At 41.1% G+C, this 55,872-nt stretch carries 53 protein-coding genes, 6 tRNA genes and 1 pseudogene; 30 read left to right on the top strand and 30 right to left on the bottom strand.

Annotation, left to right across the window (positions count from 1 at the left end; genetic code table 11):
• Position 1 precedes the first annotated feature (1 nt).
• From B4C48_RS10205 to pyrC, 3 genes are all read right to left on the bottom strand, one after another.
• Positions 2-77: transfer RNA gene (locus B4C48_RS10205), tRNA-Glu, on the bottom strand.
• A gap of 20 nt (positions 78-97) precedes the next feature.
• On the bottom strand, positions 98-757 hold the full coding sequence (gene rnt, locus B4C48_RS10200) for a ribonuclease T (protein ID WP_291356129.1): 660 nt from the start codon (positions 755-757) through the stop codon (positions 98-100).
• On the bottom strand, positions 742-1,776 hold the full coding sequence (pyrC, locus tag B4C48_RS10195) for a dihydroorotase (RefSeq protein ID WP_291356127.1): 1,035 nt from the start codon (positions 1,774-1,776) through the stop codon (positions 742-744). Before pyrC ends, rnt begins: the two co-directional genes overlap by 16 nt.
• 151 nt (positions 1,777-1,927) lie before the next feature.
• On the opposite strand from pyrC, the gene B4C48_RS10190 reads away from it, so the two are divergent.
• Positions 1,928-3,205 (top strand): GGDEF domain-containing protein, encoded by a 1,278-nt coding sequence (locus tag B4C48_RS10190; protein WP_291356125.1) that lies wholly within the window; start codon positions 1,928-1,930, stop codon positions 3,203-3,205.
• A 54-nt stretch (positions 3,206-3,259) separates the two neighbouring features.
• Here the strand turns inward: B4C48_RS10190 and argG are convergent, their stop codons facing one another.
• Together argG and B4C48_RS10180 are read right to left on the bottom strand one after the other, a co-directional pair.
• Positions 3,260-4,603, bottom strand: a complete 1,344-nt coding sequence (argG, locus tag B4C48_RS10185; RefSeq protein ID WP_291356123.1) for an argininosuccinate synthase — start codon at positions 4,601-4,603, stop codon at positions 3,260-3,262.
• Positions 4,604-4,789: 186 nt separating this feature from the next.
• A complete protein-coding gene (locus tag B4C48_RS10180) occupies positions 4,790-5,662 on the bottom strand; it encodes a LysR family transcriptional regulator (protein ID WP_291356121.1) in 873 nt (290 codons plus the stop codon).
• Positions 5,663-5,843: 181 nt separating this feature from the next.
• On the opposite strand from B4C48_RS10180, the gene B4C48_RS10175 reads away from it, so the two are divergent.
• The 9 genes and pseudogenes from B4C48_RS10175 to B4C48_RS10135 all read left to right on the top strand — a co-directional run bounded on the left by B4C48_RS10175 (position 5,844) and on the right by B4C48_RS10135 (position 16,674).
• Positions 5,844-6,761 (top strand): DMT family transporter, encoded by a 918-nt coding sequence (locus B4C48_RS10175; protein ID WP_291356119.1) that lies wholly within the window; start codon positions 5,844-5,846, stop codon positions 6,759-6,761.
• 431 nt (positions 6,762-7,192) lie between these two features.
• A complete protein-coding gene (gene lldP / locus B4C48_RS10170) occupies positions 7,193-8,875 on the top strand; it encodes an L-lactate permease (RefSeq protein WP_291356117.1) in 1,683 nt (560 codons plus the stop codon).
• Between the two features lie 20 nt (positions 8,876-8,895).
• Positions 8,896-9,639 (top strand): transcriptional regulator LldR, encoded by a 744-nt coding sequence (gene lldR / locus B4C48_RS10165; RefSeq protein WP_291356115.1) that lies wholly within the window; start codon positions 8,896-8,898, stop codon positions 9,637-9,639.
• Between the two features lie 2 nt (positions 9,640-9,641).
• Positions 9,642-10,796: an FMN-dependent L-lactate dehydrogenase LldD gene (gene lldD, locus B4C48_RS10160; RefSeq protein ID WP_291356113.1), complete on the top strand. Its 1,155-nt coding sequence runs from the start codon at positions 9,642-9,644 to the stop codon at positions 10,794-10,796.
• Between the two features lie 478 nt (positions 10,797-11,274).
• Entirely contained in the window at positions 11,275-12,972 is a 1,698-nt protein-coding gene (gene dld, locus B4C48_RS10155; RefSeq protein WP_291356112.1) for a D-lactate dehydrogenase, read from the top strand.
• Positions 12,973-13,142: 170 nt separating this feature from the next.
• On the top strand, positions 13,143-15,176 hold the full coding sequence (locus B4C48_RS10150; RefSeq protein ID WP_291356110.1) for an NADPH-dependent 2,4-dienoyl-CoA reductase: 2,034 nt from the start codon (positions 13,143-13,145) through the stop codon (positions 15,174-15,176).
• A 97-nt stretch (positions 15,177-15,273) separates the two neighbouring features.
• Positions 15,274-15,363: transfer RNA gene (locus B4C48_RS10145), tRNA-Ser, on the top strand.
• Positions 15,364-15,759: 396 nt separating this feature from the next.
• Positions 15,760-16,203: pseudogene (gene dsbG, locus B4C48_RS10140) on the top strand (thiol:disulfide interchange protein DsbG); the annotation flags it as partial.
• Positions 16,204-16,311: 108 nt separating this feature from the next.
• Positions 16,312-16,674: a YidH family protein gene (locus tag B4C48_RS10135; protein WP_291356108.1), complete on the top strand. Its 363-nt coding sequence runs from the start codon at positions 16,312-16,314 to the stop codon at positions 16,672-16,674.
• Here B4C48_RS10135 and B4C48_RS10130 read toward each other — a convergent pair.
• Positions 16,671-16,991, bottom strand: a complete 321-nt coding sequence (locus B4C48_RS10130; RefSeq protein WP_004893722.1) for an ArsR/SmtB family transcription factor — start codon at positions 16,989-16,991, stop codon at positions 16,671-16,673. The two genes, B4C48_RS10135 and B4C48_RS10130, sit on opposite strands and share 4 nt — an antisense overlap.
• A 120-nt stretch (positions 16,992-17,111) precedes the next feature.
• Between B4C48_RS10130 and B4C48_RS10125 the strand changes: the two genes are divergently transcribed.
• From B4C48_RS10125 to B4C48_RS10115, 3 genes are read left to right on the top strand one after another with little or no spacing between them, the layout of a single operon-like run.
• Positions 17,112-17,528 (top strand): YeeE/YedE family protein, encoded by a 417-nt coding sequence (locus B4C48_RS10125; RefSeq protein ID WP_151837105.1) that lies wholly within the window; start codon positions 17,112-17,114, stop codon positions 17,526-17,528.
• 1 nt (position 17,529) lies between these two features.
• Positions 17,530-17,946: a DUF6691 family protein gene (locus B4C48_RS10120; RefSeq protein ID WP_291356103.1), complete on the top strand. Its 417-nt coding sequence runs from the start codon at positions 17,530-17,532 to the stop codon at positions 17,944-17,946.
• 2 nt (positions 17,947-17,948) lie between these two features.
• Positions 17,949-18,821, top strand: coding sequence for an MBL fold metallo-hydrolase (locus B4C48_RS10115; protein ID WP_291356101.1), 873 nt, complete (start codon positions 17,949-17,951; stop codon positions 18,819-18,821).
• A 1,039-nt stretch (positions 18,822-19,860) separates the two neighbouring features.
• Here B4C48_RS10115 and B4C48_RS10110 read toward each other — a convergent pair.
• The 3 genes from B4C48_RS10110 to B4C48_RS10100 all read right to left on the bottom strand — a co-directional run bounded on the left by B4C48_RS10110 (position 19,861) and on the right by B4C48_RS10100 (position 23,307).
• Positions 19,861-20,841: a class I SAM-dependent methyltransferase gene (locus B4C48_RS10110; RefSeq protein ID WP_291356099.1), complete on the bottom strand. Its 981-nt coding sequence runs from the start codon at positions 20,839-20,841 to the stop codon at positions 19,861-19,863.
• Positions 20,842-21,177: 336 nt separating this feature from the next.
• On the bottom strand, positions 21,178-21,876 hold the full coding sequence (locus tag B4C48_RS10105) for a pirin family protein (RefSeq protein WP_291356097.1): 699 nt from the start codon (positions 21,874-21,876) through the stop codon (positions 21,178-21,180).
• Between the two features lie 192 nt (positions 21,877-22,068).
• Positions 22,069-23,307, bottom strand: coding sequence for a L,D-transpeptidase family protein (locus B4C48_RS10100; RefSeq protein WP_291356095.1), 1,239 nt, complete (start codon positions 23,305-23,307; stop codon positions 22,069-22,071).
• Positions 23,308-23,510: 203 nt separating this feature from the next.
• Between B4C48_RS10100 and hemE the strand changes: the two genes are divergently transcribed.
• From hemE to B4C48_RS10075, 5 genes are all read left to right on the top strand, one after another.
• A complete protein-coding gene (hemE, locus tag B4C48_RS10095; RefSeq protein ID WP_291356093.1) occupies positions 23,511-24,581 on the top strand; it encodes a uroporphyrinogen decarboxylase in 1,071 nt (356 codons plus the stop codon).
• Between the two features lie 39 nt (positions 24,582-24,620).
• Positions 24,621-25,421 (top strand): DUF817 family protein, encoded by an 801-nt coding sequence (locus B4C48_RS10090; protein ID WP_291356293.1) that lies wholly within the window; start codon positions 24,621-24,623, stop codon positions 25,419-25,421.
• A gap of 166 nt (positions 25,422-25,587) precedes the next feature.
• The gene (locus B4C48_RS10085) at positions 25,588-26,058 is read left to right on the top strand and encodes a DUF3015 family protein (protein ID WP_291356091.1); all 471 of its coding nucleotides are present in this window, start codon (positions 25,588-25,590) and stop codon (positions 26,056-26,058) included.
• A 76-nt stretch (positions 26,059-26,134) separates the two neighbouring features.
• A complete protein-coding gene (locus tag B4C48_RS10080; protein WP_291356089.1) occupies positions 26,135-28,021 on the top strand; it encodes a DUF4105 domain-containing protein in 1,887 nt (628 codons plus the stop codon).
• Between the two features lie 141 nt (positions 28,022-28,162).
• The gene (locus tag B4C48_RS10075; protein ID WP_291356087.1) at positions 28,163-29,572 is read left to right on the top strand and encodes a diguanylate cyclase; all 1,410 of its coding nucleotides are present in this window, start codon (positions 28,163-28,165) and stop codon (positions 29,570-29,572) included.
• Between the two features lie 283 nt (positions 29,573-29,855).
• Here B4C48_RS10075 and B4C48_RS10070 read toward each other — a convergent pair whose 3' ends face one another.
• The 6 genes from B4C48_RS10070 to B4C48_RS10045 all read right to left on the bottom strand — a co-directional run bounded on the left by B4C48_RS10070 (position 29,856) and on the right by B4C48_RS10045 (position 34,146).
• Positions 29,856-30,215, bottom strand: coding sequence for a cupin domain-containing protein (locus B4C48_RS10070; protein WP_291356086.1), 360 nt, complete (start codon positions 30,213-30,215; stop codon positions 29,856-29,858).
• A 112-nt stretch (positions 30,216-30,327) separates the two neighbouring features.
• Positions 30,328-30,876 (bottom strand): GTP cyclohydrolase I FolE, encoded by a 549-nt coding sequence (gene folE, locus B4C48_RS10065; RefSeq protein ID WP_291356291.1) that lies wholly within the window; start codon positions 30,874-30,876, stop codon positions 30,328-30,330.
• A gap of 94 nt (positions 30,877-30,970) precedes the next feature.
• Positions 30,971-31,657: a Smr/MutS family protein gene (locus B4C48_RS10060; RefSeq protein WP_291356084.1), complete on the bottom strand. Its 687-nt coding sequence runs from the start codon at positions 31,655-31,657 to the stop codon at positions 30,971-30,973.
• Between the two features lie 15 nt (positions 31,658-31,672).
• A complete protein-coding gene (trpC, locus tag B4C48_RS10055; protein WP_291356082.1) occupies positions 31,673-32,479 on the bottom strand; it encodes an indole-3-glycerol phosphate synthase TrpC in 807 nt (268 codons plus the stop codon).
• An 18-nt stretch (positions 32,480-32,497) separates the two neighbouring features.
• Positions 32,498-33,544, bottom strand: a complete 1,047-nt coding sequence (gene trpD, locus B4C48_RS10050) for an anthranilate phosphoribosyltransferase (protein ID WP_291356080.1) — start codon at positions 33,542-33,544, stop codon at positions 32,498-32,500.
• A 17-nt stretch (positions 33,545-33,561) separates the two neighbouring features.
• On the bottom strand, positions 33,562-34,146 hold the full coding sequence (locus tag B4C48_RS10045; RefSeq protein ID WP_131273239.1) for an anthranilate synthase component II: 585 nt from the start codon (positions 34,144-34,146) through the stop codon (positions 33,562-33,564).
• A 969-nt stretch (positions 34,147-35,115) separates the two neighbouring features.
• Between B4C48_RS10045 and glnA the strand changes: the two genes are divergently transcribed.
• The 5 genes from glnA (at position 35,116) to B4C48_RS10020 (ending at position 38,839) form a co-directional block, all read left to right on the top strand.
• Positions 35,116-36,531, top strand: a complete 1,416-nt coding sequence (gene glnA / locus B4C48_RS10040) for a type I glutamate--ammonia ligase (protein ID WP_291356076.1) — start codon at positions 35,116-35,118, stop codon at positions 36,529-36,531.
• 92 nt (positions 36,532-36,623) lie between these two features.
• Entirely contained in the window at positions 36,624-36,899 is a 276-nt protein-coding gene (locus B4C48_RS10035; protein WP_291356074.1) for a hypothetical protein, read from the top strand.
• Positions 36,900-37,014: 115 nt separating this feature from the next.
• Positions 37,015-37,515, top strand: a complete 501-nt coding sequence (locus B4C48_RS10030) for a chorismate--pyruvate lyase family protein (protein WP_291356072.1) — start codon at positions 37,015-37,017, stop codon at positions 37,513-37,515.
• Positions 37,516-37,548: 33 nt separating this feature from the next.
• On the top strand, positions 37,549-38,427 hold the full coding sequence (gene ubiA, locus B4C48_RS10025; RefSeq protein WP_291356070.1) for a 4-hydroxybenzoate octaprenyltransferase: 879 nt from the start codon (positions 37,549-37,551) through the stop codon (positions 38,425-38,427).
• 169 nt (positions 38,428-38,596) lie between these two features.
• Positions 38,597-38,839, top strand: a complete 243-nt coding sequence (locus B4C48_RS10020) for a hypothetical protein (RefSeq protein ID WP_291356068.1) — start codon at positions 38,597-38,599, stop codon at positions 38,837-38,839.
• A 51-nt stretch (positions 38,840-38,890) separates the two neighbouring features.
• Here B4C48_RS10020 and B4C48_RS10015 read toward each other — a convergent pair whose 3' ends face one another.
• The 7 genes from B4C48_RS10015 to B4C48_RS09985 form a co-directional block, all read right to left on the bottom strand.
• On the bottom strand, positions 38,891-39,337 hold the full coding sequence (locus B4C48_RS10015) for a DUF2726 domain-containing protein (RefSeq protein ID WP_291356066.1): 447 nt from the start codon (positions 39,335-39,337) through the stop codon (positions 38,891-38,893).
• 54 nt (positions 39,338-39,391) lie between these two features.
• Positions 39,392-39,467, bottom strand: a tRNA-Asn gene (locus B4C48_RS10010).
• 103 nt (positions 39,468-39,570) lie between these two features.
• Positions 39,571-39,822: a hypothetical protein gene (locus B4C48_RS10005; protein ID WP_291356064.1), complete on the bottom strand. Its 252-nt coding sequence runs from the start codon at positions 39,820-39,822 to the stop codon at positions 39,571-39,573.
• A gap of 256 nt (positions 39,823-40,078) precedes the next feature.
• Positions 40,079-40,154: transfer RNA gene (locus tag B4C48_RS10000), tRNA-Asn, on the bottom strand.
• Positions 40,155-40,159: 5 nt separating this feature from the next.
• Positions 40,160-40,235, bottom strand: a tRNA-Asn gene (locus tag B4C48_RS09995).
• A 158-nt stretch (positions 40,236-40,393) separates the two neighbouring features.
• On the bottom strand, positions 40,394-41,020 hold the full coding sequence (locus B4C48_RS09990) for a superoxide dismutase (RefSeq protein ID WP_291356062.1): 627 nt from the start codon (positions 41,018-41,020) through the stop codon (positions 40,394-40,396).
• 153 nt (positions 41,021-41,173) lie between these two features.
• On the bottom strand, positions 41,174-41,932 hold the full coding sequence (locus B4C48_RS09985) for a Nif3-like dinuclear metal center hexameric protein (RefSeq protein WP_291356060.1): 759 nt from the start codon (positions 41,930-41,932) through the stop codon (positions 41,174-41,176).
• 170 nt (positions 41,933-42,102) lie between these two features.
• On the opposite strand from B4C48_RS09985, the gene B4C48_RS09980 reads away from it, so the two are divergent.
• On the top strand, positions 42,103-43,284 hold the full coding sequence (locus tag B4C48_RS09980; protein ID WP_291356058.1) for a S1C family serine protease: 1,182 nt from the start codon (positions 42,103-42,105) through the stop codon (positions 43,282-43,284).
• Positions 43,285-43,578: 294 nt separating this feature from the next.
• Here B4C48_RS09980 and B4C48_RS09975 read toward each other — a convergent pair.
• A tRNA-Asn gene (locus B4C48_RS09975) sits at positions 43,579-43,654 on the bottom strand.
• Positions 43,655-43,892: 238 nt separating this feature from the next.
• Between B4C48_RS09975 and B4C48_RS09970 the strand changes: the two genes are divergently transcribed.
• Positions 43,893-44,351, top strand: a complete 459-nt coding sequence (locus B4C48_RS09970) for a hypothetical protein (RefSeq protein WP_291356056.1) — start codon at positions 43,893-43,895, stop codon at positions 44,349-44,351.
• Positions 44,352-44,427: 76 nt separating this feature from the next.
• Here B4C48_RS09970 and B4C48_RS09965 read toward each other — a convergent pair whose 3' ends face one another.
• Entirely contained in the window at positions 44,428-44,859 is a 432-nt protein-coding gene (locus B4C48_RS09965; RefSeq protein ID WP_291356054.1) for a PaaI family thioesterase, read from the bottom strand.
• A gap of 374 nt (positions 44,860-45,233) precedes the next feature.
• On the opposite strand from B4C48_RS09965, the gene B4C48_RS09960 reads away from it, so the two are divergent.
• Positions 45,234-45,656 (top strand): GFA family protein, encoded by a 423-nt coding sequence (locus B4C48_RS09960; RefSeq protein ID WP_291356052.1) that lies wholly within the window; start codon positions 45,234-45,236, stop codon positions 45,654-45,656.
• Between the two features lie 127 nt (positions 45,657-45,783).
• Entirely contained in the window at positions 45,784-46,635 is an 852-nt protein-coding gene (locus B4C48_RS09955; RefSeq protein ID WP_291356050.1) for a DMT family transporter, read from the top strand.
• Between the two features lie 109 nt (positions 46,636-46,744).
• On the opposite strand, the gene B4C48_RS09950 is transcribed toward B4C48_RS09955, so the two are convergent.
• The 3 genes from B4C48_RS09950 to map all read right to left on the bottom strand — a co-directional run bounded on the left by B4C48_RS09950 (position 46,745) and on the right by map (position 49,696).
• A complete protein-coding gene (locus B4C48_RS09950; RefSeq protein WP_291356048.1) occupies positions 46,745-47,971 on the bottom strand; it encodes a pyridoxal phosphate-dependent aminotransferase in 1,227 nt (408 codons plus the stop codon).
• Positions 47,972-48,287: 316 nt separating this feature from the next.
• Positions 48,288-48,707, bottom strand: a complete 420-nt coding sequence (locus B4C48_RS09945) for a hypothetical protein (protein ID WP_291356046.1) — start codon at positions 48,705-48,707, stop codon at positions 48,288-48,290.
• A gap of 161 nt (positions 48,708-48,868) precedes the next feature.
• Complete coding sequence (gene map / locus B4C48_RS09940; RefSeq protein ID WP_291356044.1) at positions 48,869-49,696, bottom strand: type I methionyl aminopeptidase; 828 nt, start codon at positions 49,694-49,696, stop codon at positions 48,869-48,871.
• A 207-nt stretch (positions 49,697-49,903) separates the two neighbouring features.
• On the opposite strand from map, the gene rpsB reads away from it, so the two are divergent.
• From rpsB to B4C48_RS09925, 3 genes are all read left to right on the top strand, one after another.
• Complete coding sequence (gene rpsB / locus B4C48_RS09935) at positions 49,904-50,656, top strand: 30S ribosomal protein S2 (RefSeq protein ID WP_086175302.1); 753 nt, start codon at positions 49,904-49,906, stop codon at positions 50,654-50,656.
• 139 nt (positions 50,657-50,795) lie between these two features.
• Positions 50,796-51,671, top strand: a complete 876-nt coding sequence (tsf, locus tag B4C48_RS09930; RefSeq protein ID WP_291356041.1) for a translation elongation factor Ts — start codon at positions 50,796-50,798, stop codon at positions 51,669-51,671.
• Between the two features lie 105 nt (positions 51,672-51,776).
• Positions 51,777-52,310 carry a DUF3465 domain-containing protein gene (locus B4C48_RS09925; RefSeq protein ID WP_291356039.1) on the top strand — a complete coding sequence of 178 codons (534 nt, stop codon included), beginning with the start codon at positions 51,777-51,779 and terminating at the stop codon, positions 52,308-52,310.
• A gap of 33 nt (positions 52,311-52,343) precedes the next feature.
• Here the strand turns inward: B4C48_RS09925 and B4C48_RS09920 are convergent, their stop codons facing one another.
• The 3 genes from B4C48_RS09920 to mltB form a co-directional block, all read right to left on the bottom strand.
• Positions 52,344-52,799: a DUF962 domain-containing protein gene (locus B4C48_RS09920; RefSeq protein WP_291356037.1), complete on the bottom strand. Its 456-nt coding sequence runs from the start codon at positions 52,797-52,799 to the stop codon at positions 52,344-52,346.
• Positions 52,800-53,096: 297 nt separating this feature from the next.
• Entirely contained in the window at positions 53,097-53,705 is a 609-nt protein-coding gene (locus B4C48_RS09915; RefSeq protein ID WP_291356035.1) for a septal ring lytic transglycosylase RlpA family protein, read from the bottom strand.
• Between the two features lie 287 nt (positions 53,706-53,992).
• Complete coding sequence (mltB, locus tag B4C48_RS09910; RefSeq protein ID WP_291356034.1) at positions 53,993-54,994, bottom strand: lytic murein transglycosylase B; 1,002 nt, start codon at positions 54,992-54,994, stop codon at positions 53,993-53,995.
• Between the last annotated feature and the right edge of the window lie 878 nt (positions 54,995-55,872).

Below are 55,872 nucleotides of genomic sequence, written 5' to 3'. Positions count from 1 at the left end.
ATGGCGACCCTACGGGGATTCGAACCCCGGTTACCGCCGTGAAAGGGCGATGTCCTAGGCCTCTAGACGATAGGGTCGTTTAGAAGATGGCGGTATCTTATTGATCCGCCACCAAGGTGTCAAGTAGATGTGGCGCGAGTTTGTTCAAAATATAGCAAAACAGTTCGGCAGTCTTTTGAGTATCGTATAAAGCAGAGTGTGCTTCCTTACCATCGAAGTCAATTCCAGCCTGAATACATGATTTTGCCAGTACGGTTTGACCAAACATCACTGCACTTAAAGTCACTGTGTCAAACACAGAAAAACTGTGAAACGGGTTTTGATTTTTCGTTCCGGTACGTGCAATCGCAGCCTGGACAAAGCCCAAATCAAAATGCGCATTATGGCCGACCAAAACCGCATGGGTACAGTTTTGCTGGCGGCGCACTTCGTTGACCGATTTAAAAATACGTTTTAAGGCACTTTTTTCATCTTCAGCCATGGCCATACGCATAGGATTTGAAGGATCTATACCAATAAATTCTAAGGAACGACGGTCTAAATTTGCCCCTGCAAAAGGATTGATATGTGCATGATAGGCTTCACCTGGCACAAACTGACCTTCGGCATTATAAACAATCGGAATTGCGGCAATTTCCAGTAAGGCATCAGTCTGGGAATTAAAACCTGCTGTCTCGACATCGACAACAACAGGTAAAAATCCACGGAAACGCTGACCAATTACTGGTTGAGTTTCATCTGTCACACTTTTCTCCATTGGATAGTTTTACCCGCATATAGAGGGATAATCTGTTCACCATCCAAGTAGTCTAAACTTTCAGGGATCACTTGCTCTTCTTTGACCAGGGTAATGGTATTGGTATTGCGCGGCAAGCCATAGAAGTCAGCACCGAAGTGGCTGGCAAAACCTTCCAGGCGATCAAGACGGCCCACCTGATCAAAAGCTTGAGCATATAATTCAATGGCGGTAGGCGCACTATAGCAACCGGCACAGCCACAGGCATTTTCTTTGGCATTTTTTGAATGTGGGGCACTGTCTGTTCCCAGGAAAAACTTGGGATTGGAACTGGTCGCAACTTCAAGCAAGGTTTGCTGATGGCTTTGACGTTTTAAAATCGGCAAACAATAGAAATGCGGTTTAATTCCGCCCACCAGCATATCGTTACGGTTAAACAGTAAATGCTGTGGAGTGATTGTAGCCGCTACATTGCGATCTTGCTCAAGCACAAAATGTGCAGCTTCACTGGTCGTGATATGTTCTAGCACCAGTTTAAGCTTGGGAAACTGTTTTAGTAAGGGTGAAAGAACTTCATCTAAAAAGCGTTTTTCACGATCGAAAATGTCAACATGGTTGTGTGTCACTTCACCATGCAACAACAATGGTACCTGATGTTCTTCGAGTTGCTCAATCACGCCATAAACTTTGCGAATGTCACTGACGCCATTATCTGAATTTGTGGTTGCCCCAGCAGGATAAAGCTTGATGGCATTGACATGTTCAGACTCTTTTATTTTTTTTACTTCGCTCGCTTGGGTATGGTCGGTAAAATAAAGCACCATACGCGGATCAAATGCAATACCCTCCGGAACATGCGCCATAATACGTTCACGATAGGCCAGTGCTTCCTCAACTGTTTTAATCGGAGGGACAGTATTTGGCATACAGATGGCACGAGCAAACTGCTTGGCAAGATCTGGAACTGTACGTTTTAAAGATAAACCATCACGTAAGTGAGCATGCCAATCGTCTGGCTGGAGAAGAGTAAGAGTATTCAAGGCCATTTCAATCGAAGAAATAAAACAAATGATAATGCATAAAGTGTGAAAATGGTAACAACAATTACAGACAAATGGTTAGATAGACACAATTATAAATGAGAAAAATATGTTATTTTTAAAAACTAAAAGAAGTAAGTAATGCTGGGCAATGGAATCCAAGTATAATCTAGCTAAATTACAGTATGACAAAGAAAAGATAGAAGAGCTCATTACACGGCAAACTCAGCGTGTAGGGCAGGTTTTTCCCAAAAAGATGGAACAGGAATTTTGGTCGAAAAACCTGGAGCGTGCCCGTAAGCATGTACAAAAATACTTGTGGGGCGGCGTTTTATCTTACTTTATTTTTATTCTGGTTATATTACCCAGCGATTACTGGGTGATCGACAAACAGTATCTAAATCATGATTTCCTGAACTGTAGCTTAGCCTTGGCCAATGGTGCGCTATGCCTATTGGCGTTATTCGCTTTTTCTCATTTTCCTAAACTACGTCCCTATTTTGCTCCGGCCTCTATGGCACTGATGTTTTGGGCCATGATTTCCATGTCCTGGTTAACCCTGACAGTAGAAACTATTGCTTTACGACAACAAGGTATGGCCATCCTTTGCATGATTTACATCATTGGTTCGCTTATCACGGGAGTAAAGCCATTCCAGATGCTGATGACCGGTTTTTTAGCCGCCTCCGTAACAGTGGTTCTGTTTTTTCTGCTTAAGGTCGATTTTGATGCTGTGGTGCTGGGCCGTATTCTTTTCGGCAGTTGTGTGTTTGGGTATGTGATTAGTCATATGATTTTTGCGCGTGAACGGATGATTTATTTATATTCGATGCGTGCCAGAATCAGTGAAAAAATGCACCGGATTCATAATTCGGAATTATTGCATTTGAGCCAGCATGATGACCTGACCAAAATTTCAAACCGCCGTACTTTCGATGAAATGATGGAAGTATTTTATGAGCAGACCCGTCAGGAACGAAGTGCTCTGGCAATCTTGTTTATTGATATTGATTTTTTTAAAAACTATAACGATTTTTATGGGCACCAGAAGGGCGATGATGTGATCTCTTCTATCGCCAAATCTATTAAAAATGCGATTCGGCATATGGATTTTGTTGCACGCTATGGCGGGGAAGAGTTTGTGGTATTACTGCCGGAAACAGATGCTCATGGCGCCTATGCTGTAGCATCCAATATATTCAAGGCCATTGAGCGTTTGGAAATTCCTCACGAAAAATCTTCCATCTCCGATTTTATTACCATCAGTTTGGGAATTACCGTTTATCACGGAGAAGACGAGCTGAGTAAAGAAGCATTATTGGAGATTGCTGATCAGGCTCTATATCGTGCCAAGCATTTAGGCCGCAACCAGATTTATTATCAATCTATACGCTCTAATATTCCTGAAAATGATTTAATCAAATCATAAACAGACCTGATAAAAAAACCGCTCATTCGAGCGGTTTTTTGACTTTAAACAAACTTATTTGTTTTTGTCTTTGAGTTGAGGCACTGCAGAACCTGTACCCACTGCAAGTAGGCCGGTATTGGTATATATGCCCAACTTGGCACGTGTATCCGTGATATCAAGGTTACGCATAGTCAATTGACCAATACGGTCAGCCGGACTAAACATAGAATCACCTTTCTCCATGGTTAAACGCTCAGCTTCATAAGTGAGGTTAGGAGATTCAGTGTTCATGATGGTGTAGTCATTACCACGACGAAGTTCTAAAGTCACAGTGCCTGTAACCGCTTTAGCGACCCAGCGCTGTGCAGTTTCACGAAGCATCAACGCTTGAGAATCGAACCAGCGACCTTGGTAAAGTAGACGACCTAAACGTAAACCATTAATGCGGTATTGTTCGATGGTGTCTTCGTTATGAATACCGGTAACTAGACGTTCGTAAGCGATGTGAAGCAGCGCCATACCCGGAGCTTCGTAGATACCACGAGATTTTGCTTCGATAATACGGTTTTCGATTTGATCCGACATACCTAGACCATGACGGCCACCGATACGGTTTGCTTCAAGAATGAATTCAACTGGATCTTCAATACGCTTGCCGTTGATTGCAACAGGGAAACCTTCTTCAAAAGTGATAGACACTTCTTCAGCTTTCACTTCTACGTCGTCTTTCCAGAACGCAACACCCATGATTGGATCAACGATTTTGATACCGGCATTGAGGAATTCAAGATCTTTCGCTTCGTGAGTTGCACCCAACATATTCGAGTCAGTTGAGTAAGCTTTCTCTTTTGACATTTTGTAGTCAAAGCCATTGTCGATCAGGAACTGTGACATTTCCGCACGACCACCAAGCTCATCAATAAAGGTTTGGTCTAACCAAGGTTTGTAGATTTTAAGCGCCGGGTTAGTGAGCAAACCATAACGGTAGAAACGCTCAATGTCGTTACCTTTATAAGTTGAACCGTCACCCCAGATGTTGACGTCATCTTCTTTCATTGCAGTTACAAGCATTGTACCTGTGACTGCACGGCCAAGTGGTGTTGTGTTGAAGTATGGAACACCGCCAGTTGAGATGTGGAACGCGCCACATTGAATCGCAGCAATACCTTCTAATGCAAGTTGTAGACGGCAGTCGATTAAACGTGCTTTTACTGCGCCATATGCTTCAGCTTTCTTTGGAATCGCATTGTAATCGTCTTCATCAGGCTGACCCAGGTTTGCAGTATATGCATAAGGTTCTGCGCCTTTTTGTTTCATCCACAACAGGGCTGCTGAAGTATCTAGACCACCAGAAAAGGCAATACCAACTTTTTTGCCTACAGGTACATTCTGTAAGATAGTTGCATTATCAGACATTGTTAATCCTAACGATTTTTGAATAATAGGCACCCAAGTGGTGACCTAGGAGAAGATATATCCTTTGATTGTATCACTTTTAATAAGAATTTTTTTCCTTCAAAATGCGGGAATTTGGTTTTTTTGAATTAAAAATAGATAAGCAGTCAAATTAAACCCAATAAAATAAAGTTAAGCTGCAACCAATCAGGATAGAGTAATTGGAGAATTGCGTGCATCATTTAAACCAATAAATTGATTTTCGATCGGGGTGAAAACATGGTCATAACGCGCAATTAAATACAGACCAATATTGCGGTATTGCTCAGGAATTTCCATATAGTATTGAATATTATATTTAGAAATAAGTGACTTGGCGATCATGGAGATGCCCATACCCAATTGGGTAAATTGAATCAGTGCTTCCAGATCATGAATATAGGTTAATTCGCCCTTATGCAATTGATGATCGATAAAGAGTTGATCGAGTGTTTTGGCATAGCAACATTCTGATGAAGCAAGCAAAATATTTTGTTGATGAATTCCTTCCCTAAAATCACTGGAATTAATGAGGTTTTTTCCGATCAAGACCAAATGATCGTCTGCTTTATGAATGTATTGCAGGTTTTTATGTTGCGGCTTGCCCAAGGCATAAGCAATGTCTAAATGCCCGTGTAAGATTTCATCTTCAATGAAACCTGTTGCACCCGTTTTCATGGTGATGGACAGGTCAGGATAGGTTTCATACAGGTGTTGAAAAGCAGGATAAAAGCGCATGCCGCCTAAGCTGGTATTGGTGCCAAAACGTAGGAATTTCTTTTGCTGATGAATTTTATTTTCGGTTTCTTCCCAAGTGAACAGCATTTTTTTGTATTGGCTATAAAGATGTAAGCCCGACTCAGTCAATTCAACACCTTTGGGCTGACGAATAAAAAGCTGGCGGTCATAATGGTTTTCAATTTTTTTGATTTTAGCCGTCATATTGGATTGCAAATAATTCAGCTTATGCGCCGCAGCAGTCATACTTTTCAATTCCGCAACGGTCACAAAGCACCTGATGTCATTAATATCTATATTCATGGCATATTTTCCCCGCCTAAAGTACCTTATGATCATGATGCACAATCAAGCAATGCAGTCATCTCGACAGATGTTTAATATTGGTATTAAAAAAAATGATGGATACATTAAATCATAGCATTATTCATGATGGGTTATTTTCATTAAAATAATTTTGAATGAAATGGGCTGAGCAGCAAAAATGAATATTAAAGTGATAAGCGCAATTGGGTTGCTGTGTTTGATTTGGGGATCATTATGGGGATTGGTCAAACATAGTCTGCAAATTTTTCCTCCATTTTTATTTATTTCTGTTCGTTTAATTTTAGCGGCATTGACCTTAATGGGGGTTCAATTACTTTTAAGGCGGTCTGTTTTACCTGAGCGGGGACAGTGGAAAAAGCTCTTTATTTCAAGCCTTCTGATTTGTTTAGGCTTTTATGCGACACAAACCTTTGCCATGCAATTCGTAGATTCGGGTCTTTCTGCAATACTGGTGTTTACCATGCCCATCTTTATTGGCGTATTGGCGCATTATTTTTTAAATGAACGTTTAACGGCACAAAAAATCTTAGGATTGATTCTTGGAACTTGCGGATTGATTTCTATTCTATGGCCACAGTTCCATGATATTCATTTTAATCTTTCCTTGATTGGTCAAGTATTTTTGATTGTCTCAGGTTTCTTTTGGGCAACCACGACAGTGTACAGCAAGAAATATTTTGCGACTCATGACAAGATGCAACTGACGATTTGGCAAATGTTGTTAGGGGGAATCATTTTGTTGCTTGGCGCATTGTGTTTTGAACCCGTTCATTTCAATGTTTGGCTCAATCCAAGTCATGGAGGCTTACTCATTTATATCGCAATGATCGGAACAGGATTTGCATTTGCGCTGTGGAATTGGATTGTGAGTCAGGTCGATGCTGTGGTTGCATCTATCTCGATTATGATTATCCCTATCTTAAGTTTGTTTTTTGGCTATGTATTTTGGAATGAACCCATGACCTTTAATATTATTCTAGGGGCTGTGTTCATTTGTCTGGGTATTATTTTGAGTTCTGTCAAAATAAAGTCTGAAAAGCACAACCTCAATATCATCTGTAAAGAAAGAAGTTAGTGCTTACATAGCTTACATAAAAGTGAAGCCATATGAGGAAATTAGCCTTATATGGCTTTTTTATTTTGCTGTATTTGTGAGCTATATGACTGAAATTCCACGTTGCAATGCTGACATGCGACTAAAGTTGTAAGACTAAGTTTTGCCTTTATAGGCACAAGAAAAAATATAAATAAAAACAAGTAATTTATTGAGATAGGACGCAGTTGGGTGATTGTAAAAAGTTGATCTTTTACTCAAAATTATTTGCAATATTGGTCATACCAATAATTATTTAACAGACCAATATTGATCTTTAATTAAACAAAAACTACCATAATTACCAGAACATGAATTATTATTTTAAATTAATCTAATATTGGTCAGACCAATAGTGGTTGATATAAGGCAATTCAAACCATTTCTAGCAGACCAGTGAGCATTTCAAGGAGATGACAATGCTTCAACAATGGCAACAGATTTACGATCCTATGGGCAATATCTGGCTTTCCAGTCTGATCGCCCTGATCCCGATTATTTTCTTCTTTTTAGCGCTTGCGGTATTCCGTATGAAAGGCAGCGTAGCGGGAACCATTACCGTTATTCTTGCGCTTCTGGTTTCATTATTTTCTTATCAGATGCCGGTCATGATGGCTTTTGCATCGATGATTTATGGCTTTTTTTACGGTTTGTGGCCAATTGCCTGGATCATCATCGGGGCTGTATTCCTGTATAAAATTTCGGTTAAAACAGGACAGTTCGATATTATTCGTTCGTCCATTCTGTCAATTACCGAAGATCAGCGTTTACAGATGCTGCTGGTGGGTTTTGCTTTTGGAACCTTTCTTGAAGGTGCAGCGGGTTTTGGTGCACCGGTCGCCATTACTGCGGCATTACTGGTGGGGCTGGGCTTTAAGCCCTTGTATGCAGCAGGTTTATGCTTAATTGTGAATACTGCACCTGTAGCATTTGGTGCTATGGGAATTCCGATTATTGTAGCCGGGCAGGTGTCTGGCGTGGATACCATGGAAATCAGTCAGATGGTGGGTCGTCAGTTACCTTTCATGGTGCCAGTTGTACTATTCTGGATTATGGCGATTATGGATGGCTGGCGCGGTATCAAGGAAACTTGGCCAGCGGTAATTGTAGGCGGTGGATCTTTTGCGCTTGCCCAATATTTAACTTCCAACTTTGTCGGTCCAGAACTTCCGGATATTACTGCAGCCATCGCGTCATTGGTGAGCTTAACGATTTTGCTTAAATTCTGGAAACCGAAACACATCTTCCGTTTTACAGAGCAAGATCTAAATGCTAATGAATCAGCTGCTCAAGCACTGGCGATTCAAAAACAGCAAAAATATTCCCTGGGTCAAATTGCCAAAGCCTGGTCACCATTTGCCATTTTAACGCTGATGGTAACGATCTGGAGTATCAAACCTTTCAAGGATTTATTTGCCAAAGATGGGGCACTCTATGATCTGGTGATTTCTATCAAGGTGCCGTATTTGCATCAGCTGGTACAAAAATTACCGCCAGTCGTTCCTGAAATTAAGGATTACGATGCCATTTATAAATTTGACTGGATTTCTGCTACAGGCACAGCCATTTTCATTGCTGCCATCATCACCATCATTTTCCTGAAGATGAAGCCAAAAACAGCCGTAGTGACCTTTGGTGAAACCATCAATGAACTGAAAGTCCCTATTTATTCCATTGGCATGGTCTTGGCATTTGCCTTTATTGCCAATTATTCAGGCATGTCGGCCACCCTAGCTTTAGCGCTGGCACATACAGGTCAGGCATTTACCTTCTTCTCGCCATTCTTGGGCTGGATTGGCGTGTTCCTGACCGGTTCGGACACTTCAGCGAATGCATTGTTCTCGGCACTTCAGGCCACCACTGCCCAGCAGATTGGTGTGCCAGAAGTATTGCTGGTGGCTGCCAATACCAGTGGTGGCGTAACCGGAAAAATGATTTCACCACAATCCATTGCGATTGCCTGCGCGGCAGTAGGGCTTGTAGGTAAAGAATCTGATCTGTTCCGTTTTACGGTTAAACACAGTATCGTCTTTACGGTAATGATGGGTATTATTATTACCTTACAAGCTTATGTGTTCCCATGGATGATTCCATAACACGCAATTGAGGACAGCAAATGAAAGTCTCTGACAAAGTGGTACAAAACCTGCGCATCTTGATTGAACAAAACAATATGCAAGTCGGAGACCGTTTGCCTGCAGAACGTAAGTTATGTGAACAATTAGGTGTGTCGCGTTCTTCTTTGCGTGAAGCCATTCAACAACTGACCAGCATGGGCATGTTGTTAAGTAAAGTGGGTGCGGGCACTTTTTTGCAACAATTGCCTACCAACTGGTCGCAGCATCAAATTGTGCAGCCTTTAAGTCATTTGATTGATCAGGACCCTGAATATCGTTTTGATGTACAGGAAGCGCGAATTATTTTGGAAGGGGGCACCGCATGGTATGCCGCAGAACGGGCCACGCCTGAAGACCTGCAAAATATTCGCCAGTGCTACGATCAAATTTCTCATTTTCAGGCCATTGGTGATGATGAGCAGGCAGCCAAAGCCGATGCCAAATTTCATCTGGCAATTGCTGAAGCATCACACAATTTGGTGCTGATTCAAATGATGCGTGGGCTGTTTGATTTGTTGCAGTTCAACGTGGTGTTGGGCCGCCGTAAAGTCTATTCCGAAACCCACCGTTTTGATCAATTGCATCTACAACATCAACAGGTCATAGATGCAATTGAACGTAAAGATCCAGAAGCTGCCAGACAAGCAGTGTGTGGACATATTGAGTTTGTAGTACAACAAGTCCGCTCGATTGATGAGGAAGATGCCCGTCGTCAGCGTGCGAGTCGATTAAACAGGATTTAAGCATGATTATTTCTTCTGCCAATGATTACCGCGAAGCGGCCAGACGTCGTTTGCCGCCCTTTTTATTCCATTACATTGATGGCGGGGCATATGCGGAATATACGCTAAAACGTAATGTAGAAGACTTATCCAAAATTGCACTCAGACAACGTGTTTTAAATGACATGTCGCAACTTAGCCTGGAAACCAAACTATTTGATGAAACCTTGTCGATGCCGGTGGCTTTGTCGCCAGTCGGACTGACCGGGATGTATGCACGTCGCGGGGAAGTTCAGGCGGCAGTGGCAGCAGATCAAAAGGGCATTCCTTTTACACTATCAACTGTTTCAGTCTGCCCGATTGAAGAAGTCGCGCCTGCCATTCAACGTCCGATGTGGTTCCAGCTGTATGTATTACGTGACCGTGGCTTTATGAAAAATGCTCTGGAACGTGCCAAAGCTGCAGGTTGTTCAACCCTTGTATTTACCGTAGATATGCCGGTACCGGGTGCACGCTACCGTGATGCGCACTCAGGCATGAGTGGTCCAAATGCAGCTATGCGCCGTTATATGCAGTCTTGTTTGCATCCACATTGGGCATGGAACGTCGGTTTACATGGCCGTCCACATGACTTGGGTAATATTTCAAAATATCTGGGTAAGCCTACAGGTCTTGAAGATTATATCGGCTGGCTGGGCAATAACTTTGACCCCTCGATTTCCTGGAAAGATCTGGAATGGATTCGTGAATATTGGGATGGTCCAATGGTGATTAAGGGCATTTTGGATCCTGAAGATGCCAAGGATGCGGTACGTTTCGGTGCCGATGGGATTGTGGTGTCGAATCACGGTGGTCGTCAGTTAGATGGGGTTTTATCTTCCGCGCGTGCGCTTCCACCGATTGCAGATGCAGTCAAAGGCGATATCAAAATTCTGGCCGATTCGGGTATCCGTAATGGTCTGGACGTGGTGCGTATGCTGGCCTTGGGTGCCGATACCTGTATGTTGGGTCGTGCTTTTGTCTATGCCTTGGGGGCTGCTGGTGGTGCGGGAGTATCTAATTTGCTGGATTTAATCGACAAAGAAATGCGTGTAGCGATGACGCTGACCGGGGCAAAAACCATTGCAGATATTACTTCGGATTGTTTGGTGAAGTTAGATAGAGAATTGGCTGAATAAGTTGCTTGATTTCTTTTATTGATCAGTTTTGATTTGAAAAAACCTTCAAATTATTTATCAAAATTAAGAAGTTTTTTCTATAGAGTCACAAGGGACTCAGGACAAAGATTAGGAGAGAGATTTGAAATTTAATAATCCTCTCCCTAGCCCTCTCCTTTAAAAAGGAGAGGGAACTTTCATTACATATATTAAAACTGAAAGATAAAGTTGATACACGGAAATGTCATCTGCAACTGTTCGAGGCAGGACTTCTTAGGATAGGGAACGTTTCTGCGAAGCAAGTGCTAAAAGAGGGTATTTGGCGAGTTTTGCAGATTACAATGCCTTTGGTTACTTTGGGCGTAACCAAAGTAACGGACGAGCTCCTTGTATTTAACGTTTAAATGGTAAGACTCCGCAGTGATATATCCTAAATATTTAGTGTATTTATACAAAAATGTGCTTGCCCTAAAGCTTAAATTTTATAAATAAGGTTCGTATGAAAACGCAATCAGCTAAACCGCACACCATTCAAAAACTCATTAATATTGTCGGTAAGCAACATGTATTAACCGATGACAATGACACACGATTATACCGACAAGGTCGTCGTTACGGTTCCGGTCAAGTGCTGGCCGTGGTCGTGCCGGGTTCATTGCTGGAACAGTGGCAAGTCTTGCAGGCTGCGGTGGATGCAGACTGTATTGTGATTATGCAGGCTGCCAATACCGGTTTGACTGGCGGTTCAACCCCTTTTGGCGATGATTATGACCGCCCTGTGATTCTGATCAACACACGACGCTTGGTTGGCATTCAAGTGATTAATGATGCTAAACAAGTGGTTTGCTTACCGGGTGCAACATTAGATAAATTAGAAAAGCAGCTGGCACCGTTTAATCGTGAACCGCATTCCGTGATTGGTTCTTCCTGCATTGGCGCATCAGTTTTAGGAGGAGTCTGCAATAACTCGGGCGGTGCACTGGTTCGCCGTGGTCCTGCCTATACTGAACTTGCCCTCTATGCACGTGTAGATGAATCCGGACAACTGGAACTGATTAATCATCTAGGAATTAAGCTAGGTTCAACCCCAGAAGAAATTTTATTTAACTTGGAAAATCAGCAATACCAATTGGCTGATATTGAAAATGATCAACATTGCTGTGCGTCAGACCATCGTTATGCGCATGATGTGACACAGGTCGATGAGAACACGCCTGCGCGTTTTAATGCCGATCCATCACGTTTATATGAAGCATCCGGTTCGGCAGGAAAAGTCTGTGTTTTTGCGGTACGTTTGGATACCTTTGAAAAAATACCCAGTCAGGTTTTTTATGTCGGCACCAATACTCAGCAAGATTTAACCGCAATCCGCCGTTTTCTACTCACGGGTTTAGCGCGTTTACCGATTGCCGGTGAATATATTCACCGGGTGGCTTACGACATTGGTGCGGAATACGGTAAAGATACCTTCATGTTTATCGAGAAATTCGGGACGGCTAAAGTGCCGGCAGCTTTTGCCATGAAAGATAAGGTCGATGGTTATCTGGAAAAAGTCGGCATGAAAGGGCTGTCAGATAAAGTCCTGCAAATGCTGAGCAAATTTTTACCCTCGCATTTACCCAAACGCATGAATGAATTTCGTGATCTGTATGAGCATCATCTGGTGCTGCGTATCGAAAATCAGGATGTTGAACAGGTGCAGCAATTTTTACAGCACTATTTTTCTTCTCACAGCACTGGACATTATTTCCACTGTAGCGAAGAAGAAGGACGTAAAGCCTTTTTGCATCGTTTTGCCGTAGCGGGAGCGGCTATTCGCTATCGCGACACCCATCGTTCAGAAGTGGAAGATATTGTGGCGCTGGATATTGCCTTACGCCGTAATGACCGTGAATGGGTCGAAACGTTGCCTAAGGAAATGGATGAGCTGATTATCCATAAACTTTATTATGGCCACTTTTTATGTCATGTGTTCCATCAAGATTATATTGTGAAAAAAGGTGTCGATCCTTTAGCAATAGAACATCAAATGTGGCATTTGTTAGATGAACGCGGGGCTGAATATCCCGCAGAGCATAATGTCGGACATTTATATGTCGCTAAACCTGCGCTTAAACATCATTATCAAAAGCTCGATCCGACCAATAGTTTTAATGTCGGGATTGGTCATACATCTAAATTAAAACGTTGGTCTTAATCATTAAGATGCGTAAGACACTTTTTAAGGTGCTGTTTTAGAACAGCACTTTTTTTATGATGAATTGACTGTTTCGTCAGACAATGTTTAAAAGAAGTCATAAACAAAAGATTAAAAATAGGTAAAGTAATATGCAACAAGTTGCAAAGCCAATATATTAAGGATCCATCATGACAACTAGCTATGCAAATATATTAAAACCGCTACATTTGGGCTTTACGACCATTAAAAACCGTGTCGTGATGGGGTCCATGCATACAGGTCTGGAAGACCGTTTTTATAATTATCCTAAATTGGCCGCATATTTTGGCGAGCGTGCCAAAGGCGGTGTTGGTCTGATTATTACCGGCGGAATTTCGCCGAACCGTCAGGGCTGGTTGCTTCCTGCGGGCGGTACCATGAATAATTTAGCCGATGTAGCACCGCATCGTTTGGTCACACATGCGGTACATAAGCATGGCGCAAAAATCTTGATGCAGATTTTGCATTCCGGGCGTTATGGTTATCAGCCTTTTGTGGTTTCTGCCAGCCCAATCAAGTCACCCATTTCACCGTTTAAACCGCGTCAAATGAGTGAAAAGCAAATTCTCGATACCATTGAGGATTATGCACATACCGCCAGCATTGCGAAAAAAGCCGGTTATGATGGTGTGGAAATTATGGGTTCGGAAGGCTATTTGCTGAATCAGTTTTTAAGTCGCCATGTCAATCAGCGTACCGACCGTTGGGGTGGTGACATTGAAAACCGCATGCGTTTCGCAGTAGATATTGTCAAAGCCATCCGTGAAAAAATTGGTGAAAACTTTATTATCTGTTTCCGTTTGTCGCTGCTGGATCTGGTGCATGACGGCAATACCATGCAGGAAGTTATTACTGTTGCAAAAGCATTGGAAGAAGCAGGAGTTACCTTGCTCAATACCGGGATTGGCTGGCATGAAGCCCGTATTCCGACCATTGTGACTTCAGTGCCACGTGCAGCTTTTGCCGATTACACGGCTGAAGTGAAAAAGCATGTCGCTATTCCTGTGATTGCTTCCAACCGTATTAACATGCCTGAAACTGCCGAAGCCATTTTGGCTGCTGGAAAAGCGGATATGGTGCAAATGGCACGACCATTATTGGCGGATGCCTTCTGGGTTAGCAAGACTGCAACCAATCGGGTAGATGAAATTAATACCTGTATTGCCTGTAATCAGGCGTGCTTGGACCATACCTTTAAAAATAAGCGTGCAACCTGTCTGGTCAATCCGCGCGCGGCTTATGAAACAGAACTGGTCTATGTAAAAACCAAAGCACCGAAGAAGATTGCCGTTATTGGTGGAGGTGTGGCAGGCATGTCGGCTGCGACAGTAGCTGCAAGTCGTGGTCATAAAGTCACTTTATTTGAAGCAAGTCATGAAGTGGGTGGCCAATTCAATTTGGCCAAAGTGGTACCAGGTAAAGAAGAATTTCACGAAACCATCCGCTATTTTAAAGTTCAGATTGAAAGAACCGGAGTGGAACTGCGTTTAAATACCAGAGTCAACCGTGAACAACTGGAACGTGAAGGTTTTGATGAGGTCGTGGTTGCAACTGGCGTTGTTCCGCGTGCCTTAACCATTGAAGGCAGTCAGGCACCGCAAGTGTTGTCTTATGCAGAAGTATTACGTGGTGCAGCTGTGGGCAATCGAGTTGCTGTAATTGGCGCCGGTGGTATTGGTTTTGATGTGTCCGAGTTTTTATTAAAACCTGAACATCAGCCACAGCCGCAACCCTTGGCAGACTGGCAGCGTGAGTGGGGAATTGACCCAAATCCAAATTATGTGTCTGAAGGTGGCATGCAGGCGGCTGAAGTGGATCATCCAGTACGTGAAATTTATCTCTTGCAACGTAAAACCACGCCGTTGGGTATGGGATTAGGCAAAACCACAGGTTGGGTGCATCGTGCACAATTGAAAAAACATGCAGTGAAGATGCTACGTGGCGTGCAATACAAGTCTGTGACCAATGAAGGCTTATGGATTGAAACCAATGGCCACGATCAACTGTTACGTGTAGATACTGTGGTAGTGTGCGCAGGACAGGAGTCAGTCAAAGACATCATGCCATCGCCGGATGAATTTACCTTGGCAAATTACCATATTATTGGGGGTGCCAAACTGGCAGCAGAGCTTGATGCAAAACGTGCAATCCGTGAAGGTGCTGAATTAGCAGCCAAATTATAATTTTTTAAGTTAATTTGGTGAAACAATATTCATTTGAATAGTTTAGTTGTAATTTTTACTTGTCAGTTTTTAAAAAGATCCGTATTATGGCGCACATGGAAGCGTGGCAGAGCGGTTTAATGCACCGGTCTTGAAAACCGACGAGGGTGCGAGTCCTCCGTGAGTTCGAATCTCACCGCTTCCGCCAAATTCAAAACCCCAATCGAAAGATTGGGGTTTTTTATTGTCTGTATATTTTGAATCCTGAATCCTGAATCCTGAATCTCAATCATTGAATTGATTAAGGCAGGAATTCAAATAGGCGGTACACGTGAACAATTGATACGAATTGACAATGATGTAGTAAAAAGTGCCTTAAGTTAAAGCTTACTGTATTTTTCTACAGGGTTATTATGGCAAAGCTTAGGATCAATGAATTGAATGCTTTGGCAGTCAAAAAAGTAAATCATCAACTGGATAAAATAATAAAGCTTTCAGCTGGAAGGAGTCTGTACCTGTGTATTGATGCTCATGGGAGCAAGCACAAGCGTGGATCACAGAAAATAAAATTTCAGCTTTAGGAAAAAATTAATAAATTTACTCGAAAACCCTGGAAAAATCGACCTGGATCCAGGATGGCAAGCCAGATGCACCACGTGTGGTCTATGTCTTTTCCAATCCGAATTGCCCATATTGCTATAAATTCTGGCAGGCGGCCCGGCCTTGGGTCGAATCAGGCAAGGTACAGCTGCGTCATATTCAGGTCGGTGTGATCCGTGAAGAAAGCCGTGGCCAGGTGGTAACATTGTTAATGTCGAAAAATCCAGCGGCAGTTTTTAACGATATAAACAAGAATAAAGGCAAAAAGCAGCTCAAGAAAATGGAAAAGATTCCTGCCGAAATTGCTGCAAAAATTGATGCCAACCAGGCCCTGATGGGGAAATACGGCTTTTTCTCCACACCATCGATGGCCTGGAAAAATAATCAGGGTGAATTTAAATATACTCAAGGCTTGGCAATGGACGTCAAGGAAATTTTTGAACAATAAGATTTTAACTACATGATAGAAAAAGTAATTTTTACTTAAAACCTCTATACATGATAGGGGGGCAGATTTACATTGGTGGATAGGCTAAGCATGAAGAGCAGATAAGATATGTCAAATTTGGATGATCCACGGGTACTGCTTGCTTTGGAACGAACCGCTCTGGCATGGAACCGGAGTGGTTTGGCATTAATTGCTTTTGGTTTTGTGATTGAAAAATCCAACCTATTAGTACAACTGGTCGACCCAGATGCTTATGCGCAGAAAATAGCTTATTCACAATGGCTGGGAATTGCGGTGATTGTATTTGGTATGTTGGTAAATTTCGCCTCAATCCTACAATATCGGCGGGGATTGGCATCACTGCGACCTCCGGAATTTATTGAAGGTTATTACACCCAGCATCCCGTATGGCTAAACCTTTTTACTGCTTTTAGCGGACTGCTTCTGATCATTTCTTTTTGGCTGCACTAAGAAGCGGGTTGGGCGCAATACAGCTCGTACAGCTTTTGCATCAGGCTCAAGACCTTGGGGTCACTCAGACGATAAAAAATCTGTTTACCCTCACGTCGGGTGCCGACCATGTTGGCCTTTCGCAGTACTGTCAGCTGTTGTGAAAGTGTAGGTTGATGAATATCGGTAGATTCTTCAATTTCCTGAACATTCATTTCCCTGTCGACCAGGACACATAAGATTTTCAGACGATCAGGATTGGCTAAAACTTTTAGGCATTGGCTGACGAAATCGACTTGAGAAAAATCAATTTTGGCATTTTCAGCAATCATATCCATAAATGTCCTCACAACTTTTGATGTAGCCCGTGCAGTTTACATAATTTACCATAAAACTGCTTGATTAATATTTTTTATTATATAATATAAAAAAGTATATTGTATAGGGATTAATTCATCATGCATGACTTCCTCATCGCATTTATTGGCGGCTTAATGCTCGGGCTTTCCGTGGTCGGCTATCTGTACGTCAATGGCCGTATTGCAGGAATCAGTGGTTTGATTGGGCAAGTCTTAAACTCAAAAACCATGTTTAAAACACCTGCAATCTGGTTTTTATCAGGCTTGATCCTCACACCGTTTATTTATGGTCTGTTTGTGCAACCTGAAATCGAATTGAATGCCAGCCCATTGATGATGATTGTGGCAGGTCTGCTGGTGGGCTTTGGGACACGTCTGGGTTCGGGCTGTACCAGTGGTCATGGAATTTGTGGCATCAGTCGCCTGTCTAAACGTTCTATCATCGCGACCATGACTTTTATGTTTGCAGGTTTTGTCGCCGTTTATATTATCCGTCATATCACAGGAGCATTCTAAAATGAAAAATGTGTTTGCCTTTTTATTTGGTGCGCTGTTCTCTGTGGGGCTGATGGTATCGGGCATGTCCAATCCTGAAAAAGTACTCGACTTTCTGGATCTGTTTGGTGATTGGGATGCCAGTCTGGCCTTTGTCATGATGGGCGCGATTGCGGTGGCCTTTATTCCTTTCCAGAAAGCGGTACGTGCGGCTCAACCGAAAACAGTATTTAATGAGCCTATTGATTTGCCTAAAAATAATCAGATAGATAAGAAGCTGATCACGGGTGCGGTTTTATTTGGTGCAGGTTGGGGCATTGCGGGCATCTGTCCGGCACCAAGTTTCACCTTGATCGGTTTGGGTCACTATCAAGTGCTCTATTTTGTTGTAGCAATGCTGGTGGGTGTATGGATTCACCGTAAATGGTCAGAAGCTTAACGATGTCAAACTTACCTATAGTAAAAGATTTTTTTCACGAAGATACCAATACCTTCAGTTATGTTGTACGTGATCCTGCGACCAAAGCCTGCGCCATTATTGATAGCGTTCTGGATTATGATCCGGCATCAGCCAGTACATCAACTATTCATGCCGATAAAATTATTGCCTATATTAAAGAGCAGGGTTTAACGGTTGAGTGGATTCTGGAAACCCATGTGCATGCTGATCATCTAACTGCTGCGCAATATCTCAAAGCTGAATTAGGTGGCAAGATTGCCATGAGCCAGAAAATTTCCGTGGTACAGGAAACCTTTGGTGCGATTTATCATCTGGATATTAAACAATGGAATGCTCAGCAGCTCTTTGATTATTTATTTGAAGATCATGAGTCCTTCCAAATCGGAACATTGAAGGCTTATAACATTCCCACACCGGGACATACGCCTGCTTGTCTGAGTTATGTGATTGGTGATGCGGTTTTTGTGGGTGATACTCTGTTTATGCCAGATTATGGTACAGCACGTTGTGACTTTCCGCGAGGCAGTGCAGAACAGCTTTATGATTCGGTACAAAGCCTGTTTCAGTTGCCAGAAGATACCCGGGTCTTTCTATGCCATGACTATTTGCCTGAAACACGTGAATCGTATGTGTGTGAGTCTGATATACAGACACAAAAAACCCAGAACATCCATATTCATCAGGGAATCAGTAAAGCTGAATTTGCTCAGATGCGAAACCAACGGGATTCAGGACTGGGTATGCCTAAGCTGATTCTACCGGCGATTCAGATCAATATGAAAGCAGGGCAGTTTCCTGAGCCTGAAGCCAATGGTGTGTCTTATTTGAAATTGCCATTGAATTATTTTAAATAATGTTGAGCTGTTTCTTTTGTAAGCCCTGTAGCTATAAAACCTATTCTGCAGATAGATTTTTGGTAGGCAACAGGGCTTCTCAGGGGCGATCCCCATGCAACTTCTATTTATCGCTTAGGTTTGCTCTTGTCAAATTAATTTGACTCACTAAAAGATATGGTGGCAGACAATAAACGCATAAATATACATACGCCTTGAATATCAGGTTGTTTCTTATCTGGTTCAATTATTTATGTAAGTATATTAATAATCATTTAAATAAAAATATTTATCTTCTATATCGATGCTCATTTAATAAGGGACTAAGATGAAAGAGTTATACCTTCTCATATTTCATAAATATAAAATATAGATCATTATGGTGTACGCTTTTTTCACTTTAATAGGTATATATATTCAATATCTAATGAATGTATTGAATTTTAATTCTATTTTAGCAATAGCGATGTCTTATTTTTTTGTATGTATTCATGGTCGAATGGCACTTTTAGTTACGTTTTTCCGATAAATGAGAGTAGTGATAATGGAGAAGTTATAAGAAGATGGTGGGTAATTGTTATGAGTTCTTTGTTGTTTCTTTATATGATAATTTCGCCTATATTTTAGTGAAATGACTTTATTCATAAATATTTGGTTTTTTTACTTTTGAATGAACAGAAAATGGCATTTAATGAAGCTTTTAAAAATATTCAATTATCTTATAAATACTAAAATTATTAAATTTTAACATGAAAGAATTCTATCTTTTCTTACTGCGTAAATATAAAAAAAATGATAGTAATTACTATAGTGATAGTTACTCTAGTCGGTTTTGTTCTTCAAAATATATGGGGAGTATTGGATTTTAAAATATTCTTTACAATTCTTTTGACTGCTTATGTTTGTATATATACATGGTGTAATGGGCTTTTGGCCGAAACATTACCCATAAATGAGTTGAGCACTAATAATGAAGTGATTTCAAGATGGCTAATGATTTTCACCAGTACCTTGGCTCATCTATATCTGTTAATTGTGCCTATATTCAAAAAATAATTTCCTATTTAAGCTCAAATGTATTTTCTACCTTCACCAAAACCAAGGCAATCCGCTCTATATGCTGATAAGCAGGCTGATCTAATTCCTCCCCAAAAACATCGGGGTCAATTTCTTCATAACACCAGTTAATGTGTGATTTAGACAGCATCAACTTTTCAAGCTGTTGTAAAAAAGGATTACCGTCTGGACGAATAGCGACGCCGGTATATAAAAACAAACATCCTTGAGGATTTAGTCGCTCAATACCTTCTTTAATTATTTTAAAAGATAATTCATTGCCATCCAGTTGATTACCGCCATGACGATATTGCCGCTGATCTGCATCAATTAAATAAGGCGGATTGGCAAAAATAAGATCAAACTGTCCTTCCAGCTGGGTAAATAAATTACTGTAAACCGGATGGATATTATTTGAACCCGCAAAGCTGGCATTGATTTGACTATAAAATAGTGCCTTGGGATTAAGATCGGCTACCATGACTTCATGTAGGTCAGGGCAGGATTTGGCGAGATGAATTGCAGCCGCTGAAGTTCCGCAGCACAATTCCACAGCCCGTTTAAATGAATGCGGTCGAGCTGCTAAATATTGCTTGAGATGATAAACAAAGCGATAGGTATCTGGCCCAAAAAATACCGCATCTTGTTGTAGGGTAGGGAAACTTGAATGAATAAATAATTGCTGATCGAGCGAAGCGACACGTACATCACTTAGCCATTGATTATTCTGTAAATGGATGAGCTGATTGTCTTTCAGAATTGCAAAAAGCGTTGGATCGAGATCGGTTTCGGCAAATGACAGATTCCAGCCGAAGATGTCCCGAAGGGTAATTACAGTATTTTTTTCTTTCTTTTTTCGGCCCAGAATACGTTGATGGGAAAGAGGCGTTATGGCCGCAAATTGATAGTCGCGTTGTTTTAAAAAATCTAATAAAAAAAGCAAAGCTTGTTGTTGAGCGGTATCAATATTCAAAATCTGGTTCATATGGATTTTCTCTTCTGATTATTAAAAACCAATTTCAAAGTTCGGGACTTTATTAAAGCTTTTGAAATAACGCGGCCAGACCCGTCTTAACTGATTAAAGTGACTTTTTATGGGGTGATTGCATACAAAAGATAAGCTTGATTATCGCTTAAAAGTAGGTGATTTGGGTAAAAAAGTGCTGCTGATTGGTTAGACTTATATTTTATATCAATCAATCTGAGGTGGGCTAAAACAGAAATTAAAATTGAATAAGGTATTTATCTTATTATTTTACTTAAATAGTCGAGATGACTATTTGACAATAATCATCTCGGATCGGGATTGATAAAAATAGCTTTAATCTTGTACTTCGGGCAAATCAAACCAGATCACTTGTGCATCTTGCAAAGCTTTAATTTGACTGGCTTCCAGAAATGCAATTGCACCACCAGCTTCAACTGTATGCTCGGCAATTTGTACGCTACCTGAAATCACATGCACATAATTGATATGTTGAGTCGCTTCCACAGGCAAACTTTGACCTTGCTCAATCAGCGCAGTTTTAACTTCGGCTTGCTGGCGAATATGCATTAACGCATTTTCATTTGGTCCAACAATCAAATGCCATTGGTTCGGCTGTTCACGTGGGTCGCATTTAACCTGTTGATAGGTTGGCTCTGCATTGTGTTCATCAGGAATAATCCAGATTTGCAGCAGATGAACCGGAACATCACCCTGGTTCATTTCACTGTGTTGCACACCTGTTCCGGCACTCATCAGTTGCCATTCACCCGCAGAAATATGTCCTTCATTGCCCATACTGTCGCGATGCGAGATGGTGCCATCCAGTACACAGGTTAAAATTTCCATGTTGTCATGTGGATGGGTGCCAAAACCGTTATGTGCCGCGATCAGGTCATCATTAATCACACGTAGGGCGCTCACGCCCATGAGTTTTGGGTTATACCAGCTACCAAAGGAGAAGCTGTGTTTAGATTCAAGCCAGCCCATTTTGACATGACCACGGTTGTCACTTGGATGTAAAAAAGCATTCATGTTAATGCTCCTATCATTATTTTTAACTTGAGCTTATTTTAATGGTTTAAAAATGTCATAGAAATCTTAAAACGGCAACAAATCATTCTATTTATGAAACGATCATTGCATGAAATATGTTCTTGTTGAAAGAGAGTACAAGAAAAAAAGCCTGCAATAAATGCAGGCTTTTCTTGATGCAGCGTACTATGATTATTCTAAAAATTTAACAGTCACCCCTGATTTCACTTTCTTACCCAAATCATTGGCATCCCAGTTGGTTAAACGGATACAACCATGCGATGCTGTTTTGGAAATAGCAGATGGGTTTGGCGTACCGTGAATACCAAAGGATTTTTTGCTTAAACCAATCCAGATATTACCTACAGGACCGTTAGGACCTGGTGGTAGTGAAAGTGGTTTAGTATTTTTACCTTGAACAAAGTTGCTTGGTGAATAGCTATACCAAGGATTTGGTGCTACGCCAGTGACTTTATAAGTTCCTGTTGGAGAAGGTGTATCCGAACTACCAATGGTCGCAGGGAATGAGCCAATCATCTGGTTACGACTGTTGAATAGATATAACTGTTTCGCACCTTTATGCGCCACAATTAAATGAATATCTTCTGGAACTTCATTGCGGATATTGGCAACAATAATTTTCTCGCCGGCTTTTTTGAAGGTTGCCTTAGGATTTAACTTTTTCAAAAAGTCTTCATCCATATGGAATTTTTCACCCAACATTTCTGTGACACGAGTGTAATACAGGCCTTTCATTTTGGCTTGCAGGGCATAATCGTGCGGAATGGTTTCTGCGTAAGGCCCTTTCAGGTCTGCATCTGTGATGGTGTATTCAACAAATGCAGGTTTAGCGCCCTGACGTGCAACCAAAGCATCCCAAGTTTCCTGGGTTAAAATACCTGTAGGTTTAAGACCACTGATTTGCTGGAATGAGGCAATAGCTTTCAGGGTATTTTTACCGCTTGCGCCATCAATCGCCCCTGGTGATGCATGAGCATTATTTAACATCACATGAGCACGTGCATAAACCGGGAATTGGCCTTTACCAATATTGTCATACCATGCCGCATTATTTAGACCATCCAGGGTCCAAGATGCTTTAACTGCGGCCGGATTCGAACTTGTTGATGGGCTAAGCGTCTTTGTCGTTGGTGCAGCACCAATCGCAGCGCTATCATCTTCAGTATTTTGGAGATTCTGCAGGGTTTCTGAAGCCTTGTTCAGGTCACGTTGTTCTTGTGGTGTAATCTGCGTATTCGCAGTGCTTGCAGCACCAGATGCGGCATCGGTTGCCAATGGATCAATCGGATCTTGAACGGCAACATTGGCAATCTTTTTAGGATTTAATGGTTGTTCAGCAGTAGATGCGGCAAATGCTGTACCTGCAAAAATGCAACTTAAACTCATGGCGAGTAATGTGCGAACGTACATGTAATTCAACCTTAAGAATTATTCATTAACTATGTGACAAAACTACACAAGTATTGCAGAAAAAATGAGGAGATGCAGTATTTGTTTTGTGTAAAAAATATTTTACATTTAACGTGATCGATTTTTAGCTGCAATAGAAGTTATTAAATTTTCGACCTTTTTGTTATGATGTTTCGAAGATTAAAAATGAGATGGGAAAGTGCATGACGACTCTAAAAAACGATCGTTTTCTACGCGCCTTATTACGTGAGCCAGTAGATACCACACCAGTTTGGATGATGCGTCAAGCCGGACGTTATTTGCCTGAATATCGCGAAACACGTGCCAAAGCTGGCGATTTCCTTTCCCTGTGCAAAAATAATGATTTTGCCTGCGAAGTGACCTTACAACCTTTGCGTCGTTATGACTTGGACGCTGCCATTCTATTTTCAGATATTTTAACCGTGCCCGATGCTTTGGGGCTAGGTTTATATTTTGAAGCCGGGGAAGGTCCAAAATTCCATAAAACCATCCGCAATGAACAAGATGTAGCGAACTTGCCTAATTTCAATGCCAAATCTGATCTTGATTATGTGATGAATGCGGTAAGCACCATTCGTTCGGCTTTAGGCGGACAAGTGCCGTTGATTGGTTTTTCCGGCAGCCCGTGGACACTGGCCACTTATATGGTGGAAGGCGGTTCCAGTAAGGATTTTCGTTATACCAAACAGATGATGTATGCACAGCCTGAAGTATTGCATGCTTTGCTGGATCGACTGGCGATTGCGGTGATTGACTATCTGAATGCGCAAATTGATGCCGGTGCACAAGCGGTACAGATTTTTGACAGCTGGGGTGGTGCATTAGCGCATCGTGAATATATCGAATTTTCCCTGAATTACATGCAAAAAATCGTTGCCGGTTTAAAACGTGAAAAAGACGGACGTAAAGTTCCGGTCATTTTATTTACCAAAGGCGGCGGTCAGTGGCTTGAGCCTATGCTGGCAACCGGTGCCGATGCCTTTGGACTGGACTGGACTACACCTTTGAATGTAGCCCGTCAAACCATCAACGGTCGCGCTGCCTTACAAGGCAATCTTGATCCTGCAACTTTATATGGCACGCCAGCATCCATTGAAAAAGCCACCAAAGCCATGTTGGATGATGCTTATGCCGGTGGTGAAAAAACCGGTTATGTGGCTAATCTGGGCCATGGGATTACCCAATGGGTCGATCCTGCGAATCCTAAAGTATTTATTGATACCGTGCATGAATACAGCGCCAAGTATCTTTAATGCATTGTGAGTCAACTCATTTTTTAGGATTCAACCTTGATCAGTTTTTTTAAATCATGTTTTGAATTCTCATTTAAGGCAGCTTCGGCTGCCTTATTTGGGATTTTACTGCTGATTGCTTTCGCACTTAGCGCATCGATGAATAGCCAGGAATTTTACGGCTTTTTTCGTTATGACTATCTGTTGTTTTATGCCTTAATCATTCAGGCCTGTTTGCTGTATTTAAAACTGGAATCCTGGGCCGAAGCCAAGGTGATTGCCTTGTTTCATATCATGGCGATGGGTATGGAAATTTTTCTGACTCATCCAGAGATTGCGTCCTGGCAATATCCACAGCCGGCAGTTTTTAAAATAATGACGGTGCCCTTATTTGCCGGATTTATGTATTCGGCAGTGGGCAGTTTTTTTGCGCGTTCACTCAGACTGTATCAGGTGTCATTTGATAAATTGCCGGGTTTTAGCAACATGCTGGCTTTGGCAGTACTTTCCTATATTAATTTCATGAGCAAATTTTTTGTTCCCGATATTCGTTTGTTGCTCTTCGCCTGGAGTGGGGTGATTTTCTGGAAAACCAAAATCCGCTTTCAGTTGCAGCAACATCAGATTCAATTGCCGATGTTACCTGTACTGGTTATTTTAGCGTTTATTATCTGGATTGCAGAAAACATCAGTACCTTTAACAAAATCTGGTTATATCCCAGTCAGGTAGATGCCTGGCATATGGTGGGCTGGGGCAAGATGGGTTCCTGGTATTTGCTATTATTGCTCAGTCTGGTGCTGGTTCTGAAAATATTAGGCAAACGTAATTTTGATGGGCGCTGGATTCTGAAAAATCATTAAAATAGTAGTGATTTATCTTTAGCTAAAACATACATTTTTTCCATTGAACGGCACTTGACTTACCGCTACTCTGCAAGAATGTAATTTAGATTACATGACTAAAGTAATAACGTAATAGTAATAATCGTAATAACAAAGATTGCATGAGAATAATTGGAGAATAAGCATGTTGAAGAAAATAATGCTGGCTGCAGTACTGGTCACAGGTTCAGGTATGGCAATGGCCGACAATGATGTAGGTTGTGGTATTGGTAGCCAGGTATGGGCAGGCCAATCCGGTATCGTTCCTAAACTTCTGGCAGGTACTACAAACGTTCTTTTTACTAACCAATGGCTCGGAATTACTTTTGGTACTTTAGGATGTAGCCAAGGTGGAAGAGTAACCGCTCAGGTGGTGGCTTTTACCAATGAAAATGCCGAGACCCTCGCGCGTGATATGTCGGTAGGTGAGGGTGAAAGCCTGAATGTACTGGCTGAATTGCTAAATATCAAAGCTGAAGATAAAGCACGCTTTTTTGCGCTATCCAAGCAAAATTTTTCTGAAATCTATTCCGATCAAAACCAGAATACTCTTCAAGTCTTAGCGTCTTTGCAGGCCGTTATGGAAAAAGATGATGTATTAAAAGTCTATATCTGATCCATTGACTGAAAACCCTGTCTTCCCGGCAGGGTTTTCTTATGAATACAAGAATTAAAGAGAATAAGACGACTCAATGAAATATGCTTTTTTACTGCTTGGACTAGCTATTGCACCTTTGAGTGATGCAGCCGAAATAACACCAGACATCGCTCCTTATTTAACTCGGGCGGAAGCCAAACAGCTAGATCAATCACGTACCTGGCAACGTTTGATGTATGCGAATGCACAAGGCCAAAGCGAGGTTGCGTATTCAGGATTTTTTCTCACCGAGCAGGGGCGTAGCAATCTTAAAAAAGAATTGCAGCAGAACATAAAGGCATTATTTTTAGCATCCGAACCGAACCAGTCTGTGCGGTGCCGGTTCCCGGCTCGTAGTCGCTGGCTGATGCAGCAACTGGAATTGTCTGAACAGCAATTGCCCGCAGTAAGCTGTCCCGAATTTGAGCAGTGGATCAGTGAAGTCAAACCCTATAAAGCGACCTTGGTTTATGCGACGGATTATATGGGCAATCCCAGTTCCATGTTTGGTCATACCTTATTACGTCTAGATCCCAAAGACCAGCAGCAGTTGAACCTGATTTCCTATGCCGTCAACTATGCCGCTACGGTGAATAGTAATGATAACTGGTCATTTGCCTGGAAAGGTTTGACCGGACAATATCCCGGTGAATATTCACTGATGCCTTATTACCGCAAGGTCAAGGAATATGGCGATCTGGAAAGTCGCGATTTGTGGGAGTATGAGCTAAATTTGACTCCGGACGAGACTCAGTTTCTGGTTCAGCATCTTTGGGAAATGCAGAAAGTCAGTTTTCCTTATTATTTTATTAATGATAACTGTGCTTACCGTTTACTCGGGCTGTTTGACCTGGTCCGTCCCGAACTTGATTTGCAAAAACAGTTTCATAGCGCTGCAATTCCGATAGAAACCCTGAAAGTTGTAGAACAGCAGGGATTGGTCAAGCATAAAATTTATCGTCCTGCCTTGGAAACCCAATTGCTGGCCCAGGTCAGACAGCATGGCAAAACGTTGGCTAAAACTGCCCATCAGTTTGCTTATGCCGATATTGCTGTTATGCCATCTATGCTAGATGCCTATCCGGCAGATGATCAGGCTAAAATTCTGGAAATGGCCTATGATCATTTATATCTGGATTTTCTCAGACATAAAATTGATCGCTCTTTTGCTCAGCCTCGCTTTCGTCAGCTGTTGGGCTTAAGAAGCCAGCTTAATATTGATAAACAGCGTCAGCCGCCCGAGCGGCCAAAAACGGATCCGACTCAAAGCCACAATGCCCGTCATGTATCTATTCAAGCGGGAGAAGTGCAGGGCAAGACATTTGTCGAGCTGGGACATCGTCAGGCTTATCATGATCTGGTTGATCCACAGGGCGGTTTTCGAACCGGCACACAATTATTGTTTTTGCAGGGCTCAGTGCAATATCGTGAAGATCGACTCAAATTGGAAAATTTCGATCTGTTTTCGGTGAACTCCTATAACCCGATTACACCATTTAATACGCCGCTCAGTTGGGGTTTTAATTTAGGTTGGCAACAGGAAGCTTTAGAACAGGATGGAAAGTTTAGTGAACACGAGCAGCATGGACTGGCTCACTTAAACATCCAGGCTGGCTATAGCCATGCAGATCAGGCTCGGGAACATTTATGTTATGCCCAATTACAAGGCCATCTTCAGGCAGGAAAAGCTTTAGATCGAGGTTGGCGTGTTGGAGCCGGGCCTACGCTAGGCTGTCAGAATATTTGGTCTGATAAAATCAATAGCCTAATACAGGTAGAGCTACCATACTGGGAAGATTCACAACAATGGCAATTGCGGCTCAATACCCAACTGCAATATGTATTCAATCCTCAAAATGCCATTCGTTTTAACTGGCAATATCAACAGCAAGACAGTAAAGACTGGATGAAAACCGGAGTGGGATATATACGCTTCTTTTAGAGTAAAAAATCTAATAAATATTTATTTTTAATCATTATTTATGTAACACAACTTTTGGTCCACACAGTATTTATTGTCATTATTTGTTATATTAATAACGTAATTATCTCCCTCTCCCTAAAAAGTCTTGGAACCAGTTATATGAATAATGAATGTTTGGCCATGCTGGCTGAGCAATGGGAACATATATGTCAGAATTATTCATCAGATGATTTATTGCATGCCTTTCAGTTTATACAAGATCATTCGCTGATTCTGGTTGAAGAATTTTATAAAAAAATGCTGGTCGAGAAAGAGTCCGCAGAATTTTTCTCGGATGATTTGATTCAGCAACGCTTGCTCAATACACTGAATGCTTGGCTGCTGGAGAGCTTTAGTGTTGGCATTAATAAACGCTATAGCGAAGCGGTACAAAAACAGCACATGGTGGGTCATGTGCATGCGCGTGTGGGCATTCCATCCTGGTTAATCATGCGCGGTGTATGTGAAATTGAGCGCAAAATATTTGAACTGATGGCTCAAAATCCACAACAGGATATGTTCACTGTTTGCAGTTACATGGTCCAGATCATGGGCTTTTCAACTGAAATCATGTGCCGGTCATACGAAGCCAAAACGGCAGTCAATCAAGAGATTAAACACAGTTATCGACTGTTCTCCGCAATGCAGGATGTAGCAGTACAAAAAGACAAACAACGCAGCTCATTACTTGATTGGGAAAATGAACTGATGTTTAAAGTCTTTTCAGGTAATGTCGGTTTTCATCATCCTATCTTGTCTAAATCTGAATTTGGTTTGTGGTTTATTCATAAAGCATCCTATGCTTTTAGCGGTTCCGATCAGGTGCAATTGATCATTGACCGTATTTATCAGGTCGATCAGCTCAATACTGCCGTGATTCAGTGCACGCAAAAAGATGAGATCTTGGGACTGATTCAGCAGATTCGTGATTTAAACCGTGAAATTCAAATCTTGGTCGATCAGTTGTTCCAAGTGTCTGAGTATATCGAATCAGGCAATGATTCACTGACCCAACTGTTAAATCGTCGTTATTTAAATACCATTATTTCACGTGAAATTACTTTCTCACGTCAAAATGGCACGTCATTGTCTTTGCTTGCGATTGATGCGGATTTCTTTAAATCGATTAATGATAAATTTGGACATGCTGCCGGGGATTTGGCACTGAAATTTATTGCTGAAACCTTACAAAAATATAGCCAAGGCAGTGATTATGCTTTCCGGGTGGGCGGTGAAGAGTTCCTGTTGTTACTGGTAGATCATGATGCGCAACGTGCCATGCATATTGCAGAAAGTATTCGTAAATATGTGGAAAATGGCATGATCACCACCACTCAGGGTCTGCAATTCAGATTTACCGTAAGCATTGGCTGTGTGCTTTATGATGGTCAGCCAGATTATCAAAAATTCCTTGCTGCCGCAGATACTGCACTTTATGCAGCTAAAAATAGCGGCCGAAACCGGGTTTATTTGGTGCAAAGCGAGTTACCGACACCAGACATTGCATTGATTGAACACAGCGAATGCTAGGATAACTACTGAAGCCGAGCTCTACATTCTTATTTTGCTTGATATTTAAAAATAGGGCTTGGCCTCATTCTTTTGCAAAATTTGCGTGCCATATCAGGACTAATAAAATCATGCTGCTGTAAATAGCCTAAGAAAAGCGGATAAATTTTTCCGCTCATTCACCTTAGACAGATGGTGAGCGGGAGAGAATGGCTTGAGTAATGATATATACTGAACCTATGAGTGTGCTACGGCTTTAAAAATTTTTATAAAAATATAAAAGAAAAATCTGTATATACAGGTTCTAGGCTTCTACCACGACAAAATATTTTTTCACTGCTTCAACGACTTCAAATGTTCCAGTGAAGCCAGGTGGAATAATACCTGCATTTCCCGCAGTCACTTCAATATAACTGTCAGTCACTTTGTCATGGATGCGAACGACACCTTCAATGATTTGAAAGAATTCCTGTTTGTTGGCAGCAAACTGGATATTCCAGGCACCTACTTCACACTGCCAGATGCCGCAGTTCATATGGGGATGTTCATACAGGCTATATGTTTCACGTTTAGGATTACCTTGCACTAAACGGTCCGGACGAGGGTAATCAATTGCTTTTTCAGCCTGCGTTAAGCCTCGTCCTGCTAACAAAATATGCGACATGAATCATCCTTAAATATATTTACTTCAATTAAGTCAGTATGCATTTTTTCAGTGTATATCAGCACCCATAAAAAAAGCCTCAATAGAGATTGAGGCTTTTTTTAGCATTAACTTAATAGCTTTCAGGTAAAGCGGTCAAGAATTCACGACGTTCGTCTTTATTGGTTTTAAAATCACCCACAAAAGACACCGTACGGGTAGTCGATTCCTGTTTGCCCACACCACGCATCATCATGCACATATGCGCAGAATCAATCATTACTGCAACACCGCGTGCTTTAGTCACTTCAGCCACCGCTTCAGCAATTTGCTGGGTCAGGTTTTCCTGAATTTGCAGACGGCGCGCAAACATTTCAGTAATACGGGCAAATTTGGATAAACCCAAAACCTGGCCTTCAGGTAAGTACGCAATATGCACACGACCGTAAAAAGGTAGTAAATGATGTTCGCAGAGAGAATAGAATTCGATATTTTTGACCAAAACCATTTCACGGTTGTCGGAAGGGAAGACCGCACTATTGGTCACTTCTTCTAAAGTTTTGCTATATCCAGACGTTAAATACGAAAAAGCTTTAGCAGCACGCATTGGCGTATCTTTAAGACCAGGACGATTAAGATCTTCACCAACGGCAGTTAAAATGTTGGCGTAGGATTGCTGCATAGACATAAGACGTGTTCACTTACACTGATATTGAACAAGGACGGCATTGTAGCAGAAAACCGCTACAATACCCTGTTTTAGAGAAAAATTCCGATTACTGTTTGAATTTTGGGTTCTTTTCTGCACGTTTTAGCAGAACCAACACTGCACCAGTGCCGCCTTGCTTTTCAGGTGCACTAACAAAGGCTAGAACATCACGGTGCTGACGCAACCAGCCATTGACATAGGTTTTTAAAATGGCTTCCGGACCTTTGCCATGCACAATCTTAATGACATTCTGATTTTCATCTTTGGCCATTTGAATAATCTGGAGCACTGCAACACGGGCTTCTTCTACGGTACAGCCATGCAGATCGACCGCTTCAAACCAGCGCAGATTTCCGGCTTTTAAATCTTCAAATACTTTATGCTGCAAAGTTGCAATGCGATAGCTTAATGTCGCCTGACTCGCGACCGGATTAAGCATAGCTTGGGTATCCGACAATTCCGCCTGATCGGTTTCCATCGGTCCGGTCGCCGCTGCACGTTTCGCTAAAGTTTGTGCATCCGGTTTTTTCTTGGATGTTTTTTCAAGTTTTGCAATATTACTGGTGTCCATTTTTTTGACACCTTGCATTTGCTTTTGAAAAAGCTCGAAGTCATCTTCCTGTTCTTGCTGAACCTGAGCTTTAGGCTCAGGCTGTTTGGCAATTGCAGTCGAATGCGGATTGGTGATTTGCTTTTTAAAAGATTTCAGTAAATTGTACTGATCTTTCGAAAGCGAAGAATCATGTTTACTCATAATCTTGGTTATTCACTAAATCAGTTCAGGCTGACCAAATAATGCACTAAAGGCATGATCTGGACGAGGCTGTTTCATAAAACTTTCACCCACAAGGAAGGCATGAATATCATGTTCTTGCATCATGTGGACATCGGCAGGTGTAGCAATACCACTTTCAGTAACCAGTAAACGCGAAGGCTCAAGTAATTTTTTCAAACGCAGGGATGTATTTAAATTGACATCAAAGGTTTTTAAATTACGGTTGTTTACGCCTAACAGACAACGATCTGAGAGCTTCATTGCACGTTCCAGTTCATCTTCATCATGTACTTCAACCAGTACATCCAGATTATGCTCAAATGCCGTTTTCGACATTTCTTCTAGTTGCTGGTCAGACAGACAGGCCACAATTAAAAGAATACAGTCTGCATGTAAGGCGCGAGCTTCAATCACCCCATAAGGGTCAATCAAAAAATCCTTGCGTAATGCGGGCAGGGCACAGTGTGAACGGGCAATCTGGATATTTTCATCCGCACCCTGGAAAAAGTCTACATCTGTCAGTACAGACAGGCAAGCCGCGCCAGCATCTTCATACTGCTGGGCAATTTCCGCAGGATTAAAATTTTCACGAATCACGCCTTTAGATGGCGAAGCTTTTTTAACTTCTGCAATCACACCTGGACGTTTAGACATGACGCTTTGTGCAAAACCTCGCACAGGCGTTGCTGCCTGCGCCAGCTCTTCTACATCTTTATAGCTGCGTTGCTTAAGACGGGCAGCAAATTCTTCCTGCTTACGATCAACAATTTTGCCTAAAATTGTATTTGCGATATCTACCATGATCTTTGTCCTACTGCCTTAAGCTTCGTATTCTTTTAAAGTTTTGGTGAATTCGGACAAAATGCCCATTTTTTCTAAAGCCTGACCGCCGTAGATAATGTCATGCGCCAATGCCACACCTTGTTTATAACTGCTAGTCAAGCCTGAAACATAGATACCGGCACCAGCATTCAGTGCCACCATATTGGCCGCTTTTTCACCAATGGCAGATTTTTTCTTGCCTAAGGCATCTTTAATCAAAGCCAGGCTTTCAGCTGCGCTATCAACCGATAAACCCGTTAAAGTTTGCGATTCAATATCGACGGCTTCAGGTTGAATTTCCCATTCAGTAATTTCACCATCTTTCAGTTCAGCCACATAGGTTGAAGAAGCAAGACTAATTTCATCCAGGCCATCTTTAGAATGCACCACCATGACATGTTCTGCACCCAACTGTTTCAACACTTCAGCCATCGGACGACAAAGTTCAGTGGAAAATACGCCTATTACAAAGCGTTTTACTCCGGCCGGATTGGTCAGAGGGCCAAGCAGGTTGAAAATACTGCGGAAGCCCAATTCTTTACGTGGACCTGCTGCATATTTCATGGCCTTATGATGATTCGGCGCAAACAGGAAACCGACGCCCATTTCACGAATGCAGCGTTCAGTCTGTTGCATGTTGAGGTCAAGGTTAATTCCTGCCTGTTCAAGTAAATCAGATGAGCCGGATTTAGAGGAAACACCGCGACCACCATGTTTGGCAATGGTGGCACCTGCGGCTGCAATGACAAAACTGGATGCAGTCGATACGTTAAACAGGTTTTGGCCATCACCCCCTGTACCAACAATATCCACCAGATGAGGCAGATCGCTAACATCAATTTTAATCGCAAACTCACGCATTACGCGTGCAGCAGCGGTAATTTCATCAATACTTTCGCCTTTTAAGCGCAGTCCCATCATCAAGGCGCCAATCTGTGCATCAGTGGCTTGACCATTCATAATGGTGCGCATCACCTCTTCCATTTGCGGTTGAGTGAGTTCGATATTTTTAGTGATGTTATTTAAAGCTTGTTGAATATTCATAATCTTGATCGCGCTCGTTATGCGTAAATTTCTAAAAAGTTTTTAAAGATTTGATGACCGTGCTCACTTAAAATGGATTCAGGATGGAACTGCACGCCCTCGACAGGCAATGTCTTATGTTTCACACCCATAATTTCTTCCATGGAGCCATCTTCTTCATTGGTCCAGCAGGTCACTTCCAGACATTCTGGCAACGTCGCCTGATCAATCACCAGAGAGTGATAGCGCGTTGCAGAAAACGGACTAGGCAGATTGCTGAAAATACCTTTATTGCTGTGATACATGTCCGATAAGCGGCCATGCATGACTTTTTTGGCACGAATCACATCTCCACCAAAAGCTTGACCAATACTTTGATGCCCCAGGCACACCCCCAATAAAGGGATTTTGCCGGCAAAGTGCTGAATCGCAGGAATGGAGATGCCTGCTTCGCTTGGTGAACAGGGGCCAGGACCAATGACAAGATATTTTGGTTGCCATCGCTCAATATCTTCCAAGGTCACGGCATCATTACGGACTACTTTTACTTCCTGATTTAACTCGCCAAAATACTGCACGATGTTATAGGTAAAAGAGTCGTAGTTGTCGATCATTAAAAGCATGAGCTAACCTATTGAAATTTGCGCACGTATATGTGCTCGAATAGTCCAAGAATACTCACATGATTTGGATGTTTACTTCGTCGTGCAATTTAAACGCAAGGCAGTAAAACAGCTAAAAAATGGAGTGGCAATAATGATAGCAAAAAATAATCATTTTCTGCTGAACTATTTCTATGATAATGATTTTAGTGAAAATCACTACATGAGAATAAGCTGATTTATTTGCATTTTATGATGCAGAAAACTCATTGAAGATGAGGTTAATAATGGCATGCCATTTTGAAAATACGCTACAACCAAAATACTCATTTCAGGGCTTAATATAAGATAATTAATTTATTTTTGTAATAAACTATCTATAAGTAAGTATTATGTTGGTTGAATTTTCATCATTGAAGTTTGGCTTCATAAAAGTACATAAAATTGTGCTGATAAGAATTTGTATATTGTCACCAAAATAGCGCAGAGTGTTTCATGACTTTGATCGTTTGAAATATTTTTAACTTGTATGCTAGAAAAATAAAAAATAGATAAATAATAATAAGATAGTATTTATTTTTGATTTAAACGAGGTTGACCATCAAATTGAAAACGCGGAATATATTTAATAATAAAATCATCAACATGATAGAGAATAAATTATTAAGAATTTATTTTAAACGAAACTGTTGAATATTCAGGCAAACAGCAAGTAAAACCAGGTTGTTACATAGAGTAAAAAATAAATTCGCACCAATTTGATACACTGAAAGCCGCTTTTCAAGTAAATGTGATTATGAGTGTTTGAATATGGTGCATTTACATTTGTACACAGTATAATAGCGACAAAGCAAAAAGCTTAAATCTTCTATTCTGATAAAGAATTCAGTATTTTATCTTTGCTTTTAAAAAGTTGGTACGAGAATTGCTTTATAGACACCAACTACTAACACGCACTTAGCAGGTGCAACAAAAAATCATCGGAGCAAAATGAGCATGGCGAACAAGGTCCTTCAACTCATCCAAGAAAGTAGCGCAAAATGGGTCGATTTTCGCTTTACTGATACTAAGGGTAAAGAGCAACACGTAACTTACCCAGCGGACAGTATTGACGAAGATACATTTGAAGACGGTAAAATGTTTGATGGGTCTTCAATTGCAGGCTGGAAAGGTATCGAAGCGTCAGACATGATCCTTCGTCCAGATGCTGAAACAGGTTTTATCGACCCGTTCTTCGCAGAACCTACAGTTGTCGTGACTTGTGACGTAATCGAGCCATCAACTGGCCAAGGTTATGAACGTGACCCACGCTCTATTGCTCGCCGTGCAGAAGAATACTTAAAATCTACAGGTATCGGTGATACTGCATTCTTTGGCCCAGAACCAGAATTCTTCGTATTTGACGAAGTGAAATGGGACATCGACATGTCTGGCGCGCGCCACACATTGATCGCTGAAGAAGCTGCTTGGTCTACTGGTAAAGACTATGAATCAGGTAACTCTGGTCACCGTCCACGCGTAAAAGGCGGTTACTTCCCAGTTCCTCCTGTTGATTCTTCACATGACATGCGTGCTGATATGTGTGCGCGTATCGAAGACATCATGGGCCCAGGTCGTGTAGAAGTACATCACCACGAAGTTGCATCTTGCCAGCTTGAAATTGGTGTGAGCTTCAACACGATGGTTCGTAAAGCGGACGAAGTTCAACAGTTCAAATATGCAGTTTGGAACGTTGCGCACCAATACGCTAAAACAGCAACCTTTATGCCTAAACCAATGGTTGGCGATAACGGTTCTGGTATGCATGTTCATATGTCAATCTCTAAAGATGGCAAGAACCTGTTCGCTGGTGATGAATATGCAGGCTTGTCAGAAATGGCGTTGTACTTCATTGGCGGTGTGATTAAACATGCTCGTTCATTGAATGCAATCACAAACCCTTCTACAAACTCGTACAAGCGTTTAGTGCCGCACTTCGAAGCTCCGATTATGCTTGCTTACTCAGCGCGTAACCGTTCTGCATCTATCCGTATTCCTTACGTGTCTAGCCCTAAAGGCAAACGTATCGAAGCGCGTTTCCCTGATCCAATGATGAACCCGTACTTAGGTTTCGCAGCATTGTTGATGGCTGGTCTTGACGGTATTCAAAACAAGATCCACCCAGGTGAAGCTGCTGACAAGAACTTGTATGATCTTCCTCCTGAAGAAGAAGCGAAAATTCCTACAGTTGCGCACAGCCTAGATATGGCGCTTGAAGCTCTAGCTGCTGACCACGACTACTTGCTAAAAGGCGGCGTGTTCACTAAAGAAATGATCGACGCTTATATCGAATTGAAAACTGAAGAAGTACGCCGTTTGAATACAACTACTCACCCAGTTGAATTCGACATGTACTACAGCTTGTAATTCTTTTTAGAGTTTAAAGCTTTAAAAAACCCGCGCATGTCGCGGGTTTTTTTGTATCATCTGTTTATATCAATGAATATTAGATAACTTATATGGCACAGCGTAAAAAGCACACCAGCTTCTATCCCTGGATTGATCCACAAGATCATGATAAAGGGTTTAAACTCAACTTTTCTGAAGTGACCTATATTGAGGTAGGCCGTACGGTAGAAGGTTATAAACAGGCCGAATTTGTGGCGCTTAAAAATCCCGAACTGGCTTTGGATTATGATTATCCCAAAAGTTTTTATTTAAGTGCAGAAGGCTTCATTCTGGTAAAAACGCCCCAGGGGAAATTTGAAGTAATTGCCAAGACGGATAACTGTTAATTTCCTTTATAAATGTGATCGAACAAAGCGTAAATCACTTGATAATACCTCGCCTTTGACAACATCTTTTATAAATTACGTTAGAATCAATCATCTTAAATAGAGCTGTGGGTTTATGCAGAACAAGCGAGCATATAAAATACAGGATATGCAGATTCCTGCTGAATTACGCACGTGGTTATATGCATCTGGTTCTCTGACTCAGCAACTGACTGATTTAGCCGCTGGTAGTTTTAAAGTAGAACCGATTCAAGAGCATTTTCAGCGCTTGAGTTTTAGCGATGCAAAATGGATGCAGATGCCCTATCAGCATACCTCATGGGTACGTGAAAGCTATTTATATGGCTGTGAAGCCCAGCCTTGGGTCAAGGCAAAAAGTATTTTTCCAATATTAAGCTTGCAAGGTCGGGCAAGGCTTTTTAAGCATATCGGTAAAAAGCCGATTGGCTGGTTCTTGTTTCAACGTACCAATCCAGATTGTGAGCGCCGGGTAATTTTACTGGAAGAAGGCTGGACGCGGCAAAGTTGCTATACTTGGCATGGTTGTAAGTTTATTGTGCAAGAGACTTTTTTGCCTGCATTTGAACAGTTTATTCAACCCGATATTTCACCATAAAATATTTAAACAGAAATTTGCTTAAGGACAGTCATGGACATTGTGCAGCATCCAACATGGCGGGAGCGCTTAGCAGCGTATTACTATTTATGCCGTTTCGATAAGCCAATTGGTACAGAGTTGGTGTTTTGGCCGACCATGTGGGCATTGTGGATTGCCAACCAAGGCATACCAGATTTAAAAGTTCTAATCCTAATGATTCTGGGTGTGATTTTTATGCGTGCCGCGGGGTGTGCCATCAATGACTTTGCTGACCGTAAAGTCGATGGTGCTGTGGCCAGAACCAAAGATCGTCCTTTAGCCACCGGTGTAATCAAGCCAATTGAAGCCATCTGGGTATTTTTAATTCTGGTTGCTGCAAGTGCGGCGCTCTTGTTGTTTTTGCCCATAGAAACCTTTTACTGGTCATTTGGGGCGTTGTTGCTCGCATTTATTTATCCGTTTATGAAACGCTATACCCACTTGCCACAGGTGTTTTTGGGAGCGGCATTTTCCTGGTCTATTCCAATGGCCTATACCGCAGTAGGGCAGACGCCGGATTTAACCTGCTGGCTGCTGTATTTTGGCAATCTGGCATGGACGGTGGCTTATGACACGCAGTATGCAATTACAGACCGTGAATATGACTTAAAGATTGAGGTGAAATCTACAGCGATTTTATTTGGAAAATACGATATTGAAATTATTTCCTTGCTGCAACTGAGCAGTATTGTATTGATTGCCAGCGCGCTGTATTTAGAAAACCTGTTGATGCCATTTGGTCTGATTGCGCTGCTAGCGGTGGCTGCCGATTTTATCTATCAATGGAGCAAAACTCATGATCGTGATCCGCAGCGCTGCTTCTGGGCATTCCGTCATAATCGCTGGGTAGGGCTGATGATATTTATAGGGATTGCACTGGCCTTGTTTTAAACATCAGGCTTTAATCTTTAATTTATAAAAGCATCGTAGAATGATGCTTTTTTTATGTCTGCCTAAATTCAATCAAATAGTAAAAGGATGGGATTAAAAATGGATGTAAATGCAAACTTTCGGTATATTGAACCATGTTTTTATTGAAGAACATGAATAGGTATTGTAGATGACCCAGCCTGAAAAGAAGACCAGTCCCAAGAAGATGATCTTGTTCGCCAGTTTGGGTTTATTGATTCCGATTTTTCTGGTGAGCATGGCTTACTTGGCGGTAAATAGTGATCAGAAGAATCAGGAAAAATATAAACAACAGCAAGCTGAAATGTTAGAGCGTATCAAAGCGCGTGAAGCAGCGGAAAAATCGGCTTCAGAAGCGGTGACGGCCTCATCTGAACAGCAAGAAAATAAATAACCTGTATATTGAAAATTTAGCTACCAATCAGGTGGCTTTTTATTGACTGGATTAATTTAAAATATCTTTTCTTAAGTGATTAGAGCTAGGAATGTCTGTATAGCGATAGACTTGGTAGCCTGCTTCATTCAACATCGCATCCCGTTCGGCATCTTCCTGTTCTTTGCCTATATGACTGGGATCATCCAATTCAATAATGGCGACCACTTCGAGCTTTTGATTCAGTAAAACAAAGTCGGTGACTTTGCGATTGAACTTGTTGCGGATCTTAAAATTATTGTTGGTGATTAAAGCACTAAACGCGACTTGAGCCAGAATATGATGTTGGGGGAAGGTTTCTTTTAGTCGAATGAACATCTTGCTTTCAAATTGGGTGATCACACGTTTCGGAAAAAACTTTTGACGTGGTTTGAATAGTTGCTGAAAAACAAGGGTCAGCAAGGCCAGGGTAGCGATGCAACCAATAAGAAAAAAAGTGGCTTGACTTGAATAGAACACAGTAAGATCTTGATATAAGAAAAGACCCACTCAATAGAGTGGGTCTTTAGAATTTGGCTCTCCAACCTGGGCTCGAACCAGGGACCTGCGGATTAACAGTCCGTCGCTCTACCGACTGAGCTATTGGAGAATCTGATACGCATTCTATGTATCTAAGCTGAAGGGGTCAAGGGTTTATGCCTAAAAAAGCCAGGAAAATGAATCGAATGTTTTAAAAATAAACTTATCGGGGATTATTTAAGTGATTTTATTAAATTTATATAAGTTTCTTTGCTTTGTAATGGGGAGGCTTGCCGACATTCGTTGATCAGTTTCATTAGCTCGGCTTGAGTGAGCTCGGGTTTGAGTTGCTGCTGAATGTGTTTTAAAACTTCCGGGTTCTTTTGCGGTAAATGACCGGTGCAATGAAACAGGCGTTCATACATGAGTGCAGAAGCCTGCTTTTTATTTTCAGAATTTTGACTGCATTGAAATACGGCGAACATAACAATAATCAAAATAATCCAGAAAATGAGGGATTTTAACTAGGTTGCATTCATAGCAGTGGATTAGAATATTTTTATTAGAATGAACATAACCAAATTTTAAGAAGTGAGCAATAGATAGGGGAATGATCTACTTTTTTAATAAAAAGATATTATTCCAGAGCACAAATCAAAAGTGTGAGTTATGCGAGATGGGCAAAGAAATTTGGAGAATAAAAAAAAGCCCCCTTCATGATGAATGGGCTTTTTAGAATCTTGGCTCTTCCACCTGGGCTCGAACCAGGGACCTGCGGATTAACAGTCCGTCGCTCTACCGACTGAGCTATGGAAGAATAGATGGCTCTCCAACCTGGGCTCGAACCAGGGACCTGCGGATTAACAGTCCGTCGCTCTACCGACTGAGCTATTGGAGAATCTGAAGCGCATTTTAGGGATGAAAACTGAAGTCGTCAACCAGATAATGTAAAGAAATGAATCATTTGCTTTATAAATATTCATTTAAGCATTAAAAATAAAAAAACCACCCTTAAAGGGTGGTTTTTTATGCAATAAATAAAATTTATTTCAAATTTTATTTTTCTACACCAGCTTCTTGGCCAGCATATTTTGCATTAGCATAATCCCAGTTCACTAGGCTTTCTAGGAAAGTAGAGATATATTTAGGACGAGCATTACGGTAGTCGATGTAGTAAGCATGTTCCCAAACGTCAATCGTCAACACTGCAATTTTACCGTGTGCCATTGGCGTATCAGCATTTGAAGTTTTCATGATTGAAAGCTGGCCGTTTACTTCGTCAGCCACTAACCAAGCCCAACCTGAACCGAATTGAGTGGTTGCAGCAGCAGCAAATTCTTCAGCAAATTTTTCGTAAGAACCAAAAGCTTCGTCAATTTTTGCAGCCAAAGTACCAGTTGCTTTACCGCCGCCGTTTTTAGCCATACAGTTCCAGTAGAACGTGTGGTTCCAAACTTGAGCAGCGTTGTTGAATACGCCCACTTTAGCAGCATCACCAGCAGTTGCTGTAATAATTTCTTCTAGAGTTTTGCCTTCAAGCTCAGTACCAGCGATCAGGTTATTCAGGTTAACCACATACGTATTGTGGTGTTTGTCATGATGGTATTCTAAAGTTTCTTTGCTGATGTGTGGGGCAAGATCTTCGTAGCCATAAGGTAATGCTGGTAAAGTAATGGTTGTCATGTTTTCAATTCCTTGCATTTTGCTGGGTTTTAACAATAAGTGGCTTTATTGTAATAGATAATCGGGCAGAAATGGGCATCGTGTATAAATAACAATACAGAATAAAGCCTGAAAATATATGAATAAAGCCGCTGATCATAACCGTCAGTCGAATTAAATCGGATTGTTTAATTCGAAGTAACTATACTCAATATCGAACTGTTCTGAAATAGCTTTTGCCAGGCGTTGTACGCCATAACGCTCGGTTGCATGATGCCCGCAAGCATAATAGTGAACATTCAATTCTTTCGCTTCGTAAAAAGTACGTTCACTGACTTCACCAGAAATATACGCATCACAATTTTGCTCAGCCGCTTTGCCAATAAAATCTTGTGCACCACCGGTACAGAAACCGATTTTCTGGATTGATGTTTTATCGGCAGGAAGATGAATGGCATTAAAATCTAAACGCTGAGACACATACAGCTTAAATTCTGCAGCAGACACAGGTTGTTTTAAATAACCAATATTGCCAATCGGGTTGCGTTCGCTTGGGTCTAAGGCTTCAATATTTTCTAATGCTAATAGATCGGCAATTGCCGCATTATTACCTAAAGTGGGGTGGCTATCTAATGGTAAGTGATAGCCCACTAGCGAGATATCATGCTGAATCAGACTTTTGATACGTTTACCGCGCATGCCGGTAATCGGGTAGGGTTCCCCTTTCCAGAAATAGCCGTGATGGACCAACAGCATATCCGCATTTTGTTCAATTGCTGCCTCAATAGCATCCTGAGATGCGGTAACAGCACACAAAATTTTATTGATGTCCGGTCTGCCTTCTATTTGCAAGCCATTTGGTGCATAGTCTTTAAATTCGTGTGATTTCAGGGTTTGATCACACCACTGAATAATCTGGTTGAGCTTTGCCATAAATTTCCCAAAAGCCTCTATATTTAAGGTCATCAAAACATAGTTTGAATTGTAACTAAAGCAGCACAAAACTCTGAATTATTTTTATGTTTCCTGCTGTATTTCATTTTACAATGGCAGATAAATTACTTAGTCATCAACGAATTAAAATATTGTTAGAGGAAATTAACGTGCGCCGCACCTTTACATGGTTACCTTGGGTTTTACTTATTTTGGTCACTCTCGGTTTTCTTGTTTGGCAACATTCCCAGAAGCCACAAGCCCCTGTGGCGTCTGACGGTATAAAGATGCCCAGAGAAAAAGTCGAGCCTTTAGTCAATACCAACAGAGCAGGTGCGGTCGAGTCTTATAGTACTGCTGTGAAGGTGGCTGCTCCTGCGGTGGTGAATATTTTTACTACCCAGAAAGTGAACAAAGCAGAGCATCCCTTGTTAAATGATCCTGCATTTCGTGAATTTTTTGGTGATCAGGCCCCTGAACAATTTGATCAGGAACAAAATGAAAACAGCCTGGGTTCAGGTGTTATTGTTCGTTCAGATGGTTATATTTTAACTAACAACCATGTGATTGCTCAGGCTGAACAGATTGTAGTGGGCTTGAATGATGGACGTCGTGCAGTGGCTAAAGTGATTGGTACAGACCCGGATTCTGATCTTGCTGTGATTAAGATCGAACTCGACAAACTGCCGGTTTTGCCATTTAAACTCAGTGGCAATGAAGTCGGAGACGTGGTGCTGGCGATTGGTAACCCGTTCGGTGTAGGGCAAACGGTGACACAGGGGATTATTTCTGCCACCAACCGTTCAGATTTGGGTATTAATACCTATGAGGACTTCATTCAAACCGATGCAGCGATTAATCCAGGGAACTCGGGTGGAGCGCTGATTGACGTGGCGGGTAATCTGATTGGTGTGAATACGGCCATTTTCTCTCAATCAGGCGGTTCACTGGGGATTGGTTTTGCCATTCCTGCGAAAGTGTGTCAGCAAATTCTGAATTCAATTCTGAAAGACGGCCGTGTGGTTCGTGGCTGGTTGGGCATTAGCCTTATGCCAGTGCAACAGGACAATATTCTTGAACCTAAGCAGAATGGTGTAGTCGTTGCAGATGTGCTTCCTCATGGTCCGGCAGCCAAGGCGGGAATTAAAAAGGGTGATAAAATTATTCAGGTTAATGGGGAACCCATTACTTCTGCTTCTCACTTGATTAATTATGTAGCCTTGCAAGCGCCGAACAGCACCATCAAAGTTGAAGTGGTTCGAGATGAGAAACCATTAAGCCTGAATGTGGTCGTGGCTGAACGTAAAGCACAGAATAATAATTCACAATATATTCCTTTACCTCAGCAATAAAACGATTGTGATATTTATCCAGCTTTAAATGGGTAAACGAATCAAAAGCGCATTTCGGTGCGCTTTTTTTATGGCTTATTCTGTTTCACTATAAATTTTCAAAAATAGCTTAAAAATTCATGATGATGAATAGTATGACTTGGTTGTGATATACAACTTGGTATTAGATCGATACTTACAGGTTAGATTTAAAAAAGGGAAATTAGGATGGTTAATTTAGCGAATGATTTAAACAGTTATAAATTATTCAGGCAAAAAAAAAGCCCGCTTTAATGCTGCGGGCTTTTTTGTATTTGGCTCTCCAACCTGGGCTCGAACCAGGGACCTGCGGATTAACAGTCCGTCGCTCTACCGACTGAGCTATTGGAGAATCTGCATGCGATTATAAGGGGATTTTACAGGGGGTCAAGCTAAAAGTGTCACGATTCCTTAATTTTCATGCTGTATGCTTTTAATTTAAGCAACTAAATCAAAAATGTTAAAAAAACTTGCACAGCCAAAACCGGCTTGTTAGATTAAATGCATAACAGAGCGTTTGAATGAAAGTTCAAACAGTGTGGATTTAAACCAACTTGCCAGCACTAAAATGGCTAAACAGGAGAAAGCGAATGCATACGCTGACGATTGCCGAAATTTTTTCAAATTTATCTTTTTATCAAGACAATTACCTTTCTATTATTCAAGATCCAGAGCGTTATCAAACAGCTGTTGAAGATGCGTTTATTCAAGTCTGGCCTGTAGGTACTCAAGCCTTATATCTGGGGGACTTGCTACAGCTATGGTTTAGCGATAAATGGCTGATTAACTCACCCTGTCAATTACTTCTCGATAGCTATTCCAATGGTCCTAAACAACCTTTGCAACGTGATCATGACCTGTATTTATATCAATTGAATGGCAGTGCCTTAACTGGACGAAATAACTCTAAAGTCTGGTCGGTATCGGAACAGAAGAAGCTCTCGGTTTCACTGGATAGCGTGTTCAAGTACCTATGTATCTATAAAGGGACTTCGCGTCCAGAAATTGATTTCCCGGCATTAACGAAATCATTTAAATCAGCGATATAGATCCAAACAAACTGGAGAGCTCAAGTAAAATACTTGAGCTCTTTGTGCATCATGATTTTAAAACGTGAATCAAGCCTCAACGCAGAATCATGCACGTTGCCGTAGCATGTGCGTAAAGCTTACCTTCATCATCGACAATTTTGCCTTCAGAAATCCCCAGATTTTTACTGATGTTAATGACGGTGCCTAAAGCAAGCAGTTCTTGATCTTTGGGGATAGGTCGGCACATTTTTATATTTAAATCGATAGTGCCATAACCGACGCCTGCTTCCAGCATGCTGTGGACGGCACAGCCAGTCACTGAATCCAGCACGGTTGCTGCAAAACCGCCATGTACGCCACCTAAGGGGTTTAAGTGACGGCTATCCGCTTTCACTTTGAAGCGAATAGTACCTTCAGTCACTTCATAGGGTTGCATCGGCATGGTTTCACTGATACTTGCAGGTGGAATCTTTCCTGCACACATGGCTTGTAACAGTTGCAGTCCGGTCATTTCTTTGGGATTCATTCTACTTATTTCCTTATTGATACCTTTATTTATTCATCAGTTCCAAAAAGGAAGCTAGATTTCAATTAAGCAAAATTTAACCATGTCGTCAACACTCAGCTTTGAGTGAATTCAGGTAAAATGCATGAGCATGCTAGATGTTGTGGTAACCGGTAATACTCACATTGAGTCAAAAGGTATGGCTGTAAAAATCATTTTCATTTGATTTGAAGCCTATCTTCATCTATTGAAATGGCGAATAAGATAACTTGATAAGATAATTGTTTTAAAATTCTTTAATAACACTTATACAGAGATGAATTTGTCCTTTATATATAAAAGAAACAATATTTTAAATATTTTTGCTCAGCATTAATGTCATCAAGGAAATAATAATGAATGGATCCTGTTTATGCGGTAAAACTAAGTTTCAAGCAGAATTAAAAAATCATGATGTACACGCCTGCCACTGTTCCATGTGCCGTCAGCAGTCCAGTGGTGTAATGATGAGTGTGGATATAGAGCCAGACAGTTTAAAGTTTGAAGATCGGCAATATTTAACGCTATTTCAATCTTCTGAATGGGGAGAGCGCGGTTTTTGCAGTCGCTGCGGCACCTTGCTTTTCTGGCGTACCCAAGAGGGCAGTTATTGTAACATTAATGTCTTTGCCATGCAGGAACAGCCGAAAGATTTAAAATTGACTACAGAAATTTATATTGATCATAAGCCCGATTTTTACCAGTTTAAATATTCTACAGAGCAGCTCACTGAGGCTGATGTGATCGCATTGTTTTCTAAAGATAAAGAAGAAAAATAATTCGTGCATTCATATTTCCACAATTTAATCATGTGTATTTCTTATAAATTGAATCAGTAAATTTCTATAGATTTAAATAGTTAGATTAGCTATATCTGAAGCATGCTGTTGATAGGGATGCTCAACCATGCTGTTTAAAATCATGATTGCCATGTTGGCTTTTGCTGCCAATTCGGTGTTATGCCGTTTGGCGTTGACGGATCAATATATTGATCCAATGAGCTTTAGCCTGATACGTGTCTGTAGTGGCGCTGCCGTTTTATTGTTGCTTTATCTATTTTCTACAGAAAAAGCCAAAATTGAGTGGAATATTAAAAACGGTTTTTTCCTGGCGCTGTATATCGTGGCCTTTTCATTGGCTTATCTACATATAGATGCAGGCGTTGGCGCACTACTGTTATTTGGCACGGTACAGCTCAGCATGGTCGGTTATGGTTTGTGGCATGGTGAAAAAATTAATATTCAGCGTGGTACAGGGTTGGGCATCGCAATTCTTGGTATTTTTATTCTCTTGCTTCCGGGCACAGCTGCACCTAATTTTGTTTATGCAGCCATGATGGTGCTTTCAGGAATAGGCTGGGCCATGTACAGCATTGCGGGCAAGAATATGCAAAGCCCGTTGGCAAGTAGCTTGGCCAATTTTGTGCTGGCGATTCCTTTTGTCTTGCTGGCTTATGCCGCGTTTTATACGAAAAGCTTTGTACAGCCTCAAGGTGTACTTTTAGCTGTACTCTCGGGCGGTTTGGCCTCAAGCGGTGCCTATGTGCTGTGGTATGTCATTGTGAAACAGATTGACCGTGTGACAGCCAGCAGTGTACAGCTCTCTGTGCCGTGTTTAGCTATTTTGGGGGGTGTTCTATTTATTGGCGAAGCGCTTAGCTGGAGAATTATCATTGCTACGGTGATTGTTTTGGCGGGAATCGCACTGGTTGTTTTAGATAAGTCTGGGTCAAACTCAGCAGTTAAAGTGAAATCATAATTGAAAATTTTAGCTATTTTTAGTGTGGTCTATAATTCTTTGCATCTGAAAATATAAAAAACCCGCGAAAATCGCGGGTTTTTTAAAATCTTACTTTAGAAAAAGCAGATTATTTTTCAGCAGCAATTGAAGCAATCGCAGCGTCAACGCCTTCGATTGAGTCAGCCGCTTTCTTGATACGTGCTAACGCATCTACAAGCACTTCATCAGCAGTTGCATAAGAAATACGCATGTAACCGCCTAGACCGAATGCATCACCAGGAACAACGGCAACACCAGTTTCTTCCAATAACCATGCGGAGAATTCAGTGCAAGATTTTAAGCCTTTAGCACGAATTAACGGTTTGATGTTTGCGTATGCATAGAATGCACCATCAGCAGGTAGGCAAGTAATACCGTTGATGTCGTTTAAGCCTTTTACAACCAAGTCATGACGGCGTTTGAATGCTTCAATCATTGGCTCAAGAACGTCTTGAGGGCCGTTCAATGCAGCTTCAGCAGCAACTTGCGAAATAGAAGTTGGGTTTGAAGTCGATTGAGACTGGATTTTTTTCATTGCGCCAATCAGTTTAGCAGGACCCGCTGCGTAGCCAATACGCCAGCCAGTCATTGCATAGGCTTTAGATACACCGTTAAGTACGATTACGCGGTCGTAAAGGTCTGGAGCAACAGTTGCGATGTTGTAGAACTCATCATCCCAACGGATTGGTTCGTACATGTCATCAGATGCCACTAGAACTTCTGGGTATTTACGAAGCACTTCAGCCAAAGCTTCTAGCTCAGCTTTGGTATAGATCATACCAGTCGGGTTAGATGGGCTGTTTAATACCACTAAACGCGTTTTGTCAGTGATTGCAGCTTCTAATTGTTCAGGTGTGATTTTGAAACGTTGTTCTTCACCACATTTCACAACAACTGGAACGCCTTCAGCGATGATCACCATATCTGGATAGCTAACCCAATAAGGCGCAGGGATGATCACTTCATCACCTTTGTTTAACAAGGCAAGTGCCAAGTTAAAGAATGACTGTTTACCACCGCAAGAAACCAGGATCTGGTTTGCTGCATAGTCAAGATTATTGTCGCGTTTAAATTTCGCGATAATCGCTTTTTTAAGACCTGGAGTACCGTCAACAGCGGTGTATTTAGTGAAACCGTTGTTAATAGCAGTAATTGCTGCATCTTTGATGTGTTGTGGGGTGTCAAAATCTGGTTCACCTGCACCCAAGCCAATTACGTTTTTACCAGCAGCTTTAAGTTCAGCAGCTTTATTGGTAACAGCAAGTGTAGGGGACGGTTTGATGGCATTTACACGATCAGAGAGACGTACGTCCACGGCAGTATTCCTTCTTATAGGGATTAAAAAATAAAAAAGCACACTATCTTAGCTTAAATTGCGCCAAAAAGGGGAGTTCGAATTTAGTAATATCAGAAAAAAGTATTTAATCCGGTTGAGAGAACCAAGTAATAACGATAAATAATTGAGGGGTTTAGTTTGAATAAAATGACAGAAAATGATTAAAAAATGAAAGTAAAAAGGAATCATTGAATGTGAATGGCTAAGTGAAAAAGAACACTACAATTAGATGATCCTCGATTTAATTGTAGTGTGTGACTTTACCAAGTTTTCAACAAGGCATAAAAACCAGACATTAATAGGCGTAATTCAGGTCGGTGTAATCATTTAATGATTTTTGCAGATGTGTGCTAATAAATTCATGTACATCGGCAGTCGTCATCGGCTGACCTTGTTTGGTAATGACGTGTTCAATCGGTTGCTGACCTTGAGCAGTAATGGTGTAAACGAAATTACGCGTCACTTTATAGCCGTCTTCATCTTTTACAATGCAGGTCACATAACGGTACTGATGCTCAAAATTTAAATCAGTATGTGCAAATACAAACTGATCAAATAATTTCATGTTTTGACCGTTTGCCAAGGCCTTAAGTTCTTCCACAATGTTGGCGCTAAATTTCATGCCATAGCGTTCAGAGATAGGTTGGTGATCAATCAGGAGTGAAACGGTGTCATCATCATTTTGAGTTACGGTGACATTGCTAAAATCGGACATGAACATCTCTGTGGTAAGTTGGACTGGGCTTCAGTATGTGGAAAATAGTCTAAAAATCAATTGAGTTTGGTACAGATTTTCAGCAAAAGGTTTAAATAAAGATGACTTCAAATAAAAATGGCTACAACAGGTGCAGCCATTTCAAAGCATCCGGATGGAGCTTATTGATTAAAGCGAGACAGATCTTCTTCAGGACGGGCAGTCAATATTTCAACACCAGTTTTAGTCACTAACAGAGTGTGTTCATATTGCGCTGACAAACTGTGGTCTTTGGTCACCACTGTCCATTTGTCACCTAAAAGTTTAGTTTTCCAGTCGCCGCCATTCACCATTGGTTCGATGGTAAAGGTCATGCCTTCTTCCAGAACCATACCGGTATTCGGTTGACCATAATGCAGAACTTGCGGTTCGTCATGGAACACGGTACCAATACCATGACCGCAATATTCACGTACAACACCAAAACGTTCTGATTCAACATATTTTTGAATGGCATTGCCAATATCACCAATGGTAGAGCCCGGTTTTACAGTGGCAATACCGCGATACATGGCTTCTTGCGCCACTTTACATAAACGGTCAGCTAAAATTGAAGTTTCACCACCGACGATATACATCATGTTGGTGTCGCCGTGATAGCCATCTTTAATCACAGTCACATCAATGTTTAAAATGTCACCTTTTTTCAAAATTTTGCTTGCAGAGGGAATACCGTGACAAACCACATGGTTGACTGAAGTACAAATGACATGCTGGAAAGCAGGGCGACCCGGCGCTGCACCATAGCCTAGGCAAGCAGGAATTGCCTCTTGTTTGTTGACAATATAATCGTGACAAATCGTATCCAATTCCAGCGTAGATACGCCCGGTTTGATATGCGGTTTGATCATATCCAAAACTTCTGCCGCCAGTCGACCCGCCACACGCATTTTTTCAATTTCTTCAGTAGTTTTGATTAAACGGCGGGGAGCTTCGTAAGTACTGTTCATGATCTTTAAAAACTTTTGGAAATTTGTGTGTGACTATGGTATAAATAGCCGCCCATTTTATCAAATGCTTTTTCGTGAAGAAATTTCACGGGCATTGTGCGATGGGGCAACAAAATCCGCACATATATCGACACATTTCTCTGGGTGCCCTTTGGGGTGGAGAATGCGGGTATATGGAGGCCTAACCCAAACTTTAAGGTAAAGAAAATGGCAGATTACAACGTAAGCATGCGCGACCTTCTTCAAGCTGGCGCTCACTTCGGTCACCAAACTCGTTTCTGGAATCCAAAGATGCGCGAATACATCTTTGGTGCGCGTAACAAAATTCACATCATCAACCTTGAACACACTGTTCCTGCGTTAAATGATGCTTTGAACTTTGTTAACAATCTTGCTAGCAAAAAGAACAAAGTATTGTTCGTTGGTACTAAACGTGCTGCTTCTAACATCATTCGTGAACAAGCTCAACGCGCTGGTCAACCATATGTAGACCACCGCTGGTTAGGTGGTATGTTGACGAACTGGAAAACACTTCGCCAATCTATCAACCGTTTAAAAGATCTTCAAACTCAATCTACTGACGGTACTTTCGCTAAACTTACTAAACGTGAAGCTTTAGAACGTACTCGTGAAATGGAAAAACTTGAACGTGCTTTAGGCGGCGTTAAAAACATGGGTGGTTTACCTGACGCATTATTCGTAATTGACGTTGACCACGAATCAATCGCGATTAAAGAAGCTAAAAACCTTGGTATTCCTGTAATCGGTATCGTTGATACAAACTCTAACCCAGACAATGTAGATTACGTTATTCCTGGTAACGACGATGCGATCCGTGCAGTTACACTTTATGCTTCTGCTATGGCTGATGCGATTCTTGCTGGTAAAGAATATGCTCAATCACAAGCAAATGCTCAAGCTAAAGGCGAAGAAGCTGCTAAAGAAGCTCCAGAGGCTTAATGCGTTTTGACGCAGAATTGTCATTTTTGCGACATGTAATCGTGGCAAATTAAGCGTCAAGAAAGCAAAACGGCCCAGAGAACACTTTGGGCCGTTTTTGTTGAACAGATTCATTTTCTACCGTATTTAGGAGAATAACATGACTGCAGTTACTGCCAGCATGGTAAAAGAATTGCGTGACCGTACTGGTCTAGCAATGATGGAATGTAAAAAAGCATTAACAGAAGCGAACGGTGACATCGAATTAGCGATTGACAACCTTCGTAAATCTGGTCAAGCAAAAGCAGCTAAAAAAGCTGGTAACATTGCTGCTGACGGTGCAATTACAATTGCTCAAGAAGGCAACAAAGCTATTCTTTTAGAAGTAAACTGCCAAACTGACTTCGTTGCTAAAGACGAAAACTTTGCTGGTTTCTCTGCTAAAGTTGCTGCTGCTGCGCTTGCTGCAAATGAAACTGACGCTGCTAAAATCGCTGAATTGAAACTTGAAGATGGTTCAACTGTTGAAGAAGCGCGTATTGCTCTTGTTCAAAAAATCGGTGAGAACATCCAAGTACGTCGTGCGAAAATTGTTGAAGGTGAAAACCTTGCAGTTTACAAACACGGTTTAAAAATCGGTGTTGTTGTGTCTTATGCAGGTGATGCTGCGACTGGTAAAGGTATTGCAATGCACGTTGCTGCGTTCAACCCAGTTGCTGTAACTGCTGAAGGCGTATCTGCTGATCTTATCGCTAAAGAAAAAGAAATTGCTGAAGCGAAAGCATTAGAATCAGGTAAACCTGCAAACATCGTTGAAAAAATGGTAACTGGTTCAGTTGAAAAATACTTGAACGAAGTTGTTCTTGAGCGTCAAATGTACGTAATTGACAACGATAAGAAAGTTGCTGACGTTCTTAAATCAACTGGTACTACAGTTGCTCAATTCGTTCGCTTCGAAGTAGGTGAAGGTATTGAGAAGAAAGCAGAAATGAGCTTCGCTGAAGAAGTTGCTGCTGCTCAAGCTGCTGCGAAATAATATTAGCTTAATTTTTTAAGTTAAATTGTTTTGAAAAAGCCCCATTTGGGGCTTTTTTTATGATCATGGTTTTTATAAAAAAGTTAAATTTTAAGGAATAATAAAATGACCAATAAAACCAATATCGGGATTGGTGCAGTTATTGTTGTATTAATAGCAGCATATTTCGGAATTGATTTAAAAGAACAGCAAAGTCTTAGCCATCATTTGCTTAACAACCCAAACACGAAGATTGAAACTTTATCGAAAATCCCATCTTACCCCACTTCTGTAGCTTCGAGCTCATTAAATTTAGCCGTTCAAACTGATGATGAAAAAATTCAACAGGCATTTCGACAGCAAAAAAGTGATATTCAAGTTCAATCCAGTGGGCGAGTGAAAGCTATTTTGCCTGATGATAATAACGGTTCACGTCATCAAAAATTTATTCTGGAACTGAATCATGGGCAGACGGTTTTGGTTGCACATAATATTGATTTAAGTCCGCGCCTGGATGACTTAAAACAGGATGAAATTATCCAATTTTATGGTGAATATGAATATAGTCAGCAAGGTGGAGTGATCCACTGGACTCATCGTGATCCACAACAAAGACATGCAGATGGTTGGTTGAAATATAAAGGAAGAACCTATCAATAAAGGTTCATTGAAAGACAAAAATGATGATGGTGCCTAAATCGCTATCATTTGCGATTTTTGGCGTTTTTTCCATTTAGGTATCAATTTACCTAGATAGGCATCCATGCACCATACGGGGCCAATGAGGAGGAATTGGAGGTCTTTAAAGAAAGAAGGCTTTTTACCTTCGACTTTATGCCCGTAAAATTGCCCAATCCAGGCCAAAACAAAAACTGCGATATAGAATCCGATGCCTACAGGTAAGATAAAAATAAGCCATGCCATGACAACGAGTAGAGCCGCCATTGCAACAGCAAGGACCAGATCGAGACGTGCATAAAAAATAAAAGTTAAGACCAGTATCAGGACAGTGAATAACGCACTGAAATGAGCAAGAATTCCAATGATTGAAAACAAAATTGCGGGTACACAAACCCAATGAATGGCTTTGTTGGCTTTGTCTTGATGACTCTCGCTATATTCATTTAGCCATTCGTTTATTGTTTTCATTATCCACTCCAGTTGGATGAGGAATCTATAGAGTTATTTTTAGTTAAATGAAATATAGACCAGAACCAGAAGTGGGTCAAAACTCAATCATCATGATTTGTAACCAATCTTTCAGATAATTTATAAGATGTTATAGGTTGTTGGTATTTTATTGCCAGCAGTGGTTTCTGCAGTAAGAATAGGGCATAAGTAAAGAGGAATACGGCATAACTAAATTAAGCCTGCTTTTTGAGAAGAATTAAAAAAGCCACTAAGGAGTGGCTTTGAAGTCAAATGTATTAGGAGGCTAGCATCAGCTTATGAATTGGGACCATCGACACGTTCAATATTTACTTTCGCAGTACCTGCATTAGTAATACCTAATTGTTTTGCAGCACCATAAGATAAATCTAGAACTCGGTTGCCATGGAATGGACCACGGTCATTTACTTTTACAACAACGCTTTTACCATTGTTTTTATTGGTTACGCGAATATAGCAGTTCAATGGCAGGCTACGATGAGCTGCGGTCATGGCATTCATATCGAATGTTTCACCACTTGCTGTTTTACGGCCATGGAATTGGCGACCGTACCAAGAGGCTGCACCTGTTTGGCTAAATTTACGAACTGTATTTGATGCAACAGTATTGAGTTTTTCAATCACTGAAGGCTCGTCTTCAGGAATTTCAATTTTTGCTGCAATAGTTTGACGACGGATTTTATCGCCAGAACGCTCAGTGATTGAAAGACTGTTTAGATTTGAAAAGTGCGAATTAAATTTTTGAGCATCTTTGTTTAGCACACGAGTGGCTAAGCGAGAGTTGTCATTATCCGTATTGAATGATGACTGAACCAATTCTGCTTGAGACTGACTCAGGGCAAAAGTGGTGGTTAACGCTAAAATATACTTAATCGATGAATGCATTATTAAACTCCTAAAGACTACTGCTTTTTATTTCAATTAAGCGATTGAAATGCAAGCGATCTAGTCTGTTAATTCTCTTTTGCAACTACATTTGACGAGATGGATAATATTCATGCCAAGCTAAAGCTGTCTACTTTTTAATTAAAATAATTACAAAAAGAACAGAAATACACCGTTTTTCGATCAAAATATAACCAATATTGTAACATTATGTTTAAAAGGCCCATTTAGTGAGCAATTTTGTAAAAAAAAATCTTGACTTTATTATTTTTTGGTAAAAACCAGTCTTAACGACTGGCGATTTCAGTCCCTAATTGCCATACAGCTGTGGCATACATTCGACTCTTGTTATAGGTGGTAATGACCTGAAAATTTGGATAGGTAATATAGTAAATAGGGCCATAACTATCTTGAAGTTGAATAATATTTACCATATCCAGATCATCAATCTTCACCAATGGATTTGTAGGTGTAATGCGCTGATTTTTTAAAGCACCATAAGGGGTTGGCTGCTCTAAATCTTTGGCAATAATTGAAGTGGGAATATTGCCGGTATAGCGGGCAGCAAAGCCGATGGGCTGATTACGTTGCCATCCGTGTTGGGCTAAATAATTGGCAATAGAACCGATGGCATCTACAGCAGAACCTCTTAAGTCAATATGTCCATTAGAATCATAGTCCACACCCATTTTGGTAATGTTGCTCGGCATGAATTGAGGATAACCAATTGCGCCCGCATAAGAACCTACTACCGAGCTGGCCGGTACTCCATCTTTATAGGTCCAGGCAATCAGTGCAGCGAGCTCATCCTGAAAGTATTGAGCCCGGCGTTCATAGCCAAAGCCTAAGGTCGCCAAGGCATCACGGGTGATAAAATTGCCTTTATTGGCCCCAAAACCGGTTTCTACCCCTAAAATACCTAAGATGACCGCTTGAGGTACCCCAAACTGCTGTTCAGCACGGTTTAAGGTGTCGGCATATTGAGTTTTGAAACGTACCCCACGTTGAATGGTGCTTTCAGCCATAAAATTGGTTTTATATTCATACCAGGGCTTACTTTCACCAGGGCGGTTCATGATATTAATAATATTCGGCAGGTTTTTTGAACCATTCATGGCCCAGTCGACCTGTTCTGCACTCAAGCCATAAGTTTGCATGGTTTTTTGTTTAAAGCTGTTATAGCTAGGATGGCTGTAGAAATCGTTGGCTTGACAGAAACTGGTGATGGAAAGTGCACCGAGAAGTAAAGGAAGACGTTTAATGCTGTTATAAAAGTTGATACTTAACATATTACTCAAAGTTCCAAAAACATAATCAGTGTGTGTAAATCGACATCACGACGCTAAAAGACGGCATTACAAATATAATTGCCGAAAATCCATCTCATGAAAGATAACGGAATTTTTCAAACGCTTAAGATAGCATTGACCGAGGCTGTATCGACAAGTCCATATACAAAAAAAGACAAAGAGCGTTGCTTTGTGCATAAATCTGTTTATTTGAGACCGGTGTTTTGAGCTGTACTTTGCGTTCTCATCAGAAGGTTCATAAATTAAAGATATCTCTGCTTTAGCTAATCAAGCCAGATTCTTTACATCGTTCGCAATGATACGGTTTATCTAGGCTGGGGATAAGAAATTTCATAGCGATTTTGCTTTTCAGGCGCTGTTTGTTTGAAAAAGCATCAGGATTTTTTTGTCCGCTTGGACGGGAAATAAGTTGCAAATAAATCATCGCATATTTGCCCATGAGGTAAATTCATGTTCTGTTATGGTTCTTTGTGTCAAATCGGCAAAAAATCTATTTGAAGGCAAAATCTGACTAGATTTTTAATTCTATAGCTGCCTTTAAAAATTCAAAAAAATCCCTGCCAGCCAATAAGCATATCAGTTCATCTAGTGAATTTTTTCTTGATTTTTATGGCTATAAATAAGATGAAAAGAGAGACAAAATTTAGAACCAAAAAAATAGTATAAAAAAGTCCATCAGGTCAGATTTAATTTTCCTCATCACTTTATATAGGAACTTCTTGTTAGATAGAAATTATTCACATAAAAGTGGAAGAAGGCTAGAGAATGATGAATGGGGTGTTCCTAAAATTCATGGAATAGACCGTAAACCTGATCAATATAAATACCTATAAAAATAGTAGTGCTTGCTCATTATT

Source organism: Acinetobacter sp. UBA3106, from assembly GCA_002365595.1.
GTDB lineage: Bacteria > Pseudomonadota > Gammaproteobacteria > Pseudomonadales > Moraxellaceae > Acinetobacter.
This window is presented reverse-complemented; position numbering and strand designations above follow the sequence as displayed.

What these genes read in the sequence shown, in the direction of transcription:
- rnt (WP_291356129.1), bottom strand. Translation starts at nt 757, where the DNA reads ATGGAGAAAAGTGTGACAGATGAAACTCAACCAGTAATTGGTCAGCGT.
- B4C48_RS10190 (WP_291356125.1), top strand. Translation starts at nt 1,928, where the DNA reads ATGGAATCCAAGTATAATCTAGCTAAATTACAGTATGACAAAGAAAAG.
- argG (WP_291356123.1), bottom strand. Translation starts at nt 4,603, where the DNA reads ATGTCTGATAATGCAACTATCTTACAGAATGTACCTGTAGGCAAAAAA.
- B4C48_RS10180 (WP_291356121.1), bottom strand. Translation starts at nt 5,662, where the DNA reads ATGAATATAGATATTAATGACATCAGGTGCTTTGTGACCGTTGCGGAA.
- B4C48_RS10175 (WP_291356119.1), top strand. Translation starts at nt 5,844, where the DNA reads ATGAATATTAAAGTGATAAGCGCAATTGGGTTGCTGTGTTTGATTTGG.
- lldP (WP_291356117.1), top strand. Translation starts at nt 7,193, where the DNA reads ATGACAATGCTTCAACAATGGCAACAGATTTACGATCCTATGGGCAAT.
- lldR (WP_291356115.1), top strand. Translation starts at nt 8,896, where the DNA reads ATGAAAGTCTCTGACAAAGTGGTACAAAACCTGCGCATCTTGATTGAA.
- lldD (WP_291356113.1), top strand. Translation starts at nt 9,642, where the DNA reads ATGATTATTTCTTCTGCCAATGATTACCGCGAAGCGGCCAGACGTCGT.
- dld (WP_291356112.1), top strand. Translation starts at nt 11,275, where the DNA reads ATGAAAACGCAATCAGCTAAACCGCACACCATTCAAAAACTCATTAAT.
- B4C48_RS10150 (WP_291356110.1), top strand. Translation starts at nt 13,143, where the DNA reads ATGACAACTAGCTATGCAAATATATTAAAACCGCTACATTTGGGCTTT.
- B4C48_RS10135 (WP_291356108.1), top strand. Translation starts at nt 16,312, where the DNA reads ATGTCAAATTTGGATGATCCACGGGTACTGCTTGCTTTGGAACGAACC.
- B4C48_RS10130 (WP_004893722.1), bottom strand. Translation starts at nt 16,991, where the DNA reads ATGGATATGATTGCTGAAAATGCCAAAATTGATTTTTCTCAAGTCGAT.
- B4C48_RS10125 (WP_151837105.1), top strand. Translation starts at nt 17,112, where the DNA reads ATGCATGACTTCCTCATCGCATTTATTGGCGGCTTAATGCTCGGGCTT.
- B4C48_RS10120 (WP_291356103.1), top strand. Translation starts at nt 17,530, where the DNA reads ATGAAAAATGTGTTTGCCTTTTTATTTGGTGCGCTGTTCTCTGTGGGG.
- B4C48_RS10115 (WP_291356101.1), top strand. Translation starts at nt 17,949, where the DNA reads ATGTCAAACTTACCTATAGTAAAAGATTTTTTTCACGAAGATACCAAT.
- B4C48_RS10110 (WP_291356099.1), bottom strand. Translation starts at nt 20,841, where the DNA reads ATGAACCAGATTTTGAATATTGATACCGCTCAACAACAAGCTTTGCTT.
- B4C48_RS10105 (WP_291356097.1), bottom strand. Translation starts at nt 21,876, where the DNA reads ATGAATGCTTTTTTACATCCAAGTGACAACCGTGGTCATGTCAAAATG.
- B4C48_RS10100 (WP_291356095.1), bottom strand. Translation starts at nt 23,307, where the DNA reads ATGTACGTTCGCACATTACTCGCCATGAGTTTAAGTTGCATTTTTGCA.
- hemE (WP_291356093.1), top strand. Translation starts at nt 23,511, where the DNA reads ATGACGACTCTAAAAAACGATCGTTTTCTACGCGCCTTATTACGTGAG.
- B4C48_RS10085 (WP_291356091.1), top strand. Translation starts at nt 25,588, where the DNA reads ATGTTGAAGAAAATAATGCTGGCTGCAGTACTGGTCACAGGTTCAGGT.
- B4C48_RS10080 (WP_291356089.1), top strand. Translation starts at nt 26,135, where the DNA reads ATGAAATATGCTTTTTTACTGCTTGGACTAGCTATTGCACCTTTGAGT.
- B4C48_RS10075 (WP_291356087.1), top strand. Translation starts at nt 28,163, where the DNA reads ATGAATAATGAATGTTTGGCCATGCTGGCTGAGCAATGGGAACATATA.
- B4C48_RS10070 (WP_291356086.1), bottom strand. Translation starts at nt 30,215, where the DNA reads ATGTCGCATATTTTGTTAGCAGGACGAGGCTTAACGCAGGCTGAAAAA.
- folE (WP_291356291.1), bottom strand. Translation starts at nt 30,876, where the DNA reads ATGCAGCAATCCTACGCCAACATTTTAACTGCCGTTGGTGAAGATCTT.
- B4C48_RS10060 (WP_291356084.1), bottom strand. Translation starts at nt 31,657, where the DNA reads ATGAGTAAACATGATTCTTCGCTTTCGAAAGATCAGTACAATTTACTG.
- trpC (WP_291356082.1), bottom strand. Translation starts at nt 32,479, where the DNA reads ATGGTAGATATCGCAAATACAATTTTAGGCAAAATTGTTGATCGTAAG.
- trpD (WP_291356080.1), bottom strand. Translation starts at nt 33,544, where the DNA reads ATGAATATTCAACAAGCTTTAAATAACATCACTAAAAATATCGAACTC.
- B4C48_RS10045 (WP_131273239.1), bottom strand. Translation starts at nt 34,146, where the DNA reads ATGCTTTTAATGATCGACAACTACGACTCTTTTACCTATAACATCGTG.
- glnA (WP_291356076.1), top strand. Translation starts at nt 35,116, where the DNA reads ATGAGCATGGCGAACAAGGTCCTTCAACTCATCCAAGAAAGTAGCGCA.
- B4C48_RS10035 (WP_291356074.1), top strand. Translation starts at nt 36,624, where the DNA reads ATGGCACAGCGTAAAAAGCACACCAGCTTCTATCCCTGGATTGATCCA.
- B4C48_RS10030 (WP_291356072.1), top strand. Translation starts at nt 37,015, where the DNA reads ATGCAGAACAAGCGAGCATATAAAATACAGGATATGCAGATTCCTGCT.
- ubiA (WP_291356070.1), top strand. Translation starts at nt 37,549, where the DNA reads ATGGACATTGTGCAGCATCCAACATGGCGGGAGCGCTTAGCAGCGTAT.
- B4C48_RS10020 (WP_291356068.1), top strand. Translation starts at nt 38,597, where the DNA reads ATGACCCAGCCTGAAAAGAAGACCAGTCCCAAGAAGATGATCTTGTTC.
- B4C48_RS10005 (WP_291356064.1), bottom strand. Translation starts at nt 39,822, where the DNA reads ATGTTCGCCGTATTTCAATGCAGTCAAAATTCTGAAAATAAAAAGCAG.
- B4C48_RS09990 (WP_291356062.1), bottom strand. Translation starts at nt 41,020, where the DNA reads ATGACAACCATTACTTTACCAGCATTACCTTATGGCTACGAAGATCTT.
- B4C48_RS09985 (WP_291356060.1), bottom strand. Translation starts at nt 41,932, where the DNA reads ATGGCAAAGCTCAACCAGATTATTCAGTGGTGTGATCAAACCCTGAAA.
- B4C48_RS09970 (WP_291356056.1), top strand. Translation starts at nt 43,893, where the DNA reads ATGCATACGCTGACGATTGCCGAAATTTTTTCAAATTTATCTTTTTAT.
- B4C48_RS09965 (WP_291356054.1), bottom strand. Translation starts at nt 44,859, where the DNA reads ATGAATCCCAAAGAAATGACCGGACTGCAACTGTTACAAGCCATGTGT.
- B4C48_RS09960 (WP_291356052.1), top strand. Translation starts at nt 45,234, where the DNA reads ATGAATGGATCCTGTTTATGCGGTAAAACTAAGTTTCAAGCAGAATTA.
- B4C48_RS09955 (WP_291356050.1), top strand. Translation starts at nt 45,784, where the DNA reads ATGCTGTTTAAAATCATGATTGCCATGTTGGCTTTTGCTGCCAATTCG.
- B4C48_RS09945 (WP_291356046.1), bottom strand. Translation starts at nt 48,707, where the DNA reads ATGTCCGATTTTAGCAATGTCACCGTAACTCAAAATGATGATGACACC.
- map (WP_291356044.1), bottom strand. Translation starts at nt 49,696, where the DNA reads ATGAACAGTACTTACGAAGCTCCCCGCCGTTTAATCAAAACTACTGAA.
- rpsB (WP_086175302.1), top strand. Translation starts at nt 49,904, where the DNA reads ATGGCAGATTACAACGTAAGCATGCGCGACCTTCTTCAAGCTGGCGCT.
- tsf (WP_291356041.1), top strand. Translation starts at nt 50,796, where the DNA reads ATGACTGCAGTTACTGCCAGCATGGTAAAAGAATTGCGTGACCGTACT.
- B4C48_RS09925 (WP_291356039.1), top strand. Translation starts at nt 51,777, where the DNA reads ATGACCAATAAAACCAATATCGGGATTGGTGCAGTTATTGTTGTATTA.
- B4C48_RS09920 (WP_291356037.1), bottom strand. Translation starts at nt 52,799, where the DNA reads ATGAAAACAATAAACGAATGGCTAAATGAATATAGCGAGAGTCATCAA.
- B4C48_RS09915 (WP_291356035.1), bottom strand. Translation starts at nt 53,705, where the DNA reads ATGCATTCATCGATTAAGTATATTTTAGCGTTAACCACCACTTTTGCC.
- mltB (WP_291356034.1), bottom strand. Translation starts at nt 54,994, where the DNA reads ATGTTAAGTATCAACTTTTATAACAGCATTAAACGTCTTCCTTTACTT.